Below are 57671 nucleotides of genomic sequence, written 5' to 3' on the forward strand. Positions count from 1 at the left end.
TGATTATCAGAACCTTTTGAAAAATAATACCAAGTATTTTTATATGTATTATTGACTTAGTTAAATCCTTGTTATATACTAGGGAATAAGTTAAGGGTACGAAATTCTTGTTATAAAGGTAATGTTTTCATAAGTGCTCCCCCACTTTTGAATAGATGTGGGAGAGTAGTTACTTAGCCAGTAACTGCTCTTCCCAAAAACTGATGATAAAGGAGTGTTTGAAATGGGTAATATCTATAGTGCACAAAACATTGCATCCTATCTAATTTATGAGCTAAATGAAGGGCATGTTTTTGTCAATAATTCATCCATCCAACACCTCCTTGCATCGGTTGAAAGAAAATGGCAGCAAGTCTTTGGTCATACAGCATTTCAAGAGCATGTTGTTGCTGAAGAGGAGAGCTATACGATAAAGGAAGTTTTCGAAGCATATAAACATTACGGTGTAAGCCATATTCCACTTCCTGCGACAGAGTTTTACTTAAAGTATGGTACTTTTCAATTAGTGGAACGAACATATGCAGTCCCAAATTTTAAAGAAGAAGAAATTAGTCTTGTTCAACAAGTTTTAACACAATATCGATATCAGTTGCTTTCAAAAGCAAGTTGAACCCCCTCATATATAAGCTCATTCTCTACTGCTACAGGGAATGAGTTTTTTCTTTAGAGGTCCTTAAAATAATAACAAGATTATAGGTGTCCAAGCATACATATATAATAGAAGAAAGACATTCATCTATTTAAATGTAAAGAGTCAATTTTTGTTCAAATCTTATGGATTAATCGAAAAAACGTATAATAAGGGGAATGAAACCGATTTCTTTTGCACGTCTAGAGAAAACAAATGTCCTTCCTAGAAAGATTTTTCTTGTGAAAAGTATGTATTTGCGATACAATTTTCTTTAAGTTAAATTTTGAATTGTTTGAATTTGTGTGTGTTGCTACACGTACTGAAATAGCAAAACTCATACGAAGAAGAGTTGACTAAAGCCTGCGGTGGGTGTCAAATGATCATGACACAACCCCATGGAGAAATTAGCTTTGATGAAACTGCGGAATGTAAGTTGGAGGGAATAACAAGAATGGCAACTATAAAGGCAGCGATTTTAGGATTTGGAACGGTAGGTCAGGGCATCTATCATATATTAAATGAAAAGCGAGAAGAGCTAAAAAATAAATTAGGTATTGAATTAGAAGTTGCGAAGATTTTAGTGACAGATGCTAGTCGTGAACGTGTGCCAGGAACAGCACATTTGATGACAACGAGCATAGATGATGTCTTAGCAGAACCAGGTATGCAGGTTGTGTTTGAAGCAATTGTAAATGAAGAGCCTGCATTCAGTTATTTAAAGCGAGCAGTTGAGCATAAATGCCATGTTATTACAGCCAACAAAGTGATGTTTGCTAAACGAGGTTTAGAGTTACAGGATCTTGCAAAGGCAAATGGTGTTTTTGTAGGCTATGAGGCAACTACTGCTGGTGGCGTACCTGTTATTAAAACAATGAAAAATATTTTACTTGTTAATGACGTAAGTCGTATACAAGGAGTCTTAAATGGCACATGTAATTATATTTTAACAAAAATGCGTGCACAGGGCTGGTCTTTCGAAACAGCTTTAAAAGAGGCACAGAGCTTAGGGTATGCTGAGGCAGATCCATATAATGATGTTTCTGGTCAGGATGCCTTTAAAAAATTAATGATTTTAAGTGCTTTGGCTTTTGGAGAACAGCCAGATTGGGCTGATGTAGAGGTCATTGGAATAGATAGTATCTCGGCTGAACAAGTACGTGAAGCGTGTGAAAATGGTTTGCGTTACCGCCATGTAGCTGAAGTGGAGAAACTGGCTGACGGTAAAATTATCGCTAAAGTTGGTCCACAACTTGTTGATAAAGAACATCCACTCTATCCAGTCGATGATGTGTTCAACGCAGTGGCATTAGAGACTAACTACATTGGCACATTAACATTAGTAGGTCCTGGAGCAGGAATGTATCCTACCGCTAGTGTCATGGTAGAAGATTATGCCGAGATTATTGGGAAAAGAGCAGGATTTGTTGTAACGATTTAAATTAACTTATTTCATTTAGAAGCCCACCATTCAACAATGTTTAAATTGTATGAATGGTGGGGTTTTTTAATCCTCGTCTTTCACATCAATATCCTCTGGAATAGGGGTAGATCGCCAAATTTCGATTTCCTCTTTAATTCGTTCCAGTTGTTTAAAATAAGTACTAAATTGACCGCTATTTATTAGAATTTGTTGTCCATCGTAAACTGAACGGATGCGCCCCTCATATACTAGACGCATTACTTGATCCTCAGGCATGCCAAGGTCAATAGCTGTCTCTGCAATTGTTTTATACATATGATTCGCTCCTTTTACAGTATTTATTATAACGTCCATTCAATAGAAAGCATACTGTGCTATATGAAAGATAAAATAAAATGGTAATTGTTTGATTTTGGATAAATATGTATTATAAATATCATGAAGTAATGAAGCGAGGATGATTGATAAAATGTTAAATCCATTGTTTGTATTACTTGCAGCCATTTTGTGGGGCATGACAGGTACGGCTCAATCGTTTTTAGATCAAGGAATATCTCCGATTGCGGTGGCCACAATCCGTTCTGCCATTGGTGGCGGTCTATTATTAGCCATCGCTATTTTGTTACGAAAAATTGACCTCCGAAATTGGTCATGGAAATGGACGATTTTAGCTGCGGCTAGTATCGCCCTTTTCCAAGGACTTTTCTTCTCATCAATACGTCTAACAGGTGTTGCTATTGGAACAGTTGCAACAATTGGGAGTGCGCCAGTGTTTTCTGGTATTTTAGAATGGATCGTTTGGAAAACGCGGCCCACATTGATATGGGGTCTTGCTACACTTATGGCCATCATCGGATGTCTTTTATTATTTATGAGCAATGGGGATGAAATAGTTCATGCTGGTGGATTCGCCCTTGCGCTTTGTGCAGGCTTATCCTTTGCATTTTATACAAATATAAGTAAAAAATTAATGGCACAAGCAGATGCATTACCAGCAGTCGCTATGACATTTTCGGTTTGTACGTTGTTTTTACTGCCGTTTTCTTTAGAAAGTGGATTTGCTTGGCTAGTAAACATACACAATTTATGGACAATGCTGTTCATGGGAATCATGTGTACAAGCGTAGCGTATTTACTGTTTTTAAATGGTCTGCAGAAAATTAGTTCATCCACAGCCGTAACCCTTTCATTGGCAGAACCATTGACTGCGGCTATACTAGGTGTATTTTTGATTGGAGAACACTTAACTATAGTGTCCTGGCTTGGTGTAGCAATGCTATTAGGAGGTATTGTTGTTTTAACACTAGGTGGAAGAAAAAAACTAAAACCTTAAGAAAATCTTCATTTTTATAATAGCTGGTTTTTAAGATTTGAAAGGTAGACTTATATTTGAGAGCGAGGTGTATATCATGACGAAATTAACAGTTCTTGTTACAGATGACGATCAAGATATTCGTGATGGTATTGAAATCTATTTAAAAAATGAAGGCTATCATGTCATTAAAGCAGCAGATGGCTTAGATGCATTAAAAAAGCTAGAGAACAATGAAGTACATTTAATTATTTTAGATATTATGATGCCAAACATGGACGGAATAACGGCTACCTTTAAAATTAGAGAGGAGCGTAATATTCCAATTATTATGCTAAGTGCGAAGGCGGAGGATGGCGATAAAATCCATGGATTATCAGTTGGAGCTGATGATTATGTGACAAAGCCATTTCACCCATTAGAATTATTGGCACGGGTGAAATCGCAACTACGACGCTATGTTCAACTAGGGACGTATAGTGAAGGTGCTACAAAGGTAGAAATTGACGGACTTGTTCTTGATGAAGAGGCTAAAGAAGTCATATTAGAAGGAGAACCAGTTCGCCTTACCCCGATAGAATATAAAATTACAGAACTATTAATGAAAAATGCAGGGCGTGTTTTTTCGATTCGAGAAATTTATGAACGGGTTTGGAATGAGGAAGCGTACAATGCTGAAAATATTGTAGCTGTTCATATCCGGAAGATCCGAGAAAAAATCGAAGCAGATCCGAAAAATCCGCGCTATTTAAAGGTGGTATGGGGCGTTGGCTATAAAATGGAAAAATAAAATAGAGAAGTATATGACTATTGCAGGATTTATTGCAGGAGTTATTGGGCTTATTTATTTTGGGATTTATGCCTATCAAATCGTCGATTCTCGCTCCTCAGAGGTTTTACAATTGTTAGAAAGAATTTTTTAGAGGAGTGTAAAGAGGGATGATAAAAAAATGGAGATCTCTTTTCGTTTTAATGTGTTTAATCTGGACGATTTTCGGTATTTTTACATTTTGGCATGTAGGTTATCAGTATATTGGTAAATCATATTTCGATTCAGAAAATTTCCAGCATGAAATAGATAATTTCACTGCAGAATTAGGACCTTTAGTAATAAATGTACCGAAGGCAGAGGATTTAAAAAATAAAATAGAAATTACCCAAACTGAAATAGAGGATCATCGTAATTACTACGGCACATTGGGACAGCAAATCGATAATATTAAAGCACAATACGAACAGCGTATTCAGGAAGCTATAGATGCCAATGCAACTGAATTAAAGACTAAGCTAGAGACTGAACGCGATAATAAAATTAAAGATATTACAGCAAATTTTGAAGATGATGAGCATGTACGAAAGAAGATTCTTGCTGAAAAAGAAGTGCTCATTGATAAATATATTAAAGACGTACAAAGTGAAGCCAAAAACTTTGAAAAAAACTTTGACTATTGGTCTTATGAGTTGAAGAATACGGAAACAGGTAAAACATATCGTGCTGGTGATGTTACTGAAAGTAGTGCCTATAAAATAAAATATACGGAGCGAAATCCATTATATGCAGGTAACATAAGTAATAATTTCAGGGATACTTTTTACCGTACAGAAACATATGTAAATGTAGATGACCTTTATGAAACAACTGAATATACGGGTGTCTTAACGATTTCAAAAAAAGCAGTGCAAACATTAGGCGTTATGCAGGATTATAGTCGTTTTCATCGAAATCAATATACCTTCTTCCTAGTATGGCTCACTAGTATAGTAACAGCATTCTTTGTTTGGAGAGGACGTAAGGGTTTACTACAAACTGTCAAGGATATGAAGGAAAAAGAGATTTTAACTAAAGTTAAATTCGACTTTCAAGTTGTTTTAGTATTGATCACAGGATTTATATATCTTATTGCGTCTCAAGTTGTTTTTGAATCTATTGAATACACTTACGAATACAATTATCAACATAATTATGTGCGCTATATACTAGATCTTGCCTTTAAATTAGGTGTGTTATTTGTAATTGGCAGTGCCTTCTTTGTGCAGTTAATATGGTTGTATACAAGAGTAGATACTTTGAAAAAGCTAGAGGAAAATGTAAAATCGAGCTATTTATGGTCACTTGGGGATTCGATGACTGATTTATTTATCAACCGTTCGATTGCATTGCATTCAATTGTGATGCTCGCTGCAGCCTTCTTTGGTGGAGGTAGTCTTGTCGCTTCAATGTTAAGAGGAGGAGCTTTTCAAGTTCTTGTCCTTGGATTGTGTACGTTCGTAGGAGTTCCAGCATTAATCGTTTTTCTATCAAGAATGGGTTACCTAAATCGCATTATGAAGGATACGAAGGATATGGCTGAAGGACGGTTAAACCGTGATGTAAAGGTAAAAGGCAAATCACCGCTTGCTGGTCATGCGGAGAATCTTAACCATTTACGGGAAGGTGTTCGTACGTCAATGCACCAGCAGGCTAAAAGTGAACGGTTAAAAACAGAGCTAATTACCAATGTGAGTCATGATTTACGGACTCCTCTAACCTCTATTATTACGTATACGGATTTACTGAAAAACCCTACGATTACAGATGAAGAACGTCAGCAATATATTCATATTCTTGATAAAAAATCTGAACGTTTAAAAGTGTTGATTGAAGATCTCTTTGAAGTATCAAAAATGGCAAGCGGGAATATCGAGCTTCAACGAAGTCGTGTAGATTTGACACAGCTTATTCAGCAAGCGGTGGGAGAACATAAGGAAGATTTATCACAGTCACGTTTAGATTTACGAATAACGATGCCTCATGACCCTATTTATGCCTATGTGGATGGTCAAAAATGGTGGAGGCTTATTGATAATTTAATTGTTAATGTCTTGAAGTATGCGTTAGAAGGGACACGTGTATATGTAACGTTAAAACGTACGGCAGATGGTGACGCCGAATTCACAGTGAAAAATGTAGCGAAGTATGAAATTAGCGAAGATGCTGATGAATTATTTGAACGCTTTAAACGGGCAGATGCTTCACGACATACAGAAGGCTCTGGACTTGGATTAGCTATAGCACAGTCCATTGTTGATTTACACGGAGCTAGAATGACTATTGATGTCGATGGTGATTTATTTAAAGTAACAGTTCGTATTTCGGCAGTATAATGGGAAGATGGTGGCAGAGGTTTGCCACCATCTTCTTTATATTATAAGCCTAAATTTTTAGCGATAATAACTTTCATGACTTCATTTGTTCCAGCATAGATGGACATAACAGGAATATCTCTATACCTACGGGCAATTTTGTATTCCTCCATATATCCATAGCCGCCATGCAATTGCATACATTGTGTGGCAAGATTACGTGCATTTTCTGTTATCCAGTATTTTGCCATTGATACTTTAGTAACGACATCTTTACCTGCTATATGGTCTTCAATCAAAGATTCTAAAAACGCTTTGCCAAGCTCAATTTTAGTTGCCATTTCAGCTAGTTTAAATTGAGTATTTTGGAAGTCTCCAATTGTCTTACCAAAGGCTTGGCGCGATTTTACATAGTCAAGCGTTATGGCAAGCATATCCTCTGCGGCTGTTTGAGCAGCAATCGCTACCGCTAAACGCTCTTGTTGCAGTTTTTCCATCATATAGTGAAAACCTTTGCCTTCTTCTCCTAGTAGGTTTTTTACAGGCACTCGGCAATCTTCAAAATAGAGCTCTGCTGTATCTTGGGCATGCATGCCAACTTTTTCGAGTTGTCTTCCTTTTGTAAAGCCAGGAGTACCTTCTTCAATGACAAGTAGACTAATTCCACGATGCTTTTTCTCTGCCTGTGGATTTGTCTTCACTGCAACAACGACTAAGTTTGTATGAATTCCATTGGTAATGAAGGTTTTTTGACCATTCACTATGTAATGGTCACCATCGCGAATAGCTGTAGTTTGGATATTGGCTAGATCTGAACCTGTACCAGGCTCGGTCATCGCAATAGCTGTTATAGAGTCGCCTGTCACACATTTAGGTAACCAGCGAGACTTTTGGTCATGTGTACCATAGGCCTCGATATATGGTACAACAATATCATTATGCAGGCCCACTCCGATCAGGCTGGAGCCTATCCGTTCAAGCTCTTCTTGAATGATAACACCAAAGCTGAAATCCAGCCCCAGCCCTCCATATTGCTCTTCAACCTGTGGACAAAGATAGCCCATATCACCGAGCTTACGCCAAAATGAAAGAGGAATAAGATGATCCTTTTCCCATTGAGCATAATGTGGCTCTGCTTCTTCAGCTAAAAACTTACGAAAGGTTTTACGAAATAACTCATGCTCTGTTGTTTCAAATTTATAACGTGTCATTTGATATAGCACCCCTTTTTGATTCGTAAATGTGTAAATATTCTGTCTTATTGATCATGTTACTGGAAGATTTGTGAAAATAAAAGTAGCTTTTAGTGAGGAAGTGACGAAAATGTCATCTATATACAGTGAAATGTCATGTAATACGATAGAATTCAAATAAACGAAAAGATAAACTTATATTTGTAAGCAATTTAAGGTGGCTAGTTTCTATTTTCACTAGAAGATTATTCAAATGCTTCATGTAATAGGATTGTTAAGTAAAATGATATAATCGACTAAATATAGAGAAAGTAGAGGACGAAGTTATGCCAAAAGTAATCGGCGGTTTACTTTTAATTAGTGTTTATAGTGCGTTGACTTTCTATTTAGGGTGGGGAGTGAAGCAGTGGCTTGTAGCTATGGGGTGGTTCCGTTATCCAGTCCTATTTTGGTTACTATTATATATTGTGGCATTTAGTATTATAATCGGAAGGCTACATGAGTCTTTACGCTTCTTTTCGGTGATCAGCAATTATTGGATGTTTATCTTTGAGTATGGATTATTACTATGTTTAGTTGCACAATTGATTATTTGGTTAACACCCTTTAAAAATGTACAAATAATTGGTAGTATAGCAGTTGCTGTGCTATTAGTATTAGGTATCATTGGCTCTTATTTAGCCTATTCTCCAGTTGTTCGTCATTTAGAGATCGCGGTTGCAAAAAAAGACAGTGAGCTTCATTCAATGAGAGCTGTTGTGGCATCCGATTTTCATTTAGGGGTTTTATCGCATAAAAGGCATTTGCAACGCTTTGTTAGCTTAGCTAATGAAGCACAGCCAGATATTGTGTTGTTAGCTGGTGATATTGTGGATGATGATCCAAAATGGTTTGTACAAGAGGGAATGGCGGATGTCATGAAACAATTAAGGGCTACATATGGAACGTATGGTATACTAGGTAACCATGAGTATTATGGCAAAAAAATCCCTGAATTTATAAGAGAAATGGAAAATGCCAATGTAAAAATACTGCTAGATGAAACAATTCGTATAGAAAATGCGTTTATATTAACAGGGCAAGAAGACAGGACGAACAAAGAAAGAAAACCACTTGAAGATTTAAAGTCTACTGATAATTTACCTTGGCTTGTAATGAACCATACACCTGACGACTTGTTGACACCTTCGAAAATGGGTGTTGATTTACATATGTCAGGTCATACGCATAAGGGTCAGCTATGGCCGAATCAGTTTATAACAGCAAGAGTATTTGAACTGGATTATGGTTATAAGCTGAAGGAGCACATGCATACACTTGTTTCATCAGGATATGGCTTCTGGGGACCACCTATGCGAATTGGTAGTAGATCAGAACTGTGGGTAGTAGATATAAAATTTCAATAATAAGTTGAAATTTTGAATTGGACTACTTAGGCGAATTGGCAGTAGTATAGAAAAACGGAGTATTTTATAATAAGTGGGTATTTTATTAAAAAAGGTAAGGTGACATGGTGGAAATTATAGAGTTATTAAAAGCATTGATATTAGGCTTTGTTGAAGGTATGACAGAATTTGCACCAGTATCTTCTACAGGTCATATGATTATCGTAGATGATATGTGGTTAAAGACAGAAGAGTTTTTAGGAAAATATCCTGCGAATACATTTAAAATTGTAGTTCAACTTGGTTCTATATTAGCAGTTATCGTTGTTATGTGGAAACGTATGTTGAGCCTCATTGGCTTATACAATATAGATGGACAATCTAAATCTATGAATGGCCGTTTTAACTTATTGCATGTCATTGTTGGGATGCTACCTGCGGTTGTCTTAGGTTTTGCATTCAAGGATTTTATTGATGACCATCTTTTTAAAGTAGAGCATGTTATTTATGCATTGGTAGCTGGGGCAATTCTAATGATTGCGGCAGATAAATTGGCACCGAGAAAGCCAAAAGTAGATTCTCTAGATAAGATTTCATATGGATTGGCATTTAAAGTAGGGCTAGTACAATGTCTATCTTTATGGCCAGGTTTTTCCCGTTCAGGCGCAACAATTTCAGGTGGGGTACTATTCGGTATGAGTCACCGTGTTGCAGCTGATTTTACATTTATTATGGCAGTACCGATTATGGCAGGTGCTAGTCTAGTATCTGTTTTGAAAAACTGGGATACTTTATCAATGGACTATTTTGGATTCTATGCTGTCGGATTTATTAGTTCATTTGTCTTTGCATTACTATCGATCAAGTTCTTCTTAGCACTTATTTCAAAAGTGAAATTAATGCCTTTTGCGATTTATCGTTTAGTTTTAGCTGCTGTTCTTTGCGTAATCATTTTCATGTAAAGTTAAAAGTCACTCTTCTGTACAAGAAGGAGTGGCTTTTTTGCATGCCTTTTCTGAATACATCTTTTTGAAATGAATATCATTGGGTTCAAAGTACTTTTTGTGGTGTAATATGATAACTGTATCTTCTGAAGAATTAGAAAGGGTAACCAATCGCTTAAATTCAACAATCAGAGAGTTATAAAAATTAGCTATGCATACAATATATGCATAGCTTTTTAATACAAAGGTTTAGGATAGAATGATTTATTTCAAGGATAAACTAAATAAATAGGCTGATGCGGTAGCACGCCATTAGTTATAGATAACCTGTAACTAGAAACCTCTAGAAAATGATTGTTTTAAGTGTTACGCTAAAGGCGAATTAGGGAAATGAGTAGAGGGGTGTTTGGAACATGAAAAAGAAATTATTTATAACACGGAAGTTTCCTACACATATTGTTGAGCCGTTACAGGAGTATTATGAAATCTCACAGTGGGAAGAAGAGGAGATTGTGATTCCACGTGACAAACTGCTAGCAGCTGTAACTGATTGTGAAGTGCTGTGGGTAACGATAGCAGATCAAGTAGATGAAGAGTTACTTTCTTACGCTCCAAATTTAAAACTAGTGACGAATTTGGCAGTTGGTTATAATAATATCGATGTTAAAGCTTTACGGAAAAAAGGAATTATGGCAACCAATACACCTGGTGTCTTAACCAATACGACTGCGGATTTAGTATTTGGTTTACTACTAGCTACTGCGAGAAGAATTCCGGAAAGTGAGAGGTATTTACGGGAAGGTAAATGGAAAAGCTGGTACCCCATGCAATTGGTTGGTAAGGATGTATCTGGAGCGACAATAGGAATTATCGGTATGGGCCGCATTGGACAAGCTGTTGCAAGACGTGCAAAAGGTTTTGAAATGAAGGTTCTATATAATAATCGTAGACGTCGTCACGAAGCGGAAGAAATGTACGGTTTTCAATATGTTTCATTGGAGGATCTTTTAAAGCAATCTGATTTTGTAGTGATCATGACACCTTATAATAGTGATACGGAAGGCCTTATTGGAGCACAAGAATTAGCTTTGATGAAGGATGATGCTGTATTAATAAACGCTTCCCGTGGTGGAATTATAGATGAGGCTGCACTATATGATGTTTTGAAAAATGGAAAGCTCTGGGCAGCAGGGCTTGATGTGTTTGAACAAGAGCCAATTGCGATGGATCATCCATTATTAACACTTCCGAATGTCGTTGCGCTACCACATATCGGTAGCGCGTCTTTAGAAACGAGAACAGCTATGTTAATGTTAAATGTGAAAGCCTTAATGGCATATGGGCAGGGCAAGGCAATTTCGAATCGAATCGATTAAAAATTGGAGCATATCACTGTGATATGCTCCATCTTTATTATCTATTAAATAAATCGAATATACCGCCGATACCGCCTTCGCCCTTAGACTGGCCGCCTCCGCCTTGTGAAATTGGCGCTGCTGCAAAGACACGACTTGCTAGACGGCTAAATGGTAATGATTGTACCCACACTGTTCCCGGGCCGCGTAATGTAGCAAAGAAGATTCCTTCGCCACCAAATAATGCTGTTTTTACGCCTCCAACCATTTCAATATCGTAATCTACATTAGATGTCATTGCCACTAAACATCCTGTATCCACACGTAAAACTTCTCCTGGTTGTAACGTTTTTTCGTGAATTGCTCCACCTGCATGAACGAATGCCATGCCGTCACCCTCAAGCTTTTGCATAATGAAGCCTTCCCCACCGAAGAAGCCTACACCGATTTTTTTCTGAAATTCAACGCCAACAGATACACCTTTAGCTGCAGCTAGAAATGCATCCTTTTGACAAATGATCTTACCATTTAGTTGGCTTAAATCCATTGGTATAATTTTACCAGGGTATGGGGAAGCAAAATAAACATGTTTCTTACCTGAGCCAACATTTGTGAATGTCGTCATGAATAAGCTTTCACCTGTAATAAGTCGCTTTCCAGCACCTAGTAATTTCCCCATTAGACCACTTTGCTGGCCACCACTTGAACCATCGCCAAAAATAGTTTCCATATGGATAGAGTCATCCATCATCATTAATGCCCCTGCTTCTGCAACAACTGTTTCTTGTGGATCAAGCTCAACTTGCACATATTGCATGTCGTCACCAAATAACTTGTAGTCAATTTCATGATTATTCATAAAGGAATTCCTCCAAAAGTAAATTTATTGATATTGTATACGATTATAAGACACAATGGTTTCAATTAGAAATTAAATATTTTAGAAAAAAAGGAAATTAACTAGAAAATGTCGAATATAAAAAACTAGAATGTGTATTATTTATTTTCATTTAACTAAGGGTGTTGTGAATATACATAACCTTAAAGACTTCTATTATTAGAAGTCATCCTCTCAATGGAGGGATTAAAGTTAAGTGGAAATAAGGCCTCTGGCAGTTGTCACTGATCATTATGTAAATAATAGTATTACAAGGTGCAATGTATATTGAAAATTCGGAATTTTGACATATTTTATCTTCGCACAGTGGAAAACACCTCCTCTGTGGATGGTGGATCACCGATGTAATAAGTCGATTTTTTCACTATGGATTTAGTCTGAAGATAAAGCTCTGGCAGAAGAATCGGATTTTCAAAGGAATTGTATAATAAGACAATTCAAAATCCGGACGTAATCGCCCAGGAAAACTAATTCTGTTTACATTTATAGACTCTGTACCTATGGAATACGACTGGTACAATAGCCGAGGCATCATAGAGTATTTCAGGGGGTGTATGTAGTGGAGATTAAAAACTATATCGGTGGTAAATGGGTCACACATTCACATTTACAAAGTATAGCAGTGACGAACCCTGCAAATGGTGAGCAGCTTGCAACTATACCACGCTCAACTTCAAATGAGGTAGATGAGGCAGTTGCTGCTGCTAAGCAAGCACAAAAAAGCTGGGCACTTATACCAGCACCAAAACGTGCAGACTATTTATATGCCATCGGTCAAAAAATGAAAGAAAAAAAGGAATATTTGGCGACCGTTTTAACAAAAGAGATGGGCAAGGTAATCGAAGAGGCTAGAGGAGAAGTGCAAGAAGGAATTGATATGGCTTACTATATGGCGGGTGAAGGTCGAAGATTGTTTGGTGAAACAACACCTTCTGAGCTTGCCAATAAATTTGCCATGAGTGTAAGAGCACCAATTGGTGTTGTTGCACTTATTACACCGTGGAATTTCCCAGTAGCAATTGCTACGTGGAAGTCATTTCCTGCCATCGTTGCGGGAAATACATTCATTTGGAAACCATCGAACGAAACACCAATGATGGCCTACGAAATGGGCAAAATTTTTGAAGAGGTAGGCTTGCCAGATGGTGTAGCTAATATTGTGTTTGGTACAGGTCCTACAGTAGGGACGGCTTTAATTGAACATCCTGACGTCAAGGTTATTTCCTTTACAGGTTCTACTACAACGGGTAGTAAAGTAGCTGAGCTTGGTGGCAAGCATTTAAAAAAGATTTCTTTAGAGATGGGTGGAAAAAATGCAGTCATTGTTATGAATGATGCTGATCTACAGCTAGCTACAGAAGGGATTTTATGGAGTGCATTTGGTACTGCTGGACAAAGATGTACAGCATGTAGCCGAGTGATTGTGCATAAAGATGTAAAAGAACAATTAGAAAAGCGTCTCTTAGATGAAATGCAAAAGCTAACCATTGGGGACGGTTTAGATATGGGCGTTAAAATAGGACCAGTAATTAATAAAGCTGCACTGGAAAAAATAAATCACTATGTGCAAATAGGCAAACAAGAGGGTGCCACATTATTAGCAGGGGGCAGAATATTAAATGAACCACCTTACGATAAAGGATTCTATTATGAGCCAACACTGTTTACGAATGTGAAACCTGATATGATTATTGCCCAAGAAGAAATCTTTGGTCCAGTCGTTTCTTTGATTGAAGTGGCAAATTTAGAAGAAGCAATTGAAGTAAATAATGGCGTGAAATTTGGCTTATCCAGCTCAATTTTCTCGCAAGATGTGAATACAATTTTCCGCGCACAGCGTGACTTAGACACAGGTATTGTTTATGTAAATGCCGGCACAACAGGTGCTGAAATCCATTTACCTTTTGGAGGCACAAAAGGGACTGGAAATGGTCACCGTGATTCAGGTGTAGCAGCTCTGGATGTATACACAGAATGGAAGAGTATTTATGTAGACTACAGCGGTAAATTACAAAGAGCACAAATCGATACAGAGTAACAGATCAACGAAAGGGGATGTTCTTGATGAAAGTTGTTGTATTAGGTGCAGGTTTAATGGGTAAAGAGGTAGCTCGTGATTTAATAAAAAACGATAAAGTTGAGCGTGTGTATTTAGGGGATATCGATGTAAAAGTTGCACAGGATTTTGTAGACACACTAGATACAAATAAGGTTGAGGTTGTAGAGCTACACGCAGAACGTGACGATTCGTTAATGGACGTTATTTCGAAGGGTGATGTTGCCGTCAATGCATTGTTTTATTCGTTCAATGAGCGAGTAGCAAGAGCAGCCATTGAGGCAGGTGTACATTCCGTCGACTTAGGTGGTCATATCGGTGGCGTTACAGAGAAGATATTGGATCTACATGAGGAAGCCAAGGCAAAAGGTGTTACAATCATTCCTGACCTAGGTGTTGCTCCAGGCATGGTCAATATTCTAGCGGGGTATGGTGCCTCGAAATTAGATGAGGTCGAATCTATTAAACTATTTGTAGGTGGTATTCCAACTGAGCCAAAACCTCCACTCCATTATACACGTGTATTTTCTTTAGACGGCGTATTCGATCATTATACTGAGCCTTCCAAAACAATTCAGAAGGGCAAGCTTGAAGAAGTTCCATCCCTATCAGGCGTTGAACCTATTTATTTTGATGGTTTCGGTGTGCTTGAGGCATTTTATACATCTGGAGGCATCTCCACTTTGTATAAGACATTCCCAAATGTCCGCACACTAGAATATAAAACAATCCGCTATAAAGGCCATGCAGAGAAGTTTAAACTTTTAGCTGACTTAGGATTCCTTGATTCAGCAAATAAGGTAGAAGTGGATAATCAAGAAGTACCTGTCCGCGCAGTAGTACGAGAAGCACTTAAAAAGAAACTTGAACTGGGAACAAAACCAGATGCTGTACTATTACGTGTTATTGTAGCTGGTGAAAAAGCACAGCAACAAGTGACATATGAATATGAAATGGTTGTACGTAAGGATATGACCATCAATGAAACGGCAATGGCACGTGCAACCGCTAATACCATTTCGGTTGTAGCTCAAATGATTGGTGCAGGTGCTATTACAGAACATGGTGTATTCGCACCTGAAGCTATAGTGCCCGGTGCTACGTATATTGAAGAGATGGCTAAACGTGGCGTAGTGATTAAAGAGACATCTCATAAGTCTGCAATGATTGTGAAATGGTAGGTGCTAACCATGAACTTTGAAATGTCCAGTGAGCAAGAAATGCTACGAAAAACAGTAAGACAGTTTGTTGATGAGGAAATCATCCCCTATATTGCAAAATGGGACGCGGCAGGCGGCTTTGATGCTAAGATTTGGTCGAGACTTGCAGAACTTGGCTTAATGGGAGTTTGTGTACCTGAACAATATGGTGGAAGTGGTATGGATTATAACGCTCTTGCCATCGTTTGTGAGGAGCTTGAACGTGGAGATACGGCGTTTCGCACAGCCGTATCCGTCCATACAGGATTAAATAGCATGACCCTTATGCAGTGGGGGACTGAAGATCAAAAGCAGCGATACCTTGTTCCACAGGCAAAAGGTGTTCGTATTGGAGCATTTGGTCTTACAGAGCCAGGCGCTGGATCTGATGTAGCTGCTATGTCTACAACGGCTGTCCGTGATGGTGATCATTATGTCCTCAATGGACAAAAAACATGGATTTCCTTATGTGATATTGCAGATCACTTTATCGTTTTTGCTTATACAGACAAAGCGAAAAAACATCATGGTATTAGTGCCTTCATTGTAGAGCGTTCTATGGCTGGCTTTACATCAAAAGCGATTAAAGGTAAGTATGGTATTCGCGCTGGTAATACAGGTGAGCTCTTTTTTGAAGATTTACGTGTACCAATAGAAAACCGTCTTGGCGAAGAGGGTGAAGGTTTCAAAATTGCCATGTCTGCGTTAGATAATGGTCGTTTTACGGTAGCGGCTGGTGCAGTTGGTTTAATCCAAGCCTGTATAGAAGCTAGTGTGAAATACTGTCATGAACGAGAAACATTTGGCAAGCCAATAGGAGAGCACCAGCTCGTTGGGCGAATGCTTGCTAATATGGAAGCTGGCTATCAAATGAGCCGACTTCTTGTCTACCGCGTTGGAGAATTAAAAAACAAAGGTGTTCGAAATACAAGAGAGACATCTTTAGCAAAATGGCAGGCTTGTGATTTTGCTAATAAGGCTGCAGATGATGCGGTACAAATTCATGGTGCGTATGGTTATTCAGACGAATATCCTGTGGCTCGTTATTTACGAAACTCAAAAGCACCTGTTATTTATGAAGGAACGCGTGAGATTCATACCATTATGCAGGCTGATTATGTTTTAGGCAAACGTCTAGATAAGCCGTTAACTAAAATGTTGCCTAAATGGCCATTTGAAGAATAGAACGAGAGGGGAATTATTCCCTCTCGTCTTTTTTTTTGTGTGAAGCCCCTGTTAAAAAATTTCAGAAAAATGTAACTTTCCAACCTTTTGCTAGTCTAATTGGTAAACAAGTATATGAAGGGAAGGAAAAATGATGAAAAGTAAGTGGTTGGCAATTATGCTGATTGTCGTTCTAGCTATCGTGCCTGGCATTTTCACATGGACGATTACTACAGATGTTACTGCAAAGGCAGCAAGCACAAGTATGGCCGAGCAAAGCTGGCAAGCATCTTTTTCAGTTGCTTTAAAGAAAAACAAGATAACTAAAGACTATGTCTTTATTACAACAGAAATAGGTCAAAAAGTACCCGCAACAATTGAATTGCTAGAAGATCAGAAAACATTAGTTGTAAAGAAATTAAAACCAGGTAATTATCAATTACATGTGAAGAAAGAAGCATTCTCACAGGGGGGATTAAATGTCTCATCACAAGTTATTCCATTCACCATTATAGAGACGTTAACTGCTGTAAAATCTGAAAAAGAACTACAACAATATTTCAAAAAACTGTTGTCGACTCAAAGAGTAGGAATTAGAGAGGAAGAAAAAGCAGATAGTGCGACTAGTTCAGCGGTTGAAGATAATGCAACAGCTAATAACGAGTCTACGACCAATAATCAAGTAGAAGGGGTAGAAGAGGGTGATATTGTTGTCGTAAAAGAGGGCTTTATTTACAGTGCGAAAGATCAAAGCATCACAGTTGTGAATGCTAAAGACCCAAAAAATTTAAAATTGACTACGAGCATTAAACTGAAAGAATCACGATATATTTCTAAACTTGCATTATATGACAATTTATTAATTGCCATTGGGGATGAGTATATTGAAAAAGCAGGTACAGCCATGGTAACAGCCTCCTTTTATGATATTTCGAATCCAGGCAATCCAAAGCATGTACGAGATGTAGGGCAAGAGGGCTTTTTACAGGATATTCGCATTACGAAGGATACATTATATTTAATTGGTAATATGTATCCGAATTATTGGATGCTCCAAGAAGATGTAAAAGCAGATTTAAAACCTAAAACATTTGATAGTATGGTAGGCACAGCATACAAAAGTCTACCTTTAGAGAAAATCTCGATATTACCTAATACAATGGATGGTACTTATAGTTTAATTACAGCTGTTGATTTAAAAAATGGGGCTAAGACAACAGCCAATACAAAGGGGTATCTGGGTGGTAGTAGTGGTCTTTATATGTCGGAAAATGCTCTGTATTTAACGACTCCAATATATGAAAGCAATCATGCGGCTTCATCAGATAAACGTGCTATGGACATGATTTGGTTACCACGAGCAGCAGACACTCAAATTTTTAAGTGGAATGTAGATGGAACGACTTTGAACTTTGCTGGAAGTACGGAAGTAAAAGGAACCGTGTTAAATCAGTATTCAATGGATGAATACAAAGGCAATTTCCGAATCTTCACAACAGAGGGGAATACATGGGATGAGAAAAGTACTTCCTATAATCACCTCTTTATTTTAGATGAACATTTAAAAGCACTTGGTTCAGTGAAAGATATGGCACCTGGAGAAAAAATATATTCTGCACGTTTTATGGGGGAAAAAGCATATGTGGTGACATTTAAACAAGTAGATCCTCTGTTTGTCATCGATGTAGCCAACCCGAAAAAGCCTGCCGTACTTGGAGAATTGAAGATTCCTGGCTTTAGTAATTACCTGCATCCATTAGATGAGACACATCTAATTGGCATTGGTTATGATACAGAGCAACGCTATGATGCTTATACGAAACGTAATTTTACTGTGACAACGAATATGAAGATGTCACTTTTTGATGTATCAGACTACCGTAACCCGAAAGAGCAGTCGACCGTTAAAATTGGTGGGAAAGGGTCATACTCTGATGTCCAGTACAATCCAAAAGCACTTTTCCGTCATGAGCAATACAACTACTTTGGCTTCCCGGTAGTGCTGTATGAGGCAGGTAAAGGGGATGACATTGTTTACCAAGGTCATGGAGCTCAAATTTACGAAATTACTGCAGACAAAGGTATCGTATTAAAAGGGAATATTATCAATCGTTCTACGAATGAGCCATATGAAAATTGGGAGCAGGTTGTACAACGAGTTGTCTATATAGATGACGCACTGTATACAGTAGCGCGTAATGAGGTAAAGAGCTATCAATTAAATAACTTTAAGCCATTAGATACATTAACATTCAAATAGTAAGAAAAGTCCAATGAATCCCGTTAAAAATTCATTGGACTTTTTTAAATTTAATTGTTGGGAATAATACATCCTATTGGCGATAGGGCATAATCTCAGAAACTGTCACGAATTCATAGCCTTGCCCTTGTAAATAAGCTAACACCGCATCTAGTCCATCAGCAGTCGATTGATGAATATCATGCATTAGGACAATGGCATTATTGTGTAAATTATTTTTAATATTTGGCAGTAATTGCTGCGCATTGCGATGTTTCCAATCTAATGTATCAATTGTCCATAACACGACAGGAATAGGAATTTCAGCGTTAATCGTATCATTCGTTGCGCCATAAGGTGGCCTAAAAACTGTGGCACCGTGATTAATAGCTTTCTCGATTTCAGTAGCTGTAGAATTATACTCTTTCATTACTTGTTCTTGCGTAAGCTTTGTTAATACAGGGTGATTCCATGAATGGTTGCCTATTTCATGACCACGTGCAAGAACATCTCTGGCAATATCTGGATAATATTGTACACGACTACCGAGCATAAAGAAGGTAGCTTTTGCTTGGTACTTATCAAGGATATTTAATATTTGTTCTGTTACTTTTGGGTGGGGACCATCATCAAAAGTTAATGCTATACGCTTTTTATTGGGATCACCTGTAGGCGGTGGATTTGTTGGTTTTACATTTTCCATAGCGATTTGAAACTCTGAGGCTAACAATGGATTAATAAGCGAAAGGGGTAGTTTCACTATTGGGGCTCCGGCTGCTCCGCTAGCAATCTCATATTCATCGAAATAGAATTTCAAGGAATCGTCGACAATAGCAAAACGGTTGAAGTTCGACCATTTCGGCTCCGTTGCTTTCAATAATTCATCAGGAAAAAGCGCATCCTTTATTTGGAGGTTTTTTTGCAAATCTTTCCGTACATTTGCTGCTAATGTTGTTAAGTTGTTCTCATCATTTTGCAAGAGTGTTTGGATCGAAATTTGCTCGCCAGTTTCGTTATCAATAAAGAATGTTTTCGTTGAAATTTCATGATTAGCTCCACCTAGGTACAGCATTTTTGTTAGCACAAAGGAATAATAATGCTCTCGGTATGGAAAAGTTTCCAGACTAATATTTAATTCACCCATCGCTGCTTTTTCTTTATTTTTTTTCATAGATCCTAGATAGTTTTCTTTTGAATCCGATATGTATTGTAATACGGCATCATTAAAAACTTCGTTATCTGTTTGAGGGTAGTGAATAGCAAAAGGTGTTCGTTTATCATTAGAAACGTCTGTAACAATTCGTATACCTGGAAACGCAGAACTTTCTGTTGTTAAATTACTATTTACCGATTCTGTATCGGTTTCTTTTGAAGCACTAATCTTTTGAAACTTAAATTCATCCTTTGAAAGGATAATAACAAGTATAATGGTTGTTAAAGTTACAATAAGGCCCAGTAATAAAAAATCAATTATTGGACCACGTCTTTTTCTGCGTTCCTGCATGGTATTGGGTACGCTCCCCTCTTTTTTATTTTCTATACAATCAGACGTGTCAGCCATTAAAAAAGTTATATAAATCTATAAACTTTTAGTGTAAATTTATAGAAATTAATTTACGCCAATTTTCCTTCTTCAAGGTTTGAATAATATGTAGTTGTACTTCTTTTTAAGTGATTGTAAAATACCTACTGAAATAGAAGAACCCATGCTCAATAATTGTTAATCGATAATAAAATAAATTGAAAGAAAGCCAAAATTTAATACTGAAATTTTCAGTTGAGTTTTTATTGGCAGTTCGATAATATTGGCAAGGAACCTTTAGAAGGAGGCAGATAGCTGTAATGGTCTTACAAGAAGCGGATAATGAACTTACAATTGACTGTTTGTTACTTGCAGGGCGTATTATGATTGAAAGTGGTGCAGAAACATACCGTGTGGAGGATACGATGCTGCGAATGGCACATTCTCAAAATATGCCGAATGCTCAATGTTATGCCACACCAACTGGAATCATTTTTTCGTTAGGCAAAACTCAGCCAACGAGAATTACATCAATTTCCAGCAGGATGACAGATTTGCAAAAAATAGCCTTGGTAAATTCAGTATCTCGGAGACTCACATCTCACATCATAACATTAGAAGAAGCTTATGACGAGCTAAAGTCGATACAAAAAACAAATTATTTTTTACCAACGTATTTACAAGTTATAGCAGCTGCACTTGCAAGCGGTTGTTTCCTTATTATGTTTAAGGGAGGATGGTCGGATTTCCCTGTAGCTTGTTTAGCGGGTGGGTTAGGTTTCCTAGTGCTTGTGATAATCAACCACTTAACAAGGGTTAAATTTTTCTCTGAATTTACGGCATCACTTGTTCTCGGCTTTGTTGCCTTCTTAGCAGTAAAGTATGGATATGGTAATGAATTGGATAAAATAATTATTAGTTCTGTCATGCCACTCGTACCAGGTATTTTAATAACCAATGCAGTTCGTGATTTAATGGCGGGGCATTTTATGTCAGGGATGGCAAAGGGAGCAGAGGCCTTTTTAACAGCCTTTGCCATCGGTGCAGCCATTGCCGTCACTCTAGGGTTTTAGGAGGCGGACAATATGGATATGATGGACATTATTATACAAATAATTGTAAGTTTTTTTGCGACTGCTGGAATTGCCATTATTTTTAACGTTCCTCGAAAAACACTCCTTCATTGTGGTCTTGTTGGAGTAATTGGCTGGATAATTTATTTTGTGTTAACAGAGCAAGGCATGGATGTTGTCAAAGCTTCTTTCTTTGGCTCGTTTGTCATTGCTATAGTGGCACATTTATATGCTCGCCGATTTAAAATACCGATGATTATCTTTATTGTAGGTGGAATTATACCGTTAGTGCCCGGGGGTATGGCTTATAATGCCATGAGAAATGTGGTAGAGGATGATTATTTACAAGGCTTACAATATGGCTTAAAGGCATTTTTAATTACAGGTGCGATAGTGATTGGACTTGTCTTTGCTGAAGTAATTATTCAACTTATTTTCCGTTCAGTTCGTTCAAGTAAGGTAAAATTACAAAAGGTCTATAAAAAGTAAAAGGAGGCTGCGTTTATTTTTCAACGCAGCCTCCTTATTCACTTATTTTTGCTTACTAAGTAAATCCTCAATTTCATCTGGTGTAACAGGCTTACTAATATAATACCCTTGAATTGCATCACAGCCATAAGTAATTAATAAATCAGCTTGCTCAGCGGTTTCAACACCTTCCGCTACAACTTTCAGTTCCATAGATTTCCCTAGCTGTACCATACCGTGCATAAGCTTTTGGGTCTTTTCAGATTTTAATAGTGAATTCGTAAATGTTTGATCAATTTTTAAAGTATCGATTGGTAAAATTTGCATATATCTAAATGAACCATAGCCAGTTCCAAAATCATCTAAGATGAAGGAGATGCCTTCGTTTTCAAGCTTGCGCATTTGTTGTGCAATAGAAGTTGCAGCTTCGGCTTCTAAAGCAAATTTTTCGGTAATTTCAATTTGTAGTAGATTTGCCGGACAACCAGTTTTTGTGATCATTTCAAGAATGGATTTAGCCATATTTTTATCACGAAACTCTCGTACAGAAGAGTTAATTGATATTTTTAGATCATGTCCAGCTTTTTTCCAAAGCAATGCCTGCTCACAGGCTTTTTCGAGCATAAAGGAGCCAATGTTGTTAATCAGACCTGTTTCTTCTGCAATAGGAATTAACTCGTCAGGTGAAACAACCCCAATTATCTCGTCTTCCCAGCGTACGAGTGCTTCAACTGCTGTAATTTTCCCAGAATAAACATCAATTTGTGGTTGATAGAGTACCTTTAAATTCTTTTGATCTAGTGCTTGAAGTAAACGCTTTTCAATTAAAGCTTTACGATTTAAAGCTTTATGTGTTGCTGTTGATAAGGAAACAATTTTGTCTCCACCAGCTTCACGCACCGTAGAAATGGTAGCAATAGATGCTTTCATAAGCTGAGAGAATGTTGTTTGATCCTCTGGGTATCTTGTGATGCCACCACTAATAGAAATTGGTACTGCAATATTGCCGCTATAAATAGGATGCTGCTGTAAGTAGGATAAAAAGCCTTGAATAAACCACTCACTTAAAGGTGTGATGACAACAAAATCATTTTCATTTATTCGAGCCATCGTACTATCTTGGAAATACATTTTTATACGATTTGTAAATTCAATAATAAGGCTTTGCTCTATTTGTTGATCATGTAATTCTTTTAGCGTATAGAATTTATCAATACTTAAATAAACAAAAGAAAAGTGTCTTTCGTCATCAATCATAGTGGTAATTACTTTTTCAAGGCGATGCGCATTCATCAACCCTGTTTCTGTATCAATATAAGCGATTTTTTCCAATTGATGTTGGATGGTCTTCGATTTAGTAATATCCTTTTCAATTAAGAAAAATTGTTGTTCATTTGTTTCAAGATTAAAGGTAGGGATAGCTGTTAGCAGTACCCAATAAGATTGTCCCGTTTTTGTAATTTTTTCAACTTCCCCCTGCCACGTATGACCGTTGTTTAAATTACGCCAAATAGTATTGCTAACTTTTTCACTTTCATCATTATCAGGGAACAATTGCCAAAATGTTTTACCGATAACACGCTTAGGTGTCCATTGGCTTGTTTTTAGAAATTCATTATTACATTCTAAGATAAAACCATCTTGATCGAGTGTTACAGTCATGAATGTAGCGTCTAAACCTTGCTTGAGATTTACAAATGTAGTGCAATCTGAAACAGCATTTGTCATTAATTCTGGTAGCATAAATATCATTAGAATAAAGCGCTCTCCTTCTTCTATAAAAGGCTTAGCAAGCAAAGCTGTCGTCAGTTCCATATTTGAGGTTGTCTGTACTGTAATTTTATCTAGATACGTGCTGTCCTCATTTTGTAAAATAGATTGAAATGTTTCTACAGGGAGCTGGCGTAGTAGATTTTCGTGTATAGATGGAGTAGTATTTCCTTTAACATCATTTACTGATAATTCAATCAGATGTTCAGCGCTCTTTCCCCAGATAGTCGCTTGTCCATCTTGATTGATGATAATTGCAGGAAAAGGAAGTGAATTTAAATAATGTTCATCAATCGTAAACGATTTATGCATGTGACTCATGATTATTCGATCTCCTTGGGTAATCAATATATACTAATATTATAGATAATTATCGGGAATTAGTCATTATGAATATAATTGTAAATATTTGATGATGAAAAAATATGGGTCTTTTCTCGTGAAATATATGAAAAGATTTGAAGAAAAATAACAGTTTTTAGTACGTTTATAGGAAGCAGGATTGGTATGAAACGGTTAAAAGGAATAGTATTTATTGTCTCGGGAGCTATATTATGGGGAGCAACTGGTCCTTTAATGGAGTGGTTACTTAACCATACACCGTTGACAGTTTCCTTTATGTTAACAATCCGTTTAACGGTTGCAGGTATATTACTACTTACATATTTATTGTTAACTGGAAAAAATATTTTTGGTATTTGGCAGCAAAAACTTTGGGGCAGACAGCTTATTATTTTTGGTATAGCTGGGATGCTAGGTGTACAATTTGCATTTGTTGCAGCAATTAACGAAAGTAATGCTGTACTGGCAACTCTCCTGCAGTTTTTAGCGCCTATATTTGTTGTGGCATATGTCTCTCTTAGTTTAAAGAAGATGCCACCAAAATATCAAGTATTAGGTATTATTGGTACCCTTATAGGGTTATTTTTATTGCTAACGAATGCTTCATTTGAGAGTTTGCTAATTAGTCCAAAAGCCTTGCTGTGGGGGATTGCGGTAGGCTTAACATTTGCCTTTTACACATTATACCCTGCACGCTTAATGAAGGAGTGGGGAGTGTTATTAGTAGTTGGTTGGGGAATGCTCGTAGGTGGCTTCACATTAGGCTTAGTAAGCCGTGTTTGGCAGTCCAACCAATGGGGTGTTTTAACAGATTTTAAAATCCTCATATTATTAGCTGCTTTAATCTTTTTTGGAACAGTAGCCTTTATTTTGTTTTTAAGTAGTATGAAATATATTACGGCAGTTGAAACCAGTATTCTCTCCAGTATCGAACCACTAACAGCAATGATTATTTCGGTTATTGTATTCGGCACCTCTTTAGGTTTCTGGCAATTAATTGGAGTATTCGTTATGCTTGTTTGTGTAACTTGGCTTTCAGTAGCGGGTGAAAAAGCATAAATCTATTATGAAGTTAGGAGTTTTTAACTATAATAAAGTTGATTCTTACAACAAGGGGGAAAGAATATGAAAGAAGTTTTTTCCTATGTAAAACCATATAAATGGACAGCCATCTTTGCTTTATTTTTAATGCTTTTAGAATTATTTGTTGAGCTTGTGCAACCCCTCATTATGGCAAAAATTATTGATGAAGGAGTACGGGCTCAAAATCAAGGGATGATTATGCAATGGGGGGCTGTTTTACTTGCTTTATCATTTACTGCCTTTATGGCAGGAATCATCAATTCATATTTTTCATCCCATACAGCTCAAAGCTTTTCTTATGACCTAAGAAATGCCATGTTTGATAAGATACAATCCTTTACGCTAGCAACCTATCAAAAATTTTCTACTGCTTCTCTTATTACAAGATTAACGAATGATGTTACTCAGGTACAAACGGTGCTATTTATGAGCTTACGTATTATGCTCCGAGCACCACTTGCTGTTATAGGCAGCATTATAATGGCATTTGTTGTGAATGCAAAGCTGGCATTATTTTTAGTTATTGGTGCACCCATTATCTTTGTTTTTCTAATTTTTATGGTGGCCAAGGGTGTTTCATATTTTGGACGGGTACAGAAGAGAGTCGACCGTTTAAATAGGGTTTTACAGGAAAACTTACAGGCAATTCGATTAGTGAAGGCTTATTTACGAGGAACGTATGAAGCTACGCGCTTTGATGAGGTTGCTTCTCGCTTAAAAATAGATACTGTAAAAGCGTTAAGAATAATGGAATATATTATGCCCGTACTATTATTCATTATGAACATGAGTCTGCTCGCAGTCTTATGGTTTGGTACAAAGCAAATTGCGTCAGGAACTACACCGCTTGGCGATATTGTAGCTATTGTCAATTATGCGATGCGTATGACTGGCTCATTTTCAATGTTTGCATTTATTATTATTTTTTATGCACGAGCGAAAGCTTCTGCAGAACGAATGGCAGAAGTCCTTTCTATGGAAAATGAAGTAGAAGATACGTCACTTTCTGAGGAGGTAGGTCATCCTTCGCGCTATGGGGAGTTAATGTTTGAACATGTCAGTTTTACTTATCCGGGGGGAGATGCACCTGTCCTGTCAGATGTGAGCTTCCAAGTTAAGTCCGGTGAAAAATTAGCGATTATGGGGGCGACTGGTGCTGGAAAATCAACATTGTTGCAGCTTATTCCTCGTTTTTATGAAGTAACGCACGGAAGAATATTGGTAGAAGGGCAGGATGTTCAACACTGGGAATTGCAAGAGCTACGCGAAATCATTGGCTATGTTCCACAGCAATCGTTATTGTTTACTGGTAGTATTGCTGATAATGTACGTTGGGGAAATGTAGAGGCCGAAATGGATGCTGTATTACAGGCCACTATGCAGGCACAAATACATGCGTCTGTTGAAGATTTTCCAAATGGCTATGATACCAAGGTGGGACAAAAAGGTGTCAATTTATCGGGAGGACAAAAACAAAGGCTATCGATTGCTAGAGCCCTTTTGAGAAAAGGACATATTTTAATGCTTGATGATAGCACAAGTGCCCTAGATGTAAAAACCGAACAATCATTATGGGAAGCATTGAGTGAAGAGAGGGCAACAATGCTTGTTGTCACGCAAAAAATACGTACGGCTAAAGGTGCAGACCGCATTTTACTAATCGATGCGGGAAAAGTAGTTGGATATGGCACACATGAAGAGCTTTTACAAACGTCAACACTCTATAAAAAAATTGCAATCTCTCAACAGGAGGTGGAGGATTAATGGGATTTTTCCAGAAACCTTTTGGCTATGAGCCGATATTGACAAAAGATGATTTGAAGCAGGTTGTGCAGAAAAAAAAGGGACCTCGTGCATCTGATTGGAAAAGTACATTGCTGCGATTATGGAAAATTGTTGATGAACAACGAGCACTCCTCATCGTAGTACTTCTACTAGTGATGATTAGTTCGGTGTTAGCTTTGGCTGGCCCCTATTTAATTGGTCAAATGATCGATCACTATGTTATGCACGGCAAGCTTTCTGGACTAGGAAAGGGGATTGGCTTTTTAATTGGTATTTATGCCTTGTTAGCTGTCTCACTCTTCCTACAAAATTATTGGATGATCGGGATTGCACAGCAAACGATATATAGACTGCGAACAAGTGTATTTGCTCATTTTCAACGATTGCCCATTGCATTCTTTGATCGCCGTCAGCATGGCGAATTAATGAGTCGGATGACAAATGACATTGAAGCTGTTAGCTCCACATTAAACAGTTCTTTTATCCAAGTGTTTTCAAGCATACTTACGCTTGGTGGAACCGTTATTATTATGCTCAGTTTAAGCCCATTGCTGACAGTACTGACGATGACAATTATTCCACTTATGTTTTGGGCCATGCGTTGGATTACACGAAGGACAGCGCCCTTATTTAAAGAGCAGCAAGCCGCTCTTGGAGCCTTGAATGGCATGATAGAAGAAACTATTTCGGGGCAGAGGATTGTTAAAGCTTTCTCACAAGAGGAACGAATGAAAGCGGAGTTCCGTGAAAAAAGCTTGCGTCTAAGAAGAACAGGTTTTTGGGCACAGACTTACTCTGGTTATATCCCAAAGGTGATGAACTTCTTAAACAATATGAGCTTTACCATTGTAGCAGGCATAGGGGGAGTGCTCGCACTATACGGGCATGTATCGATAGGTGTTATTGTTATATTTACTGAATATGCTAGGCAATTTACACGTCCATTGAATGATTTAGCAAACCAATTTAATACGGTACTATCTGCTATTGCAGGCGCAGAACGAGTATTTGCCTTACTTGACGAACAACAAGAAGAGGAAACTGTTTCAGCTCAAAAGCATCAGTTATTGGGGCATGTGGCATTTAAGCATGTGTTCTTTAAATACGAACAAGAAGAGGAAGCTTATACATTAAAGGATGTTGATTTTAAAGTGGAGCCAGGACAATCGGTAGCGCTTGTTGGTGCTACAGGAGCTGGGAAAACGACAATTCTTCAACTTATTGCACGGTTTTATGAGGTAACAAAAGGTGAAGTATTATTTGATGGCATAAATGTGCAGCAAATAGATCGACAATCCTTACGTTCTCAGATGGCTTTTGTTTTGCAGGACCCGTTTTTATTTGAGGCTTCTGTGCGTGAAAACATTCGTTATGGTCGGCTAGATGCCAGTGATGCAGAGATTGAAGAAGCTGCCAAGCGAGCTAACGCCCATGATTTTATCATGAAGCTCAAAGATGGCTATGAAACAGTTCTTGCTGCAGATGGACGCGAGATATCACAAGGTCAAAAGCAATTGCTTTCTATAGCGAGAGCACTTATTGCTGACCCGAAAATTTTGCTATTGGATGAGGCAACAAGTAGTATCGATACTGTAACAGAAATGGCAATACAAGAGGCGCTTGATACATTAATGCAAGGACGCACAAGTTTCGTTATTGCCCATCGTTTAAATACTGTGCATAATGCCGATTTAGTTTTAGTTATGCATAAAGGCAAGTTGGTTGAAGCAGGACCTCAGCAAAAACTGATCGAATCTGGTGGTCTTTATGCACAAATGCTTCATTCATCCTCCCATCATCTTGAAGAATAAGTTAACGTAAATAAATGAATAAAAACAGAAAAACCAAACTATTACGGGATACTAAATTGGACATTTCCCACAATAGTTTGGTTTTTTCTTTAATTGATATCCATTTAGCCTCTTGTTAGTTGAATTGCAAATGTTATTAATTTGAATAAATGGTATAATAAATGTAAATTATTATATAGTATGAATGATTGTATAGCTTAAAAGTAACTAAGAAAAAAGATTAAATATCTCTAATTTTGTGAAATAAGTATATTATTTTATATCTATGATTTCTAGTAAATTTCAGTCATTTCATTGAACTTTTATAGTATAAATCCTTTTATTATTCCGGTTTTTGAAGTAAAATTCTGATTAACAGCGGTATTAATATATTTTGTTGCCAGTTTATTTTCATTCTTGCTACAATAGGGCAATAGTCTGACATAGGAACGGAGTTAAAGATGAATATTTCAGTGATGACAGTGTCTTTCCCATTAGATGGAGAAACATTGAAGGAAGTAAAATTATTATGTGAAGAAGCAACAGTTCATGATTATCGAGTATACGAAACCATTATGAATGTGCCTATGGCCAGCTCTTTCGAATCAAAGGGTTTTATGGTATTGGCGTACGAGGATGATAAAGATTTGTTAGTTGGTGCTGCAAGTGCCATTGATTTAATTGGGCTTCATACATACGAATGGTCATTAGTGGTGACACCTGCCTATCGACAAAAAGGTATTGGAACGGCATTAGTTGAGAGTATCCAAGTGGGACTAGAGGAAAGAGGAGCAGAGGGACAATTAGCAGTCGTAATTGATGGCTCTCCTTTTGGGCATACATTCATTGAACAAAAAGGGTTTGCTTACAGTTTTTCAGAAGCAACCTTAGAGACTAAAGCAGAACCAGTAGCGTTACAAAATGATATTAACATTCAACCTTATGATGGTGAGGAGGCAGAACTAATCTCTATTTATGGTGAGGCGTTTGGCGATTTACCGGAAGAATCTAAGGAACTCATTGCTTTTAACACTACTACTAATGGACGAAAACTTTGGGTTGCCTATCGAGATGGTGATATGGTTGGAACTGTAACGACAGCTAAGGAAAATGAAATCCAGTGGGTAACTGCTCTTGCTGTTCATCCTAATTATGAAGGACAAGGTATTGGAACGGCACTTCTTTCTTTTTCAAAGGATTATGCGAGTAAAGTTGGCGCAAAATTTGTCATGCTCGACGTAGAAATCGACAATAAAAAAGCACTATCTGTCTATGAAAAGGCTGGTTTTATGAAGGCACAACAAATTGATTATTATGTAAAACAATAGGAAAAAGGGCGATGAGTGTTAGTAAACATCAACTCATCGCTCTTTTTTAGCATAATTACCTACTATCTTCATATAATATTAATAAGCTTTAAGAAAGGAGTCGTGATCATGCGCATGCCAGCATTGCCTAAAAAGAAGTCTCCTCCAAAGGAAGCCCCTAGTTCATGGTGGAAAGTAGTAAAAGCTTATTTATCGAAAGGAAAGTTTTATAGATTACCACCAAGAAATTGATGATCGATAAAAAAAAGTCGCCTTCTAGCGACTTTTTAATTTTTCAATAAAAATGTATTTTTGGATGGACCTATTAAGTACAGCTCATGCATTGCTCGTGTAAGTGCTACGTAAAGTAGCTTTCGATCAATTGGCGTATCATAGAAAGGTGTATCAAATGCAGCTACAATCACTGCATCAAATTCAAGTCCTTTAGCTAGATGACTTGGTACAACAAGCAACATTTCCTGATTAATCGATTCGTTTTCAGTTAGGAGCTGTGAGGCAATATCGCTCATTTTTAATGTCTGATACATCGTGATAGCTTCCGCTGTAGTTTTGCAAATTAAAGCGATGGAACGATGACCATTTTGACGAATAGCTTCAAAGATCTCTTTAATTTTTAAAGCATCGAAATGATCAGCTTGAATAAAACTTGGTACATTACCGTGACGAACAACTGGCTCTACCAAAGGAAGCTGTTCACTCATTTGCGCTAATATTTGGTTAGCTACTTCCATAATTTCGATGGTTGTTCGGTAGCTTTTTTGTAATGTTCGGAAACTTGCACGTGGAAACAAGCTTTGTACAGGCTCCCAAGCTGTTAATGAACGATAGCTGTGAATCCCTTGGGCTAAATCACCAACCATTGTAAACATATCTGTATCGAGACCTGTTTTTAAAGCAGCAAGCTGGAATAAACTATAATCTTGTACCTCATCGATAAAGACAACACGCATTTTCCATTCATCTGGGATGCCTTTTAGACGGGCTTGTAAATAGTATAGTGCAGCCAAATCTTCAAGTGCCCAATGTTCTTTCCGGTGTGCCTGTAAAAATTGTTGTTGTTCGAGATAATGCCATTCAGGAGCCAGCTCTGCTAAAAGTTCTGCATCAGTGAGAAGGGTGCGATAGAGTGTCTTGATATTATGTTTAGTAAAACGTCGCATATATGCCGTTGCAGTGGTTTTCGTTTCTTTTTCAATAGCTGGAATACGTTCATCGCGTTCATCGATAAATTTAGTAACAACCCGTCGTCGTTTTTCATCATCCCGAATACCATTTAAAGCTTTACCCAATGCTTCATCATACTTTTTATGAAGTGTTGCTAGGACAACTTGTTTTTTTTGACGGACATGGCTTGTTAACACCTTCTTAATATGGGCAAGGCGTTTTTCGATAGGCATATAAGAAAACTCATATAAAAACAGCTTCTTTAAATGGGAAGCACGCATGATACAGTATTTTTCAATATATACATCTTCAAATTGCTCTGCAATCTCCTGTTCTAGCTTTTGAATGTAACGTTCGATGACATCACGATAATAAAGAGAGCCTTTCATTTCAGCGATCCATGCAGTTGGCTCCTGATTTCCTCCAGCAACAAGCGATTCTAATTGCTCATTCGGATTTTGAAGTTTTAGCTTTAATTTAGTGGCGGAAAGAACGTAGTCTGTAAAAGTAGTTTGGCAAATTTTATCGACACCGAGCTCTGGTAAAACATCTCCGATATAATCAATAAATAACTTATTTGGTGCTAAAATCATGAGCTGCTCTGGATTAAAGTTCTCACCCATTGTGTAGAGGAAGTAAGATATACGGTGTAGAGCGATTGTTGTTTTTCCACTACCTGCTGCACCTTGCACAATAATTGGTTGACGAAGGTGTGCTCGGATAATGTCATTTTGCTCCTTTTGAATTGTCGAGACAATTTCGGTTAGTCGAACATCTGCTTTCCCAGCTAACGCTTCTTGCAGTAGTTCATCGTTTGTTGTTAAGTCAATATCACGTATATCGAGTAATTCGCCATTCTCAATCTTGTATTGTCTTTTAGCATAGAGATGTCCTTTATGAACTTCTCCGCGGACATCATATTCCATATCGCCAAGACGTCCATCATAATAGACATTGGCTACAGGTGAGCGCCAGTCAACAATAATGGGCTCATGGGTTTCGCGATGAAAGAGTGAGGTTTTCCCGATGTAGAGAAATTCCTCTGGATCGCCTGTCTTTTGGAAATGAATTCTAGCAAAGTATGGCTTCTTACGAACAGCTTCTAGGCCTTCCTTTTGGTTACGAGCCATTTCAAAGAATCTGGCATTTGTTAAGATATTTAAATAACTTAAACTTGAATCTAAGTAATCAAGGTCAGCCATAGATTTACGAATATTTTCCTGGGCCGATTGTAAATCTCTTTGTGATTCATTGAGTATTTGCTGCATATATCTTTGGGTATATGCCAACCGCTCTACTTCAGCCTGAAAATCTGGATGTTGTACAGTCATTTTTAGCACCTCCTAGGTACTTACAATTTCAAAGTAGATTATCATACTACTATATATAATATTTACCATCAAGTGAAAGCAGAAAAGTTAATTATGCTACTATTACATTGAGGTTTGGAAAGCTTTATTTTTTAAGTTTCTTTAAAGGAAATAGAGGAGGTTAATGATTTTGGATATTTTTGCACATAGAGGTGTCTCGGCACGCTACCCAGAAAATACAATTGCGGCATTTCAAGCGGCAGCTAGGCTTCCTATTGCGGGAATTGAGCTAGATGTTCATTTAACAGCAGATAAAGAGGTGGTAGTCATACATGATGAAACAATTGATCGTACCTCTAATGGTTCAGGCTATGTGAAAGATTTTACATTACAACAGTTACGTACATTTGACTTTGGTTCGTGGATGTCGCCGAAATTCAGCGGAGAAACGATCCCTACGCTAGGAGAAGTATTGGAGCTGTTTGCAGGTACAAATCATCGAATTAATATCGAGCTGAAGACAGATATTATTTCATACGAAGGAATTGAAGCACTTGTTCTCAAAGAGGTTGCAGCACAGCAAATGACAGAGCGAGTCATTATTTCATCTTTCAACCATGAATCCTTACAAACCGTTTCACAAATTGCGCCATATATTGAAATTGCAGCATTGTTCGCAGAGGTTTTAGTGGATTTTACGACTTATATTGCTCTCATCCCAGCTAAAGCACTACATGTTAGTCTACCGACAGCCTTTCGCAAATCAGTTAAATTAGCATTAGCTGAAGGGGCAATCGTTCGTGTTTATACAGTTAATGATGAGCGCCATGCCCGATCTTTGCAACAGCTTGGTATACACGCGATATTTACAGATGATCCTGAGAAAATACTTCTTGCCCTTAGCTAGAGCAATGGGGGTGCTAGGAGACATCAAGCTTCCGTGGAATAACAAGTTATTATAGTAATACCCACGGGAAGCGGCGTCTTCTATAAGATGTGTACTACCATTTAGCGCGATGTTCCTCAATGCCTCCAAGCATCTGTTGAATAACCAGTGTTTCACCATTATCGAGTAGAATGGAGCCATCATAATAACCAAATAGTTGATGTACCTCTGATTTAACCAATTTCGCATTTGTTTGAGCAACACGTTCAAAAAATGGAGAGAATGTTAGTGAGACTTGATTAGAGAATTTTGTTTTTACTTTCCAGCGCTGCATATAATCCTCGGAATCATATTGAAACAATAAATCCTCATGTATTTTTGTCATTTTACCATCCACAAAAATTGCATTTTCAGTCATGCCAGTGCCGTCTGTCCATTTACCTCCTAAATTAAGTCCAATGCGTCGTCCACGAACCCGCTGGGAAGCCATTCCCCAATTCCACAATGCCTCACGGGGCCAAATACCTCGTCCATAATCTAACACTGCAAAATTTTCTTCAGCTGAGAAATTAAAACGTCGAGTACCAATTGTGACAAAACCTGAAGTTGGTAGTATATGATGCTTGCCTGTAAACTGAAATGTTTTACGATTCCAAGGGATGACAACATTTAAAGTTTCGTCTGTAGGAGGATGTTGAATAATAAGCTTTGCACGTAAAACGTCTCCATCAAAGTTTGGTATGGAAACCGATAAATGGGTTTCATTTTGAATAAATAATTGATCAATCATCATTTCGCTATTTTTAAAGGAAACGGATTCTAAAACCTGTGAAGGCATTTTTAATTTACCACCGAGGGGAATTGTAATCGTTTTTTCGAAATAGCGCTGTGTTTCATATTCAAGAAAATAAACGAAGCAGACTGCTGCATAATCTAGATGACTAATTGTAGCAGAGAAAAGGATTTCATCACCATAGACACACCAATAGTTCCATTTCTTTTTACGCATGATATGACCGCTTAAATTACTATTAATGAGTGGTTTACGTGCAAATCCGATGGCTGCTGGATTTAAATTACCCTTTTTATCGCATAAAAGAGTTGGCTGCAAAATTTCTTTCTCAGCATGCTGCTTCACATTGAACATCCCTTCTGGTCATTAAATAAAATCTACATTTCTTTAAACCTTATTGTAGCAAAAATGTTCTTGAAAATGGAAAAGAACATGCTGATTATAGCTGTTTTCAGGTAAGAATAAGAGGAAGGACCTAACTAATAGAAATATATAAGTAGACATATGATGGCATGAGGAGGGGATGTATGGCGAAAATGTATAACAGACAGGCTGCTGTTCAGTATGCCAATTTATGGTGGAATAGACGTAATCCTGCGTTTCCTAATTTTGATGTTGATTGCACAAATTATATATCTCAGTGCTTACTAGCAGGCGGCGCACCAATGCGAGGAGCACCTAGCAGAGATAAAGGGTGGTGGATGCAACAAGGGAATTGGAGCTTTAGCTGGTCCGTAGCCCACTCATTAAGATGGTATTTAGAGGGATCTACAACTGGATTAAAAGGCACGCGTGTGCAATATGCTGAGGAATTAGAGCTGGGAGATGTTATCTTTTATGATTTTCAAGGAAATGGAAGGATCGACCACTCTGTGATTGTCACAAGCATTCAAAATGGCATACCTTATGTGAATGCGCATACCTCGGATAGTATTAATCGACCGTATTTTTACGAGGACTCTACAGCCTATACACCGAGCATGACTTACTTTTTCTATCATATAGACGACAGCTTTGCATAGGAAGAGGTAGTGTTAAAGCATATCATTTTATGATAATGTGAAAGATAGAAGAAATAATTTAAATATGTTGTCTTGTGGTAGAAGGAGAATAGATATATGAGCGAACAAATTTTATCTGTTAGAGATGCAATTATGCAACGACGATCCATTAAAAAATTTAATGGTCAGCCTGTAGAGCGTGAAGATTTAATGGCTATTATTGATGATGCAGTATGGGCCCCGAATCACGGTAACCGAGAGCCTTGGCGCTTAGTAGTAGCTTGTGGAAAGGAAATTGTAGATCTGCATCATTTATTACGTGACCTGACTATTCCAAAATGGCAGGAGCTTTCAAGTGAAGATTTAGCAAAGCAAATGATGAAGTTTACATTACCAGGTGGTTATGCCTTTGTTATCGTGCCAGAGGATGCTCGTCAAAAAGAGCGTCTAGAAGATTACGCTGCTGCAAGTACCTTCATTCAGAATATACAATTATTGGCGTGGGATAGAGGAATCGGCTCTTGCTGGAAAACACCAGCCTTCTTAGACAATCCAAAATTCCGTGAGGCCCTGAAAGTTCAACCAGGAGAGCGTGTCATTGCCATGCTACAAGTTGGCTATTTTGATGAAGTGCCAAAAGGTAGAGAACGCAAACAGGCTGCTGAAATTGTCACTGTGTTTGGTGAGTAACAAAAAATCCCTTCGCTAAAAAGCGATGGGATTTTTATTTGTTAGAAACTATTATTTTTGTAATTCAGCAACCTCGAATAAATAGTCACTTAAAACACGTAAGCCTTTATCGAAGTTTTCTAGATGGAAGTGCTCGTTTGGTGCGTGGAAGTTTTCACTTGATAGACCAAAGCCCATTAACACCACAGGTAATGCTAAAATTTCATCAAATGCAGCGACGATAGGAATAGAGCCACCACCACGTGTGTAAGCAGTTGGTACATTATACACTTTTTCATAAGAACGTCCTGCTGCTTGGATAAATGGATGGTCGAATGGAGTTAAGAATGGACGACCTTTATCGAATTCAGAAATGTTAATTTCCACACCAGCAGGCTTATGCTTTTCAACATGCGCTTTTAAAAGGGCGACAATTTCATCAGGCTCTTGGTTTGGAACAAGACGACATGTGATTTTAGCGCCAGCTTCAGCAGGTAAAACTGTTTTGATGCCTTCACCAGAGAAACCACCAAATACACCATTCACCTCAAGTGTTGGACGTGCCCAAGTTCGTTCTAAGTATGAAAACCCTTGTTCACCGAATAATTCTTTTACGCCAACTTCCTGTTTAACTGATTCTTCATCAAAGCCAAGTGCAAGGTAAGCTTCACGTTCTTCCTCTGTTAAAGGCAATACTTTATCGTAGAAGCCATCAACTTGAATTGTTCCATGTTCATCACGGAAGGATGCTAAAATTTCAGCTAATGCATGAATGGCATTTTGTACGCCACCACCGTAAAGTCCAGAGTGTAAATCTCCCTTAGCCCCACGAACATCAATTTGAATGCCTGTTAAACCACGTAAGCCATAGCAAACCGCAGGCTTACCAGGACCATAGAGACCTGTATCAGAAATTAAAATTAAATCTGCTTCTAATTTTTCCTTATTTTGCTCTACATAGGCTGGTAGGTGTGGGCTGCCGATTTCTTCTTCGCCTTCATAAATGAATTTAACGTTAACTGGTAAAGTCCCCGTTGTCGCAAATAGTGCCTCAATCATTTTTAAGTGCATAAACACTTGCCCTTTATCATCACTAGCACCACGAGCAAATAATTTATTGTCGCGAATTGTAGGATTAAACGGCTCACTATCCCATAAATTTAATGGATCAACCGGTTGCACATCATAGTGACCGTAAAATAAAATCGTTGGTTTTCCTTCAGCGTGTAGCCAATCTGCATAGACAACAGGGTGCCCAGCTGTTTGGGTAATAGAGATATTTTCAAGATTTAGTTTCTCAAACGCACTAGCTAACCATTGTGCGGCATGTTGGATATCTTCCTTATGTTCAGATAAAGAGCTAATACTTGGAATTCGTAAAAATTCCTTCAATTCATTTAAATGTGCTTCACGATGTTCTACAAAATAAGCATCTAATTGCTGTAAATTAGTCATCTAGCATCCCTCTTTCTAATATTTCGATAATAGAAATAGTATAGCATATCAAAACTCGAAAGTATTGAAAGCTGCGATTCTGATTTTATGATTCAGAGGGAGTAATTTTTTCTTTCAGCATAGATGCCTGTTTCATATATAAAAGACACTGTTGGCTCAACAGTGTCTTTGGGAGGATCTTCGCCACCGGGGGTTAATTCGGTTTGGTGGAGATCTTTTATTTGTTAGCTCATCTATGAAATTTGTAGGGAAGATGAGTTTATATTAACTCTTTTTTGTTTTACTGCTACTAATGTTTGGTGATGGTGGTGAGTTGTAGACACGTGAATAGGGTGGGATTGAATTCATTAGCCAAATATTACTGCCTAGCACTGAATCATGGCCGATCGTCGTCTCGCCACCTAAAATTGTTGCACCTGCATAAATAACGACATTATCCTCGATATTAGGATGTCGTTTAATTCCTTTAATTGGATTACCATTTTCATCAAGAGGGAAGCTTAATGCCCCTAATGTAACACTTTGATAGATTTTGACGTTATTGCCTATGTTACATGTTTCACCGATAACGACCCCTGTGCCATGGTCGATAAAGAAGGATTCTCCAATTGTTGCCCCTGGATGAATATCGATTCCTGTTAAACTGTGTGCATACTCTGACATAATACGTGGCACAATCGGTACTCCCTGTTCATATAGCTCGTGTGCAATACGGTGAATATATACAGCTACGATTGATGGATAGCTTAATAAAATCTCCTCTGTAGAAAGAGCAGCCGGGTCACCGTTGTATGCTGCCTGAATATCTGTTTGCAAAATTTTACGGATATTCGGGAATTGGGAGATTAACTTCATTACAATACGGTCCGCATCCTCTTGACACGTGCAGTTGTCTGTATCGCTATTATATTCCATATTGTAAATTAATACTTTTTCAATGATATCACGTAAATCTAATGCCGTTTCACGCAGTTTATTACTACTTACAATATTAATTCGAGTATTATCGATCGGTGGAGCCGTATGAATACCTGGGAACAGCACTTCGTGAAAATTATCTAAAATTTTATAAATTTGATTGCGCCCAACAAAGCCTATTGAATTTTCGATATCAACATATTGCCGGTTAATATCGTTTAATGAACTTGTGATTTCTGGAACTTTTTCATTTAGCCAATCATTTAAATTCATAAATAAATCACACCCTTCACTTTCATAATATAAAAATACTGATGTAATAAAAGTATATAGCATTTCATCCATTTATGAGATAGTTATTCAAATTCTTTTAACAAGTATTATTTGAGAAGAAGTGTAATAAGTCTATATACAATATTTATATTTATTTGTAGATTACTTTTTTATTTACCTCTGAAAAACTTGTAATTAAAAGGGATTCTCCTTTTGCTGTCGTTTGTTTATCCCCGCTAAAATGAACATACCTCAATATATTTATAAAATTAAATAATAACCTTATATATTTTAGAATTAACTAAAGATTAAAATGCCTGTAGAGGGAGGAGAGTATACTAAAAGTTTCATTTATACAAATCACAAAGTAGGGGGATGGCAGCATGGAATTCCTTGTTGTGATAATCGGAATTATTCGATAAAAATCAGGGGGTATATGATGAGTAACGCAGAATTTAAAAAACAACTACAAGAATGGCGACAACAATTACACAGAATTCCTGAGACTGCTTTCGAGGAAGTAAAAACATCGGCTTATATAGCACAAGAACTCAAAAAGATGGGTTTAGAGGTACATGAAAATATCGGGCGTACAGGTGTTGTAGCAAGCCTTACTGTTGGAGAAGGGAACGGGATTATTGGATTACGAGCTGATATGGATGCATTAAATCTAATGGAAGTGAAGAAACTTCCTTATCGCTCAGAACATCAAGGAAAAATGCATGCATGTGGACATGATGGTCACATGACTACTTTATTAGGAGCCGCTAAATTACTTTCTACTCGAAAAAACTTTAATGGTACTGTTCGATTCATCTTTCAACCTGCTGAGGAAATTGGAAAAGGTGCTCAAGCGATGATGGACGATAAATTATTTGAACGCTTCCCAGTTGACGCAATTTACGGCCTGCATAATATGCCGGGATTACCAGTTGGAACGATTCATACTAAGTCAGGTCCGATTATGGCTAGCGAAGATAACTTTGTTATTCGAATTAAAGGAAAAGGCTCACATTCATCAAGTCCACATATGGGTATTGATCCTTTAGTAATAGCAGCAGAAATTATTCTTGCACTTCAAACAGTAGTGGCGAGAAATCTAGATCCGCTTCAAACAGCAGTTGTATCATGTACAGAAATTCATTCAGATGGAATTCGAAATGCAATTCCCTCTAATGTAGAAATTAAAGGAGATACGAGGAGCTTTACTCCAGAAGTTCAAAAACTTTTAGAAGAAAGAATGAGAAGTATTTGTGAAAGTATATGTGCCATGCACGGTGCAGAGTGCGAATTTGAGTATACTCATGAATTTTCGCCGACAATTAACTGGGATGAATGCAATGAAACGGCTATCATAGCAGCTAACAATGTTGTTCGTGTAGAAAATACAAACAGTGATTGTGTACCAATCATGGCCTCGGAGGATTTTGGTAAATTTATAGAGGAAATTCCCGGCTGCTTTGTATTCCTTGGAAGTAAAGATGAAGATGAAGAAGTCATTCCACTGCATAACTCCCATTACGATTACAATGACGCAATCTTAGAAACAGGTGCTGAATTCTTTGCCGAAATTATTAAACTATGTCTAGCAAAATAATAGATTGCTTACAGAGAATTGGAGATGATTAAATATGAAGTTAGTAAAGCTTAATAGAAAGAAAAAACCTAGTATTAACATTGATTTTTTAGGCGTAGAGGAAGCTCAAAAAGTGCATACATTTCACAAAAGTTTCCCACAGTATGAACCAACACCTTTAGCTGTTTTAAATAAGTTGGCTCAGGAATTAAATGTTAGCAAAGTATTTGTCAAAGATGAATCATATCGCTTTGGATTGAACGCATTTAAAGCTTTAGGTGGTTCCTATGCGATTGGACAACACTTAGCAAGTCAATTAAATATTGATCCTGCCAATGTAACTTACGACAAGCTTGTTTCACCTGAAGTGAAAGAAAAATTAGGCGAAATGACTTTTATTACTGCAACTGATGGAAATCACGGCAGAGGTGTCGCATGGACAGCAAAAAAATTGGAACAAAAATCTGTTGTATATATGCCTAAAGGATCTTCTGAGGAAAGATTACAACATATTAAAAACTTAGGAGCTAATGCATCTATTACTTCTGTTAATTATGATGATACGGTTCGTTTAGCTGCTGAACATGCTGAGAAAAATAATTGGGTATTGGTCCAGGACACAGCATGGGAAAACTACGAGGAAATACCAAAGAGAATTATGCAAGGCTATATCACAATGGTGGTAGAAACATATGAGCAGCTTAAGGAGATAGGTGAAAAGCCTACACATATCTTTATTCAAGCTGGTGTTGGCTCACTAGCAGCAACAGTTCAAGGTTTCTTCGCAAACATTTATGGTGAAGAGCGCCCAATTACCGTTGTTGTAGAACCAGACAAGGCAAATTGTATATTTAAAACGGCCGAAGCAAATGATGGTGAACTACACTATGTAAAAGGTGATATGGATACCATTATGGCAGGGTTGGCTTGCGGTGAACCAAGTACATTAGGTTGGGAAATTTTAAAAGATTATGCTGACGCCTTTCTTTCCTGCCCAGACAACATCGCTGCTCAAGGAATGAGAATTTTAGCAGCACCGATTAAGGGTGATGTACAAGTTATTTCAGGTGAATCTGGGGCAGTTGGGGTAGGGGCTGTAAGCGAAATTTTAAGACGAAGCCAGTACGCAGAATTAAAGGAACAATTAAACCTTACTGCAGATTCAAAAATTCTATTCTTTAGCACGGAAGGTGATACGGACGCCACACATTATAAAAAGGTTGTATGGGATGGGGCATATTCAATATAAACCATCCTATAGGAGATAGCATAATGAGTATTGAAAAAGTATCAACAGATAAGGCATCAGCAGCAATTGGTCCTTATTGACAAGCAATTAAAGCTGGAGATTTTTTATTCGTGTCATGGCAGCTTACTATAAACCCTAAAACAGGAGAGTTTCCAGAAGGGGGAGTAAAAGAGCAAGCTCATCAAGGTTTTAAAAACATAAAAAGTATTCTAGCAGATGCAGGGTTTAATTTTACAAATGTAGTGAAAAAATCATATTATTAAATAACATCAATGATTTTGCCACAGTAAATAAAATTTATATGAAATATTTTGCTGGTGATATTTTACCTGCTCATGCAGTTTATGCAGTGGTGTTTACCAAAAAATGCATTAGTAGAAATAGAGGTGATCGCATACTACAGATAAAATATATTTTCCTAAATTAAAGGTTTAAGTCCGTTGTTTAATAGGACTTAAACCTTTTAATTTGAAGGTCCGTTATTTAAAATCTTTTTTTGATAGGCTAATGGAGTCGTACGCATTATTTCTTTAAATTTGCTAATGTAATAACTCGTACTATTAAATCCTACTTGATAAGCGACTTCCGTAACAGAAAAATCACTTCGCTGTAATAAATATAAGCTTTTTTTAATGCGATAATCGATCACATAATTCAAAGGGCTCATTTTAAAATATCGTTTAAAATATCTACAGCATTCCGATTTACTAAGCTGCCCTGCACGTGCTATATCTGCTAACGTTATCTTTTCCATATAATATTGATGAATCCAACTTAGCATTCCTTTAACTCTATTGTTTTTCAATTCTTCTGATTCTATAAATTGTAATTGAAAACCACTAGCGATTAAATTCCTCCAAATAAACGTTAACTTAATTGATATATCAACCTCATATTTTTGTGGTTTTTGATCAATATATTGATATATTTGATAAATAGCATTTAAGATATTCTTTCCCCAAAGTTCATCCGTATTTATTAGGATATAGGGTAAATTAGTTGCTTCTATATACGGTTTTACATAAATATTATAGAGCTCTTGCGATAAAATATAGTGAGGAGAGACGTTTAAGCAGATAAAAGTGCAACTTGTATTACTTTTTGACATATGCAATCGACCGCTATTTATAAACAAACCATCTCCTTCTTTAAGTTCGATGTATTCCTCATTTACTTGAAAAATTCCTTCACCCTGTAAAACGGAAACAAATTGAATTTCTTCATGCCAATGAAGGGGAACGTAACCATATATATGATTAGAGTTATCGTTTGAGATGACTGATTTATAGCATGCAATGGGCATAACAAAAGTATGATGTTTTGTTAATTCTCTTAAATTTTCATCAGTTGATACAATAATCTTTTGCATAAGTATCACCTCAATACTTTTCTTTTAGATTATTATAATTAATTTTTTCTTTTTTTGTCACTTATGTTAGCTGGTTTTCAAACCTAAAAAAAAGCGCCTGAAATTCGGAAAAAACCGAATTCAGACCCTTTATGTTTATTAATGAGCAGTGTAGCCACCATCGACAAGTAGAGTTGTACCATTGACAAAGCTTGAGTCGTCGCTCGCTAAGAAAAGTACAGCTTTGGCAATTTCTTCTGGTTTACCAAGACGACCTTGAGGATGAAGGGACGCTAAATATTCTTTCTTTTGAGCATCTACTTCAGCAAGTAAGGGTGTATCGATATAGCCAGGACATACTGCATTTACACGAATGCCTTGTTTAGCGTAAGCTGTACATAAATTTTGAGTTAATAATTTTACTCCGCCTTTTGCAGATGAATAGGCTGTAGGATTTGGTAAGGCAACGAAACTATGAATGGAACCAGCATTGACAATAACGCCACCAGTTCCTTGGGCAAGGAATTGTTCAATTGCATATTTATCAGAAAGAAATACACCTGATAAATTAATATCAATGGTTCTTTTCCATTTTTCGAACGAGAGCTCATGTGCCGGTGCATCATCTGCTACGCCAGCATTTGCATACATAATATCAAGTTTACCGTATTTATTAACTGTTTCCTTAATCATATTTTGAATGTCTTCTTCGTTTGTTACATCTGTTTTTATGAATAATGTATCAAAACCTGCACCATTTAATTCTTCTGAGATACTTTGACCACGGTCAGAAAAATCGGCAATGACTACTTGGGCACCTTCTTGGACAAAGAGGCGTACTGTAGCCTCACCGATACCACTAGCACCGCCTGTTACGATCGCTACTTTATCTTGTAATTTCATTTTAAAGACCACCTTTATTGTTATTTTGCAGTTGCTCCACCATCAATAACGAATTCAGCACCGGTTGAGAATGAAGATTCATCAGAAGCTAAAAATAGAACGGTTTGCGCTACTTCTTTGACAGAGCCTAAACGACCTAATGGGAACAAGTTTTTCCCTAACTCATCTTTAGAGCTTCCTATTGATGCTGATGCATAATCTGCCATACCTGTATCAATATAGCCAGGATGAATAGAGTTGACGCGTACACCATATGGGGCATATTCCATTGCGGCATCTTTAGTCATAATGCGAACAGCGCCTTTACTAGCTCCATATAATACATGTCCAGCAGCGCCTGTTAGACCAGCAATAGAAGAAGCATTTATAACAGAACCTTTATTTTGTTTAGCCATAAGTGGCATAATGTGCTTCATACCTAGGAAGACACCTGTTACATTAATGGACATTAAACGATTCCAATCAGATAGTTCGATCTCAGCGAGTGGTTTAATAATATAAATACCCGCATTGTTGAATAGGATATCTACTTTGTTAAATGTTTTTATTGTTTCGTCCGCGACTTTTTTCCAGTCATCTTCATTGCTAACATCATGACGAACAAATAATGCTTCTCCGCCAATAGCTTGAATATCTCGGATTGTGTCGTTACCAGATTGTTCATTTATATCAGTAATGACTACTTTTGCTCCTTCTTTAGCAAATAATAGTGCTGTTTCTTTCCCGATTCCTGTACCTCCACCTGTAATAATGGCTACTTTATTTTCCAGTCTCATTGCTAGCACGCACCTTTCATTATTTCGGTTTTATGGTTACCTAAGGATTCAAAAGTATTCGCATTGTTTAGCGATACTTTCATCTTACTCCTTTCAATTTGAAATACTATCCTATAAGATGCTGTATAATATAGTGAGTGAATATCCTCCATTTATAGGGGTATTTTAGTGTGAAGGAGAAGATTTTCCTATGACGCATCCGTTTCAGTCAGTTGAAGAAGTAACACTGCAGGAATTTGTGTTATTTATTAAAATTCATCATAAACAAATTGAAGAGAATACAAATATTTATCTTAATCTAGAACCTTCTATAGCCGAATCTGATCAAAAAAGGGTAGCTATGCTACTGGATTCGTTTTTACGCTTAACGACACATACAAACATTGATGAATTAAATGAAGATGATAAATCATTTTTTACTACGTGGCTTCAATCACAGCTGTCTATTATTGATAAGAAGAGCTTTAATTTATTTCAATTAATTTTTGAGAAAGCATTGATTACCTTTATGATTCAGCAAAAGAGTAGCCGAACGAATGCCATCTTAATGTATGTGCTATCAAAATTTACGTTTCTAGTACAGCTTTACTATGGGGGAGATCACAATGTTAATTATCGATCTACAGATAATCAGGAATTGAAGTATTTACAGTTACTGGATAAGCTTGATACATTGTTGATTAGTTCCACAGGTTATCAGGACTTAGCCTATATTTTAAAAAAATGCGAAGAGTATTTTAGTTATAAAAGATGCGTTTTTTACGCTTATGTCCCATGGTCCAATCAATTTTATGGTGTTATTGGAGCAGAGCTTTCTAAGGTGCAAAGTATGAAAGGGCAGCTAACTGGGGATAACACGATACTTAGTTCAAAAAAACCCATTTATTTAAAAAACCCTAAAAATTACGTGAAGGAGGAGCATATTCAGTTATTTAATTTATCCTCCATTATTTTTATCCCTATTATGCGACGAGACCAGTTATTTGGATGGCTGACATTCGATCAGCTAGGTGAAGAATTTGATTGTACAAAAGAAGAGTTATTGCTTCTAGAAGAAGTGGGAAATCGTCTAGGGTTATTTTTATCGCGTAAGGGTGAGAAGGTAGAAAAAAATACAGAGCTACATTTAACAGAAAGGGAGTCAATGATACTTGGCTTGCTTGCTGAAGGCTATGACAATAAAAAAATTGGCGGTTTCTTGTTTTTAAGTGAGCATACAGTCAGAGATTATGTAAGTAGTCTAATGACAAAACTCAAAGCGAAAAATCGAACACAGGTCGTTGCCTCTGCTTTTCGTCTAGGACTGTTAAGCTAAACAAACACATGCACTTCTGCTAGGAGTGCATTTTTAGTATGTTGTCTACCTAAAATGTCTCAACACCTTTCTGAAAATAATTATTATTTAAAATATAGTTATGAAAATAGGGAAGTATTGTCATCTAGTTATCCGCTGCAGGGAAAGAAATATAGTAGTAAAACAATTTTTACGAATATTACAAGCAAAAGCGTTTAAGCTTACACGATTGTAATGAAATTGAAAGCCAATGCGATAGAGTGTAATACATTATTTTGCGAGAATGTGTATAGAAGCAAGAACAAGAAGCGGAGGCATACACAATGAATGAAAAATTAGAAGGCGTATACGAGGAGTACAATCGTTATATATATCACTTATGTTTAAAACTAACTCGCAATAATGTAGAAGCTGAGGATTTAATGCAAGAAGTTTGGGTTAAGGTTGTACGCTATGAAGACAGCGTTGCTGAGGTGGAGCATATTAAAGCTTGGCTGACAACTATTACAATGAATACTTTTAGAGACCGCTATCGTAAAAAAGTGCGTCGTAGTAAATATATGATGAACCAACCTGAAACATTAGACGTACCGATTTTAGATTTGGTTCCCAATAATGATATTTCAACAGAAGAAAAAATTGAAAAGGATATTGTCACAAAACTAGTCCAAGATAAAATGGAGCAATTAGATGCCATTTATCGAAAAACTTTATGGTATTTCTACATAGACCAATATTCACTTGCAGAAATCTCTACGATTATGAAAGTTTCCATAGGAACTGTGAAGTCTCGTTTGTTCCGTGCAAAGGCTCGTTTAAAAGAAATGCTCATGTCGGATACAGCTATTGTGGAATCTGTGCTACCAGCGTAATAAAAGCCGATTGGTCGCCTACCACAAGTACTTAGACAGAAGTATTCGTTCGGCTAATCAAAAAAAGATGCATTCGCAAATATTTGCGAATGCATCTTTTCATGTTGTGAAAGAAATGAGGTAACTAATAGAATAAGACCTTTTGACTGGGCTGATTTTCGTTCCGCCAGCTCCCATTTCAGGAGAGAGTCCGATGAGTCATTTCACTTTGTTCGCTCAAGGGTCTCATCTGTGAGGCATATCCCATAGAAGTGACATTGTCTCCTCTCCAATCAACTAAGCTACAAAGGCTTTATGCTCATTATAACTATTTTTAGAGAAAGGAAAGGCTCTCTATAATTAGTCACAATAACAATAAAATGAGTAAACACTTTCATTTTGTATGCGAGACCTTTGCCGAAAAATAACATTTTTTTGCGAAAGGGTAAGCCTTTTTTACCTTTTACAAAAATGCTATAGATTGTTTTGAGTTCTTTATTCTGATCGATTCGTCTCAACATCCAATAGACATTTAGAAAAAATATTTCGTAATGTTTGCAGTTCTTCTGCTGTTAGCATCCCAAACATATTGTTAATAATTTCGCTCACTTGTTGACGAGATTCTTTTAGGATATTTTCTCCTTCAGCAGTTATGACAAGTTGAGAAGCTCGTCGGTCTGTAGCGTGCTGTGTTTTTTCAATAAAGCCTCCATTAATAAGCTTTGTTGTTAACACTGTGACGCCACCAGTGGTTACTTTTAACCGCTCAGCAATAGCAGAAGGGCGTTTTGGGCCCTCCTGCGATAAGTAGTCTAAAATTAAAATATGGGATTTTGAAAAGCCGAGCACATTATGATTATTCCACTCGTTTGCCCACTTACGCTCAATAGATGAAACGACTTCAAACAATGAGGTAATGGCTTTTTGTTTTTCTTGATCCATAGAAGGTCATCTCCAAAACTGTTTTAGCTTTCTTGTGCCAATCTTGTCATCGCATTTAATTCGTATGCACGCACTTTACGTGGGATAAAACGACGGATGTCCATCTCATTGTAACCAACTTGAATACGTTTTTCATCTATTAAAATAGGGCTTCGCAACATTCTTGGGTGTGCCTGGATAATAGCGAATAGCTCTTGAATAGAAAGTTGTTCAATATCGATATTTAAGTTTTTAAAATCATTCGAGTTAGTTGCGATAATTTCATCTGTGCCATCTTCCGTCATACTTAGAATTTCTTTAAATTCTGCAAGAGTAAGAGGGTGAGATGTAATACGTTTTTCTTTATATTCAATGTTGTGATCTTTTAACCATTTAAGTGCTTTTCTGGATGAAGAACAGCTCGCTTGTGAGTAAATTGTAACTGTCATTCTTCATTCCTCGCTTTCTTTTTTAGATTATATTTTACAAATAGCTTATTAGTAAGTTAAGTGGTCTATATATATCTTACTAGTAAGCTATATATAAATCAATAGTTAATTGAAATATTTTCTCAATAGCAAAATATTTTTTTAGTTATATTAAGTATACGAAGCATACAGCAAAAGGTTTCATTTATTCAGCTTACAATGATGTAAGTATAGTGTCTTGGTGTAATGAGTTTTGGGTTACCCACGGGCTTGTCCTAGAGGAGAGAGATTATAAAATATAAATGTAAATTGTTAGTCCACTGATTATATTATGTTTAAAGATGTCTAATTATACATAGTAATTTCAAAAAAATTAAAAGAGCAGCCCCTATAATATGTGGGAACTGCTCTTGATATTAGCTTTGTTGTCCAGAAGTGAACCAATCTTGTACATTCCAAACCTTTGTTACTAGCCCGTCATAGAATTCTGGTTCATGGCTTACTAGTACGATGGTGCCTTTAAATTCTTTCATAGCACGTTTTAGTTCATTTTTTGCATCTACATCTAAATGGTTTGTCGGTTCGTCAAAAAGAAGCCAGTTAGCTTCTTCCATCATTAATTTACATAAACGAACTTTCGCTTGCTCACCACCAGATAATGAATTGAGTGGGCGTGTAATATGGTCCGTTTTTAAACCAGCTCTTGCTAAAGCGGCACGAACCTGCGCTTGTTCCATAGAAGGAAAGGCATTCCACACATCATCAATTGGAGTGATTTTCTCTGCTTTAACCTCTTGCTCAAAGTAAGATGGATAAAGGTAATCACCTCGAACCACTTTCCCGCCAAGGGGATTAATTTTCCCTAGCATCGTTTTTAGTAATGTTGATTTACCTACACCATTCATGCCAACTAGCGCGATCTTTTCGCCACGTTCAATGGCAAAAGTTAGTGGAGGAAGCAATGGCTTGTCCTTATCGTAACCTATGACTAAATTTTCAGCCTCTACAACATAGCGGCCAGATGAACGTGCTTCTTTAAAACCAAATTCAGGTTTTACAGCCGTCTCTGGTCGATCAATTCGTTCTAAACGATCGAGCTGCTTAGCACGAGATTTTGCACGTCCAGTAGTAGAATAGCGCGCTTTATTTTTAGCGATAAAGTCCTCTTGTTTCTTGATGAATTCCTGTTGCTTTTCATATGCTTCAATATGCTGGCGTTTATTAATTTCAGCAAGCTCTAGGAATTTTTCATAGGTTGCTGTATACCGCGTTAATTTGGAAAACTCAAGTTGGAAAATAACATCCACTGTCTCGTTCATAAATTCTGTATCATGTGAAATTAAGAGGAATGCATATGGATAGTTTTTTAAATAGTTCTTTAGCCAAGTAATATGTTCCTCATCTAAATAGTTCGTAGGCTCATCTAGTAATAGGACTTTCGGTTTTTCTAATAACAGCTTTGCTAGTAAAACCTTTGTACGTTGTCCACCAGAAAGGGCAGCTACATCACGTTCTAAGCCAATGGCATCAAGACCAAGTCCGCGTGCAACCTCTTCAATTTTCATATCAAGAGAATAGAAATCGCCCGCATCGAGTGCATCTTGAACTTCCGCCATTTGCTCTAGCAGAACCTCTAATTCTTCAGGTGATGCTTCTGCCATTTTCCCTGTAATGTCATTTAGCTCTTCTTCTTTTTTATATAATGGTAAAAAGGCATCGCGTAGCACCTCACGCATTGTTCTGCCAGCAGTTAGTACAGTATGTTGGTCAAGATACCCATAATGTGTACCAGGAAGCCACTCAACTTTTCCTGTATCATGAATTGTTTGCCCCGTTATGATGCCCATTAATGTAGATTTACCTACACCGTTAGCTCCTACGAGTCCAATGTGATCACCTTCTACTAATCGAAACGAAACATCTTTAAAGAGTGTACGATCACCAAAAGAATGACCTAAATTTTCAACTGTTAATATTGCCATATTAGTTCCTCCAATATCCTTCGTGTTTACATTTTATAGTTCAGCTAATTGTTTATTAAGTTCTGCTAGCTTAGCTTCCATATTAGCAAGGCGTTGCTCTGCTTTTGATACCTGATCGTTGTGCCCAGTAGACTCTAATTTTTCGATATCACCTTGTAAATTCATATAGTCCATTTTTAACTCTTTAATTTGGTATTCAATATCGCTTTTTGTTGGCATGATTATGACTCCTTTATGAGAATGTTTGTATAGCGAATGCGTGTAAAAGCGATGGAGGTTTTTTTGAGCCCCCACCGCTTATAATTTAAATCAATCGGGTTCTGATAATTTTTGAATCTGCCTATGTTCCAACTTTCACAAGAAGAGCTGGAGTGAAAAATTCTTATATATTGTATCATAATCATCTTCGAAGTAGCACTAAGTAGAAGCGATATTATGACGATCATAAGCAAAATCTAAAAGTAAAGCTTGGAGTGTTTCGTTGTTTGCTGCAAGATTGAGTTGTCGCTGCTTTCTTACAGCCCGTTCACTGCGAGCTTCATGTAAAAGGAACTCCATAACAGCATTTTGGATTTGTGATTGCTTCATTTTACGACCAAGTCCAAGATGAATGAAGCCGTTATGCTCCCGAGGGAAAGCATGTAGTAGTTCAGCTTCAGTTTGTGCAAGTGTAATGCAGGGCACACCATAAGAAGCAATTTTATAAGGTGTATAGTTAGCATTACAAATAATGACATCAGCTTTCGGTAATAGTTTAAGGAGTGCGTTTTTATCGCGAAGAATAGCGGTATTGCGACGACTTAGAACCATCATTTGCAAATCATCTGTTGCATGGCGATAGCTATCGTCAATCATAACTGTAATTTGTAGTGGGATTTGTAGTTGAGTTAAGTGTCGAAGTGTTCGGTAGGTTAAATTATGCTCGTCCCCATCTTCGAAAGCAACAACGATATGGGGAGGGTTTTCAGGTGTTTTATTGTCAGGGATGTCGTCAAACTGTTGATAAGCTTCTGGTAGTGCAAAAACAAAACTTCCGCCAATATAATGCGACGGTAAATAATCTTTAACTTCTTGATAGAGTGCTAGTAATACACAATCACAGGCTTGACCACCTTCACCAAAGTCATCGAAGTGAATAATGGTTTTACAGAAAGGTCGTAAATCTTGTACTTGCCAGCTTTCAGAGTTACGCCCATCTCTGACAATTAAATCAGGCTGAATTCCTTTGATTTGCTTAGGCAGTTCGTTAAAATGGTCAAATAAAATAGGAGAAAGACCTTCATTCATTAAAATTTGAATACCTTCATTCGAAGGAGTCTTTACAAATATAAGAACTTTCTCATTAGTAAGTAGCTTAGCTAATGTTGAAACCCGTTCAAAAGGATACAGCCCTTTATCAATACAGCTTTCAATAATGAAAACAATCGTTTTTTTTGGTTCAATTGCTTGCGTTTCTTTTTGCAAATGTATCCCACCCTTTCCTCTGTCTCTTTAAATTATGGCGAAGAAAGAACAAGTATGTGTAAAATTTAGGATTTGGTCACGATGGACTTTAGAGAATCTTCTAAATTGCTATCTTGAAGGACATCATAATTAACTTTTTAATCATCATAAAATTGGTCGATATATATAGTAAGGCCAAGATAAGGAAAGAAACATACGTTAATGTAAATTATGGAGAAGGAGGGGAGAAGCATGAGCATGCGTGCGGCGATTGTTGTAGGGGCAACAGGTTTAACGGGTTCCTCTCTTGTTGAACAACTATGTAACAATAATGAATATGTTTCAGTAACAGTTATTGCACGGAGAAAGCCAACTTTTACACATCCAAAGCTAGAAGTGAAAATTTGTGATTTTGATCAGATAGAAGAACAAGATATTGAATTTGCTCATGAATTGTATTGTTGCTTAGGAACAACTATAAAAAAAGCAGGTTCTCGTGAGATGTTTGAAAAGGTAGATTTTGAATATCCATTAGCAATTGCCTCCTTAGCAAAAAAACGTGGCATTCCTCATTTTATCGTCATCACAGCAATGGGAGCCAATGAAAATTCGCCTTTTTACTATAATCGGGTTAAAGGAAAACTAGAGCATGATTTAGTGGAGTTGGGTTTACAGAGGCTTTCTATTATCCGACCATCACTGTTAGTAGGAGATCGGGATGAATTTCGATTAGGGGAAAAGGTAGGAGAAAAACTATTAAAGTTTGCACATCCTCTACTAATAGGACCTTTTAAACGCTCTAGAGCAATTGATGCCTCACAGGTGGCTAAGGCTATGATCATCATTGCCTTATATGGTAAGCAGCAGTCAGTCACTATTTATTCGTCAGATGAATTAGCAACATGCGAGTATCCCGAAGCTTCAGAAGATACCATTTCAAGAGAGGTATTATTTAACTGGGATAAGCTACATGAAGGCGAGAAAGTAAATCGTGATGTAGTTATTAATCGAGATAAATATAAGCTTGAGGAAACAGTTATTGATAAGGAAGTCCATTTTCGGCATCGCGATCAAGAGAAAAAATAATGTAAATAGTGTTTCCGTTCCGCCTAAAGACTGAAATTGTTCCTTTCCACACTACAATTCTTTCCGAGCCACTTTTCATTTGTTACAATATTATTGTAGAAGATGAATGTGGAGGCAAAGTAAAGATGAAAATTTTACTCGTTGATGGCACAATGTTTGGTCGTAAAACAGGTGCTATTTTAGAGCAAGTGGAACAATATATTAAAGAATTAGATGCTAGTTTCGAGTTAGAAATGATGCATTTTAGTCAATATAAGCATCAAATTGTGGATGGTTCACCACTCAACGATGATATGAAGAAAATGATTCAACAATTTGAGGAAGCAGACGCTTATATTATTGCAACACCTATTTTTCAAGCGTCCATTCCAGGTGTTTTGAAAAATGCTTTCGACTTCTTACATCCTAAAACAATGCGTTATAAGCCAGTATCCATTGTTGCGAATGGAGGCACATATCAGCACCATCTTGTAGTCGAAAATCAATTAAAGCCGATTTTGGATTACTTCCGTGCTCTTGTAACGCCTAACTATGTATACACACACACATCACATTTTGATGCAGATAATAAAATTGTAGATGAAGATGTGCACAGCCGGTTACGTGAATTAGCACGTGTATTTGTTCAATATTGCGAAATGAGCAAGAATTTGCCGAAGGAAACAATTGATCAACATTAAAATAACCCTTGTACGGTGGTAAGAAATCACTGTGCAGGGGATTTTTCTTTGTAAGTATTCTTTTGGGATGTGATAAAATAAAACTTTAGTGACACAGGAGGGAGGGCTGCTCATGCAGGACATCGCTTTACTAGAAAAACAACGCTGTAATCTTATTTTGACCAATAAGGCGAAGGAAGCGGTAGAGGAATGCTCAGCAAACGAGCATGCCTTTTTTGCGTTACAAAGATCTTTTACCGTCTATATTGAAAAACGGAAAGCTAAAACAGTTGGTGAAACATTTTTATCCATCTATTTTAATGCGCAAGACAATGAAAAATTACACGATTTTCTTGCTGAGAAAACCGTTATTATGGATTGTGTGCTAAAGGTGGAAGGATTGCTAGCGACAAATATTCGTTTTGTCCATATGCGTGGGCCAATCAATACAAATCGTCGATTAGCAGCTGCCTTGCAATTTGTTACAAAACCTAACAATGGTGCAGGTATTCCGCTAGAGCTTCATACGAAAATAAGACAGCTTCCAATAGCGGAAGAACGTACAGAATATGTAAAAAAACGTATAGCTAGTTGGGAAGGCTATTTAAAAATCCAAGAACGCGATGCGACCATTGACGATATTCATAGCGAATTTAAGCAAAGCTATTTTAATGAGGATTTTACACGGTTAACCATTGTATGTCCCTACATAAAGAATAAAGAATGGAAGCAGTTAGAAGGATTAAGTGTAAGCATTCAAGGGGTTCGCGGTGAAATTGGACAAGTTTTAAAGGCGAACGCTGGAAAGCAAACAGCTGAAATTGATTTAAAACCTTTCGTTCAGGATTTAGCTCGTAAAGATCAGCTTAATCTACGCTCGAAACAAGTAAGTTTCAGTAATTTTGCGACACTAAGTCAAATTAGAAGACTACGCAACGGCTTTACAAAGCTAGAGAAGGGAGAGGCAGTGAACCCTAATCTAGAAACAATCCTGTTTGAACGGCGTCCAACAGTCAGAGCGTCCAAGCTACGAGAAGATATTGAGTTTCATAATAACTTAAATGAATATCAACGACGCGCTGTTTTAGGTGCATTATCTGTTGAGGATTTATATGTTATACAAGGTCCTCCAGGTACGGGGAAAACAACCGTGATTTCAGAGATTTGTCAGCAAAATGTAAAGGCAGGTTTAAAAACACTTGTTGCGTCGCAATCAAATTTAGCAGTCGATAATGCATTAGGACGGTTGCTATCCAATCAAGAAATTCGTATTTTACGATATGGTAGAACGGAAAGTATTGAGGAGGAAGGCAAAAAGTTTATAGAGGAAAATGTAGCTCTTCAGTGGCGGGAACAAACGTTGGCGGCAATTGAAGAGGCCATATTGGTATTCCCAGAACGTGAGCAAGAGTTAAAAGCAAACGTTGAAAAAGCACAAAATGAACTAGAAAAATTAGAGCAATGGCTAGAGCAACTAAGACAGGAAATAGCTGCAAAAGAGCAAGCGGCTATTGATGAACCTATTTTACAGCAGGAAATTCAAGCATTAAAAAAAGAATTAAAAGCTGCTAAGGCGGATCAACAGTCAAGTGAAGCCCAAAAAGATCATTATGAGAAACAGCTCGCACAAATTGAACCAATTGTACAGCAGCTTGAGCAGACACTTGCAGATTATCCTTCTGTTGAGCAATTACAACGTACGATTCAAGAAACTACTCGTAAAGTGGAACAACTAGAAGCGGCAGCTCAATATAAGGAATTGCAAGAACAAAAGCAGCAGCTAACACAGCAATTTCAAGAAATTCAACATAAATATGAAATCGAAAGTAATCGACTAGTTATCATGAAGGAAGCACAAAAGTATATCCATACATTAACATCCTTTGAGCTAATCGAGCGATTTTTACAACATTATCAAATTCGCCCTTCTCATGTACTGTCACATCAAATGAATCGCTTACAACATTTAGAAGATGCCAAAGATTTAGAGGCATGGTCCACAATCAATGCGCGTCTACAAAAGGCAATTGCGAAGTTAGAGGCTTTAGTTACTCATGAAGTCAAGGAACGAGCATTTGCTAAAAGTAGATTGCAACCAGTACAATCGTTTTCTTTGCAAAACCTTACAGGTGTATTCGCACAGTTAAACACTGCGTTTCAGGATGGCCAAGCACCAGCAAATGATATGATCGAAAGTTATTTGCTTGGGCTATATATGCGTCGTGATTACGTTTGGCAAAAGGGAGTAGCACTAAAACAACAACAAGAGCATAAGGATCAGGAATACGATTCTTTCCGAAAAAATCTCATGACTTTAATTCATCAGGAGTGTGCAATAACTAGCTTTGATGTGCAAAGTTACCAACGACAGCTGCAACCATTTTTACAGCATACAGAGCGTTTACAACAATTAGCAAATACTTTTCAAATTGCTGAGGAGCCAGAAGAATCAGTTGAATATTTAAAGATACTTTCAGCACAATCTCGAGAAGCTCTACAGCAAGCAAGTAAGCAGCTAGAGACAGTGGAACAGGCAAAAGTTCAACTAGTGCCAAAGCAAGCCTCACTGAAGACTGTCACAACAAGCTTACATGATATAGAGCAGCAGCTAGCACAAATGGAAGAACGGATAAAAGACATTAATATAGCTGGATTGAAGAAAGAAAAGCAATTAGCAACATATACAAAACTTTTGCAATCAACGCCAGAGAGAACGGCTGAAGAGGTGATGGAAGCTATTCAAACTTCCAAACAAGCAATTGAAACATTGCACAGGCAGGAAAAACAGCTACCACTTCGCAAAAAGCTACAAGAACAGTGGCGTGAAAAACTTCAAAACGCAACAGAGTATGATTTAGATGAAATTCGAAAATTGTATGTGCGTCATGCGAACGTTATTGGAACAACATGTGTAGCGTCCGCAAGTAAAGAATTTATGGAGAATTATCCTACTTTTGATGTTGTCGTTATTGATGAAGTTTCAAAGGCTACACCACCAGAGCTACTACTACCAATGCTTAAGGGAAAAAAAGTTATTTTAGTAGGTGATCATCATCAGCTACCTCCACTGTTAGGAGACGATACGCTGGAGGAAACTTTAAAGGCGATGCTAGAAGAAAATCCGAATTTTGAAGGCGCACAAGAATTGAAAAATCTATTACGAGAGTCATTATTTGAACGTTTATTTAATAATCTGCCTCCAACACATAAACAAATGCTAGCACTACAATATCGTATGCATGAAAAAATTATGCAAAGCATCACACCATTTTATGCGAAGGAGGAAAATGGTTTACAATGTGGTTTACCAGATTCAGATGCAGCAAGGGATCATGGCTTAGAGGGGCAATTTGTAAAACGACATGATCATTTACTTTGGATTGATATCCCTACTGAAAAACCTTATTTAGAGGAGCAAGTTAAGGGTGGAACAAGTCGTTATAATGAAGGAGAGTTACAAACAATCCGTCATATTTTATTAGACTTAAATGATGCAGTTAAGGTAGCAAAAGAAGCAGGACGAATACCGCAAGACGCAAAGAAAAGTGTTGGTGTCATTAGTTTTTACGGTGAGCAGGTAAAGAGAATAAATCGTCTCCTACAGCAAGAATTACAGCTACCGCATTTGCAGTTTAGAACAGGAACAGTTGATAAGTTCCAAGGTATGGAAATGGATGTTATTTTAGTGAGTATGGTTCGAAATACTCCTAAGGGGGGAGACATCGGCTTTGCAAAAGATTATCGTCGCTTAAATGTCGCGCTATCTCGTGCCCGTGAGTTACTATTGCTTATTGGCAGTGCTGAAATGTTTGCGAAACGTGCAAAACATCAAGATACAAGAGAAATGTATACTAATTTATTAAATACAGTAAAATCCTACAACGGCTTGCGTAATCATGAAGGATTGGTGATGTAGATTGTCAAAATTACAGCAACGGCTAATGCGTGAGCTTCAACAAAATCGCAATATTAAGATTGTCAAAACTGCTGAATGGTGTATTCCCATTAGGACAGTAGAGGTAATGTATGAGCCTGTGCGCCGTTCGACAATGGATGTCTTAATGACCATGCTACTAATAAGCATCCAAGAGGCTGATTTTGAAAGTACTCTTGAATTGAGTGAGCTTTTGCTTGTAGATCCATTATTTATTGAGGATTTGGTTTCTTTAATGGTTCGAGTCAACCTTATGAAGAAAGAGGATAACTATTATAGTCTAACTGAAAAAGGACAGCTGCAGCTTGAACAGGGAATCTTTGAGGAAGAGCTAGAAATAGAAAAGACCACGCTTTACTTCAGTCCTTGCCATCAATCATTTCTAACTATTGATGCAGATAATAGAGAAGAATACGATGACCTACCAGAGCTATATCGTTATATTGATAAAAAAGCAGAACAACAGGAGCAGTTTGAAGAATCACTGGTGATAGCAGCATTACAAGAGGAGAATGAAGAGGAAGTGGGCAACTCCCAAAAAGTCATCACAAAAATTGTTCAAACGGAAGCGCAACAAATTAATGATAGCCCATGTTTAGAGTTTGTTCTTTATGATAAAGAACAAGATATACTATTTGTACGTGTGTGGAATACGTTTCTCAATCGATGGGA

The 57671-nt window shown here is 37.3% G+C and carries 48 protein-coding genes (1 of these 48 only partly in view); 31 read left to right on the top strand and 17 right to left on the bottom strand.

Annotated features, from left to right (window positions below):
* Positions 1–223: 223 nt before the first annotated feature.
* Both OU989_RS01760 and OU989_RS01765 read left to right on the top strand, forming a co-directional pair.
* On the top strand, positions 224–610 hold the full coding sequence (locus OU989_RS01760) for a hypothetical protein (RefSeq protein ID WP_274795404.1): 387 nt from the start codon (positions 224–226) through the stop codon (positions 608–610).
* 472 nt (positions 611–1082) lie between these two features.
* Positions 1083–2069 (top strand): homoserine dehydrogenase, encoded by a 987-nt coding sequence (locus tag OU989_RS01765; RefSeq protein ID WP_274797254.1) that lies wholly within the window; start codon positions 1083–1085, stop codon positions 2067–2069.
* Between the two features lie 66 nt (positions 2070–2135).
* On the opposite strand, the gene OU989_RS01770 is transcribed toward OU989_RS01765, so the two are convergent.
* Positions 2136–2366 (bottom strand): MerR family transcriptional regulator, encoded by a 231-nt coding sequence (locus OU989_RS01770; RefSeq protein WP_274795405.1) that lies wholly within the window; start codon positions 2364–2366, stop codon positions 2136–2138.
* 154 nt (positions 2367–2520) lie between these two features.
* On the opposite strand from OU989_RS01770, the gene OU989_RS01775 reads away from it, so the two are divergent.
* From OU989_RS01775 to OU989_RS01790, 4 genes are all read left to right on the top strand, one after another.
* A complete protein-coding gene (locus OU989_RS01775) occupies positions 2521–3384 on the top strand; it encodes a DMT family transporter (protein ID WP_274795406.1) in 864 nt (287 codons plus the stop codon).
* A 76-nt stretch (positions 3385–3460) separates the two neighbouring features.
* Complete coding sequence (locus tag OU989_RS01780) at positions 3461–4153, top strand: response regulator transcription factor (protein ID WP_274795407.1); 693 nt, start codon at positions 3461–3463, stop codon at positions 4151–4153.
* Positions 4131–4286 (top strand): hypothetical protein, encoded by a 156-nt coding sequence (locus OU989_RS01785; protein ID WP_274795408.1) that lies wholly within the window; start codon positions 4131–4133, stop codon positions 4284–4286. Before OU989_RS01780 ends, OU989_RS01785 begins: the two co-directional genes overlap by 23 nt.
* A 16-nt stretch (positions 4287–4302) precedes the next feature.
* On the top strand, positions 4303–6507 hold the full coding sequence (locus OU989_RS01790; RefSeq protein WP_274795409.1) for a sensor histidine kinase: 2205 nt from the start codon (positions 4303–4305) through the stop codon (positions 6505–6507).
* A gap of 41 nt (positions 6508–6548) precedes the next feature.
* Here OU989_RS01790 and OU989_RS01795 read toward each other — a convergent pair whose 3' ends face one another.
* The gene (locus tag OU989_RS01795; RefSeq protein ID WP_274795410.1) at positions 6549–7697 is read right to left on the bottom strand and encodes an acyl-CoA dehydrogenase family protein; all 1149 of its coding nucleotides are present in this window, start codon (positions 7695–7697) and stop codon (positions 6549–6551) included.
* Between the two features lie 308 nt (positions 7698–8005).
* Between OU989_RS01795 and OU989_RS01800 the strand changes: the two genes are divergently transcribed.
* The 3 genes from OU989_RS01800 (at position 8006) to OU989_RS01810 (ending at position 11384) form a co-directional block, all read left to right on the top strand.
* Complete coding sequence (locus tag OU989_RS01800) at positions 8006–9085, top strand: metallophosphoesterase (RefSeq protein WP_274795411.1); 1080 nt, start codon at positions 8006–8008, stop codon at positions 9083–9085.
* A 104-nt stretch (positions 9086–9189) separates the two neighbouring features.
* On the top strand, positions 9190–10026 hold the full coding sequence (locus OU989_RS01805; RefSeq protein WP_396631729.1) for an undecaprenyl-diphosphate phosphatase: 837 nt from the start codon (positions 9190–9192) through the stop codon (positions 10024–10026).
* Positions 10027–10421: 395 nt separating this feature from the next.
* Positions 10422–11384: a 2-hydroxyacid dehydrogenase gene (locus tag OU989_RS01810; RefSeq protein ID WP_274795412.1), complete on the top strand. Its 963-nt coding sequence runs from the start codon at positions 10422–10424 to the stop codon at positions 11382–11384.
* A gap of 37 nt (positions 11385–11421) precedes the next feature.
* On the opposite strand, the gene OU989_RS01815 is transcribed toward OU989_RS01810, so the two are convergent.
* A complete protein-coding gene (locus tag OU989_RS01815; RefSeq protein WP_274795413.1) occupies positions 11422–12222 on the bottom strand; it encodes a TIGR00266 family protein in 801 nt (266 codons plus the stop codon).
* Between the two features lie 598 nt (positions 12223–12820).
* Between OU989_RS01815 and OU989_RS01820 the strand changes: the two genes are divergently transcribed.
* The 4 genes from OU989_RS01820 (at position 12821) to OU989_RS01835 (ending at position 18940) form a co-directional block, all read left to right on the top strand.
* A complete protein-coding gene (locus tag OU989_RS01820) occupies positions 12821–14299 on the top strand; it encodes an aldehyde dehydrogenase family protein (RefSeq protein WP_274795414.1) in 1479 nt (492 codons plus the stop codon).
* A gap of 26 nt (positions 14300–14325) precedes the next feature.
* Entirely contained in the window at positions 14326–15498 is a 1173-nt protein-coding gene (locus OU989_RS01825; RefSeq protein WP_274795415.1) for a saccharopine dehydrogenase family protein, read from the top strand.
* 9 nt (positions 15499–15507) lie between these two features.
* On the top strand, positions 15508–16701 hold the full coding sequence (locus OU989_RS01830) for an acyl-CoA dehydrogenase family protein (protein WP_274795416.1): 1194 nt from the start codon (positions 15508–15510) through the stop codon (positions 16699–16701).
* Positions 16702–16831: 130 nt separating this feature from the next.
* Positions 16832–18940, top strand: a complete 2109-nt coding sequence (locus OU989_RS01835; RefSeq protein WP_274795418.1) for a beta-propeller domain-containing protein — start codon at positions 16832–16834, stop codon at positions 18938–18940.
* Positions 18941–19013: 73 nt separating this feature from the next.
* Here the strand turns inward: OU989_RS01835 and OU989_RS01840 are convergent, their stop codons facing one another.
* The gene (locus tag OU989_RS01840; protein ID WP_274795419.1) at positions 19014–20423 is read right to left on the bottom strand and encodes a polysaccharide deacetylase family protein; all 1410 of its coding nucleotides are present in this window, start codon (positions 20421–20423) and stop codon (positions 19014–19016) included.
* A gap of 338 nt (positions 20424–20761) precedes the next feature.
* Here OU989_RS01840 and OU989_RS01845 point away from each other — a divergent pair, with 338 nt between their 5' ends.
* Both OU989_RS01845 and OU989_RS01850 read left to right on the top strand, forming a co-directional pair.
* Complete coding sequence (locus OU989_RS01845) at positions 20762–21514, top strand: threonine/serine exporter family protein (protein WP_274795420.1); 753 nt, start codon at positions 20762–20764, stop codon at positions 21512–21514.
* Positions 21515–21535: 21 nt separating this feature from the next.
* Positions 21536–22003, top strand: coding sequence for a threonine/serine exporter family protein (locus OU989_RS01850; protein WP_274797256.1), 468 nt, complete (start codon positions 21536–21538; stop codon positions 22001–22003).
* Between the two features lie 42 nt (positions 22004–22045).
* Here the strand turns inward: OU989_RS01850 and OU989_RS01855 are convergent, their stop codons facing one another.
* Positions 22046–24073: a GGDEF domain-containing phosphodiesterase gene (locus tag OU989_RS01855; protein ID WP_274795421.1), complete on the bottom strand. Its 2028-nt coding sequence runs from the start codon at positions 24071–24073 to the stop codon at positions 22046–22048.
* A 186-nt stretch (positions 24074–24259) separates the two neighbouring features.
* Here OU989_RS01855 and OU989_RS01860 point away from each other — a divergent pair, with 186 nt between their 5' ends.
* From OU989_RS01860 to OU989_RS01875, 4 genes are all read left to right on the top strand, one after another.
* A complete protein-coding gene (locus OU989_RS01860) occupies positions 24260–25153 on the top strand; it encodes a DMT family transporter (protein WP_274795423.1) in 894 nt (297 codons plus the stop codon).
* A gap of 66 nt (positions 25154–25219) precedes the next feature.
* Positions 25220–26941 (top strand): ABC transporter ATP-binding protein, encoded by a 1722-nt coding sequence (locus OU989_RS01865; RefSeq protein WP_274795424.1) that lies wholly within the window; start codon positions 25220–25222, stop codon positions 26939–26941.
* Complete coding sequence (locus OU989_RS01870) at positions 26941–28773, top strand: ABC transporter ATP-binding protein (protein WP_274795425.1); 1833 nt, start codon at positions 26941–26943, stop codon at positions 28771–28773. The genes OU989_RS01865 and OU989_RS01870 overlap by 1 nt, the downstream gene beginning before the upstream one ends.
* A gap of 440 nt (positions 28774–29213) precedes the next feature.
* Positions 29214–30080 carry a GNAT family N-acetyltransferase gene (locus OU989_RS01875; protein ID WP_274795426.1) on the top strand — a complete coding sequence of 289 codons (867 nt, stop codon included), beginning with the start codon at positions 29214–29216 and terminating at the stop codon, positions 30078–30080.
* A gap of 266 nt (positions 30081–30346) precedes the next feature.
* Here OU989_RS01875 and helD read toward each other — a convergent pair whose 3' ends face one another.
* The gene (helD, locus tag OU989_RS01880) at positions 30347–32575 is read right to left on the bottom strand and encodes an RNA polymerase recycling motor HelD (protein WP_274795427.1); all 2229 of its coding nucleotides are present in this window, start codon (positions 32573–32575) and stop codon (positions 30347–30349) included.
* Positions 32576–32744: 169 nt separating this feature from the next.
* On the opposite strand from helD, the gene OU989_RS01885 reads away from it, so the two are divergent.
* Entirely contained in the window at positions 32745–33461 is a 717-nt protein-coding gene (locus OU989_RS01885; protein WP_274795428.1) for a glycerophosphodiester phosphodiesterase, read from the top strand.
* Between the two features lie 94 nt (positions 33462–33555).
* Here OU989_RS01885 and OU989_RS01890 read toward each other — a convergent pair whose 3' ends face one another.
* The gene (locus OU989_RS01890) at positions 33556–34578 is read right to left on the bottom strand and encodes a DUF2804 domain-containing protein (protein WP_274795429.1); all 1023 of its coding nucleotides are present in this window, start codon (positions 34576–34578) and stop codon (positions 33556–33558) included.
* Between the two features lie 182 nt (positions 34579–34760).
* Here OU989_RS01890 and OU989_RS01895 point away from each other — a divergent pair, with 182 nt between their 5' ends.
* A complete protein-coding gene (locus OU989_RS01895; protein WP_274795430.1) occupies positions 34761–35255 on the top strand; it encodes an amidase domain-containing protein in 495 nt (164 codons plus the stop codon).
* A gap of 96 nt (positions 35256–35351) precedes the next feature.
* Positions 35352–35924, top strand: coding sequence for a nitroreductase family protein (locus tag OU989_RS01900; RefSeq protein WP_274795431.1), 573 nt, complete (start codon positions 35352–35354; stop codon positions 35922–35924).
* Between the two features lie 51 nt (positions 35925–35975).
* Here the strand turns inward: OU989_RS01900 and OU989_RS01905 are convergent, their stop codons facing one another.
* Both OU989_RS01905 and epsC read right to left on the bottom strand, forming a co-directional pair.
* On the bottom strand, positions 35976–37358 hold the full coding sequence (locus tag OU989_RS01905; protein WP_274795432.1) for a dipeptidase: 1383 nt from the start codon (positions 37356–37358) through the stop codon (positions 35976–35978).
* A 264-nt stretch (positions 37359–37622) separates the two neighbouring features.
* A complete protein-coding gene (epsC, locus tag OU989_RS01910; protein WP_274795433.1) occupies positions 37623–38549 on the bottom strand; it encodes a serine O-acetyltransferase EpsC in 927 nt (308 codons plus the stop codon).
* Between the two features lie 439 nt (positions 38550–38988).
* Here epsC and OU989_RS01915 point away from each other — a divergent pair, with 439 nt between their 5' ends.
* From OU989_RS01915 to OU989_RS01925, 3 genes are all read left to right on the top strand, one after another.
* The gene (locus tag OU989_RS01915) at positions 38989–40146 is read left to right on the top strand and encodes a M20 aminoacylase family protein (RefSeq protein WP_274795434.1); all 1158 of its coding nucleotides are present in this window, start codon (positions 38989–38991) and stop codon (positions 40144–40146) included.
* A 34-nt stretch (positions 40147–40180) separates the two neighbouring features.
* Positions 40181–41374 carry a diaminopropionate ammonia-lyase gene (gene dpaL, locus OU989_RS01920; RefSeq protein ID WP_274795435.1) on the top strand — a complete coding sequence of 398 codons (1194 nt, stop codon included), beginning with the start codon at positions 40181–40183 and terminating at the stop codon, positions 41372–41374.
* Between the two features lie 86 nt (positions 41375–41460).
* A complete protein-coding gene (locus OU989_RS01925) occupies positions 41461–41637 on the top strand; it encodes a Rid family hydrolase (RefSeq protein WP_274797258.1) in 177 nt (58 codons plus the stop codon).
* A 200-nt stretch (positions 41638–41837) separates the two neighbouring features.
* Here the strand turns inward: OU989_RS01925 and OU989_RS01930 are convergent, their stop codons facing one another.
* From OU989_RS01930 to OU989_RS01940, 3 genes are all read right to left on the bottom strand, one after another.
* A complete protein-coding gene (locus OU989_RS01930; protein ID WP_274795436.1) occupies positions 41838–42743 on the bottom strand; it encodes an AraC family transcriptional regulator in 906 nt (301 codons plus the stop codon).
* A 138-nt stretch (positions 42744–42881) separates the two neighbouring features.
* Positions 42882–43625, bottom strand: coding sequence for an SDR family NAD(P)-dependent oxidoreductase (locus tag OU989_RS01935; RefSeq protein ID WP_274795437.1), 744 nt, complete (start codon positions 43623–43625; stop codon positions 42882–42884).
* 20 nt (positions 43626–43645) lie between these two features.
* A complete protein-coding gene (locus OU989_RS01940; protein WP_274795438.1) occupies positions 43646–44401 on the bottom strand; it encodes an SDR family NAD(P)-dependent oxidoreductase in 756 nt (251 codons plus the stop codon).
* Between the two features lie 190 nt (positions 44402–44591).
* Here OU989_RS01940 and OU989_RS01945 point away from each other — a divergent pair, with 190 nt between their 5' ends.
* Together OU989_RS01945 and OU989_RS01950 are read left to right on the top strand one after the other, a co-directional pair.
* Entirely contained in the window at positions 44592–45716 is a 1125-nt protein-coding gene (locus tag OU989_RS01945) for a helix-turn-helix domain-containing protein (RefSeq protein WP_274795439.1), read from the top strand.
* Between the two features lie 302 nt (positions 45717–46018).
* Positions 46019–46567: an RNA polymerase sigma factor gene (locus OU989_RS01950; protein WP_155592487.1), complete on the top strand. Its 549-nt coding sequence runs from the start codon at positions 46019–46021 to the stop codon at positions 46565–46567.
* 474 nt (positions 46568–47041) lie between these two features.
* Here the strand turns inward: OU989_RS01950 and OU989_RS01955 are convergent, their stop codons facing one another.
* The 5 genes from OU989_RS01955 to OU989_RS01975 all read right to left on the bottom strand — a co-directional run bounded on the left by OU989_RS01955 (position 47042) and on the right by OU989_RS01975 (position 51341).
* Entirely contained in the window at positions 47042–47488 is a 447-nt protein-coding gene (locus OU989_RS01955; RefSeq protein ID WP_274795440.1) for a MarR family winged helix-turn-helix transcriptional regulator, read from the bottom strand.
* Between the two features lie 23 nt (positions 47489–47511).
* Complete coding sequence (gene spx, locus OU989_RS01960; RefSeq protein WP_274795441.1) at positions 47512–47916, bottom strand: transcriptional regulator Spx; 405 nt, start codon at positions 47914–47916, stop codon at positions 47512–47514.
* Between the two features lie 395 nt (positions 47917–48311).
* Positions 48312–49877 carry an ABC-F family ATP-binding cassette domain-containing protein gene (locus tag OU989_RS01965; protein ID WP_274795442.1) on the bottom strand — a complete coding sequence of 522 codons (1566 nt, stop codon included), beginning with the start codon at positions 49875–49877 and terminating at the stop codon, positions 48312–48314.
* A gap of 33 nt (positions 49878–49910) precedes the next feature.
* Entirely contained in the window at positions 49911–50096 is a 186-nt protein-coding gene (locus tag OU989_RS01970; protein ID WP_274795443.1) for an SE1832 family protein, read from the bottom strand.
* Between the two features lie 198 nt (positions 50097–50294).
* Entirely contained in the window at positions 50295–51341 is a 1047-nt protein-coding gene (locus OU989_RS01975) for a PseG/SpsG family protein (protein ID WP_274795444.1), read from the bottom strand.
* Between the two features lie 231 nt (positions 51342–51572).
* Here OU989_RS01975 and OU989_RS01980 point away from each other — a divergent pair, with 231 nt between their 5' ends.
* The 4 genes from OU989_RS01980 to OU989_RS01995 all read left to right on the top strand — a co-directional run.
* On the top strand, positions 51573–52406 hold the full coding sequence (locus OU989_RS01980) for an oxidoreductase (protein WP_274795445.1): 834 nt from the start codon (positions 51573–51575) through the stop codon (positions 52404–52406).
* Positions 52407–52531: 125 nt separating this feature from the next.
* On the top strand, positions 52532–53086 hold the full coding sequence (locus OU989_RS01985; RefSeq protein WP_274795446.1) for an NADPH-dependent FMN reductase: 555 nt from the start codon (positions 52532–52534) through the stop codon (positions 53084–53086).
* A 112-nt stretch (positions 53087–53198) separates the two neighbouring features.
* Positions 53199–56981 (top strand): DEAD/DEAH box helicase, encoded by a 3783-nt coding sequence (locus OU989_RS01990; protein WP_274795447.1) that lies wholly within the window; start codon positions 53199–53201, stop codon positions 56979–56981.
* 1 nt (position 56982) lies between these two features.
* Positions 56983–57671, top strand: the 5' portion of a protein-coding gene (locus OU989_RS01995; protein WP_274795448.1) for a hypothetical protein. Its footprint extends 67 nt past the window's final position; the window shows 689 of its 756 coding nt (coding positions 1–689); it begins with the start codon at positions 56983–56985; its stop codon lies beyond the right edge, outside the window.

Origin of the sequence: Lysinibacillus irui (assembly GCF_028877475.1) — a bacterium.
In the GTDB taxonomy this organism is placed as follows: domain Bacteria; phylum Bacillota; class Bacilli; order Bacillales_A; family Planococcaceae; genus Lysinibacillus; species Lysinibacillus irui.

What these genes read in the sequence shown, in the direction of transcription:
- OU989_RS01870 (WP_274795425.1), top strand. Translation starts at nt 26,941, where the DNA reads ATGGGATTTTTCCAGAAACCTTTTGGCTATGAGCCGATATTGACAAAA.
- OU989_RS01815 (WP_274795413.1), bottom strand. Translation starts at nt 12,222, where the DNA reads ATGAATAATCATGAAATTGACTACAAGTTATTTGGTGACGACATGCAA.
- OU989_RS01825 (WP_274795415.1), top strand. Translation starts at nt 14,326, where the DNA reads ATGAAAGTTGTTGTATTAGGTGCAGGTTTAATGGGTAAAGAGGTAGCT.
- OU989_RS01845 (WP_274795420.1), top strand. Translation starts at nt 20,762, where the DNA reads ATGGTCTTACAAGAAGCGGATAATGAACTTACAATTGACTGTTTGTTA.
- OU989_RS01955 (WP_274795440.1), bottom strand. Translation starts at nt 47,488, where the DNA reads ATGGATCAAGAAAAACAAAAAGCCATTACCTCATTGTTTGAAGTCGTT.
- OU989_RS01990 (WP_274795447.1), top strand. Translation starts at nt 53,199, where the DNA reads ATGCAGGACATCGCTTTACTAGAAAAACAACGCTGTAATCTTATTTTG.
- OU989_RS01875 (WP_274795426.1), top strand. Translation starts at nt 29,214, where the DNA reads ATGAATATTTCAGTGATGACAGTGTCTTTCCCATTAGATGGAGAAACA.
- OU989_RS01770 (WP_274795405.1), bottom strand. Translation starts at nt 2,366, where the DNA reads ATGTATAAAACAATTGCAGAGACAGCTATTGACCTTGGCATGCCTGAG.
- OU989_RS01855 (WP_274795421.1), bottom strand. Translation starts at nt 24,073, where the DNA reads ATGAGTCACATGCATAAATCGTTTACGATTGATGAACATTATTTAAAT.
- OU989_RS01775 (WP_274795406.1), top strand. Translation starts at nt 2,521, where the DNA reads ATGTTAAATCCATTGTTTGTATTACTTGCAGCCATTTTGTGGGGCATG.
- OU989_RS01860 (WP_274795423.1), top strand. Translation starts at nt 24,260, where the DNA reads ATGAAACGGTTAAAAGGAATAGTATTTATTGTCTCGGGAGCTATATTA.
- OU989_RS01790 (WP_274795409.1), top strand. Translation starts at nt 4,303, where the DNA reads ATGATAAAAAAATGGAGATCTCTTTTCGTTTTAATGTGTTTAATCTGG.
- OU989_RS01895 (WP_274795430.1), top strand. Translation starts at nt 34,761, where the DNA reads ATGGCGAAAATGTATAACAGACAGGCTGCTGTTCAGTATGCCAATTTA.
- OU989_RS01765 (WP_274797254.1), top strand. Translation starts at nt 1,083, where the DNA reads ATGGCAACTATAAAGGCAGCGATTTTAGGATTTGGAACGGTAGGTCAG.
- OU989_RS01940 (WP_274795438.1), bottom strand. Translation starts at nt 44,401, where the DNA reads ATGAGACTGGAAAATAAAGTAGCCATTATTACAGGTGGAGGTACAGGA.
- OU989_RS01915 (WP_274795434.1), top strand. Translation starts at nt 38,989, where the DNA reads ATGAGTAACGCAGAATTTAAAAAACAACTACAAGAATGGCGACAACAA.
- OU989_RS01930 (WP_274795436.1), bottom strand. Translation starts at nt 42,743, where the DNA reads ATGCAAAAGATTATTGTATCAACTGATGAAAATTTAAGAGAATTAACA.
- OU989_RS01780 (WP_274795407.1), top strand. Translation starts at nt 3,461, where the DNA reads ATGACGAAATTAACAGTTCTTGTTACAGATGACGATCAAGATATTCGT.
- epsC (WP_274795433.1), bottom strand. Translation starts at nt 38,549, where the DNA reads ATGAATTTAAATGATTGGCTAAATGAAAAAGTTCCAGAAATCACAAGT.
- OU989_RS01795 (WP_274795410.1), bottom strand. Translation starts at nt 7,697, where the DNA reads ATGACACGTTATAAATTTGAAACAACAGAGCATGAGTTATTTCGTAAA.
- OU989_RS01760 (WP_274795404.1), top strand. Translation starts at nt 224, where the DNA reads ATGGGTAATATCTATAGTGCACAAAACATTGCATCCTATCTAATTTAT.
- OU989_RS01985 (WP_274795446.1), top strand. Translation starts at nt 52,532, where the DNA reads ATGAAAATTTTACTCGTTGATGGCACAATGTTTGGTCGTAAAACAGGT.
- OU989_RS01950 (WP_155592487.1), top strand. Translation starts at nt 46,019, where the DNA reads ATGAATGAAAAATTAGAAGGCGTATACGAGGAGTACAATCGTTATATA.
- OU989_RS01935 (WP_274795437.1), bottom strand. Translation starts at nt 43,625, where the DNA reads ATGAAATTACAAGATAAAGTAGCGATCGTAACAGGCGGTGCTAGTGGT.
- dpaL (WP_274795435.1), top strand. Translation starts at nt 40,181, where the DNA reads ATGAAGTTAGTAAAGCTTAATAGAAAGAAAAAACCTAGTATTAACATT.
- OU989_RS01850 (WP_274797256.1), top strand. Translation starts at nt 21,536, where the DNA reads ATGGACATTATTATACAAATAATTGTAAGTTTTTTTGCGACTGCTGGA.
- OU989_RS01900 (WP_274795431.1), top strand. Translation starts at nt 35,352, where the DNA reads ATGAGCGAACAAATTTTATCTGTTAGAGATGCAATTATGCAACGACGA.
- OU989_RS01805 (WP_396631729.1), top strand. Translation starts at nt 9,190, where the DNA reads ATGGTGGAAATTATAGAGTTATTAAAAGCATTGATATTAGGCTTTGTT.
- OU989_RS01810 (WP_274795412.1), top strand. Translation starts at nt 10,422, where the DNA reads ATGAAAAAGAAATTATTTATAACACGGAAGTTTCCTACACATATTGTT.
- OU989_RS01970 (WP_274795443.1), bottom strand. Translation starts at nt 50,096, where the DNA reads ATGCCAACAAAAAGCGATATTGAATACCAAATTAAAGAGTTAAAAATG.
- OU989_RS01830 (WP_274795416.1), top strand. Translation starts at nt 15,508, where the DNA reads ATGAACTTTGAAATGTCCAGTGAGCAAGAAATGCTACGAAAAACAGTA.
- OU989_RS01980 (WP_274795445.1), top strand. Translation starts at nt 51,573, where the DNA reads ATGAGCATGCGTGCGGCGATTGTTGTAGGGGCAACAGGTTTAACGGGT.
- spx (WP_274795441.1), bottom strand. Translation starts at nt 47,916, where the DNA reads ATGACAGTTACAATTTACTCACAAGCGAGCTGTTCTTCATCCAGAAAA.
- helD (WP_274795427.1), bottom strand. Translation starts at nt 32,575, where the DNA reads ATGACTGTACAACATCCAGATTTTCAGGCTGAAGTAGAGCGGTTGGCA.
- OU989_RS01865 (WP_274795424.1), top strand. Translation starts at nt 25,220, where the DNA reads ATGAAAGAAGTTTTTTCCTATGTAAAACCATATAAATGGACAGCCATC.
- OU989_RS01835 (WP_274795418.1), top strand. Translation starts at nt 16,832, where the DNA reads ATGATGAAAAGTAAGTGGTTGGCAATTATGCTGATTGTCGTTCTAGCT.
- OU989_RS01840 (WP_274795419.1), bottom strand. Translation starts at nt 20,423, where the DNA reads ATGCAGGAACGCAGAAAAAGACGTGGTCCAATAATTGATTTTTTATTA.
- OU989_RS01965 (WP_274795442.1), bottom strand. Translation starts at nt 49,877, where the DNA reads ATGGCAATATTAACAGTTGAAAATTTAGGTCATTCTTTTGGTGATCGT.
- OU989_RS01905 (WP_274795432.1), bottom strand. Translation starts at nt 37,358, where the DNA reads ATGACTAATTTACAGCAATTAGATGCTTATTTTGTAGAACATCGTGAA.
- OU989_RS01945 (WP_274795439.1), top strand. Translation starts at nt 44,592, where the DNA reads ATGACGCATCCGTTTCAGTCAGTTGAAGAAGTAACACTGCAGGAATTT.
- OU989_RS01800 (WP_274795411.1), top strand. Translation starts at nt 8,006, where the DNA reads ATGCCAAAAGTAATCGGCGGTTTACTTTTAATTAGTGTTTATAGTGCG.